We start from the raw sequence: 46,680 nt of genomic DNA on the forward strand, positions 1-46,680 counted from the left end.
TCGCCGATTTAGAACAAAAAATTGAGGGGATGACAGCCCGAATGACACAGTTTACCGAGGCGATTATTAAAATTCAAAATCATCTCAACAACCAACCAAGGCGGCAGAAGAAATCGTACTACAACAATTCATCCTATCAAGGGCATACTCCGCGAATCCAACCATTAACGGAAGAAGGTTTAGCTTCAAGACTTGGTTTAACGATAGAAACTATACGTGAACAGCGAATTAATCTGCATCCACCGCTTTTTGTGGCATGGTGCAAGGGCAAGGATAGATCAGGTATGGGGTGGGAATTTAACGAAAATACGGGGTTATATCATCCGGCAAGTTAAACGCTCTTTGAACAACTTTCGACCCTGCCTGCTCCGGAGTGCTACCACACCGCAATGGGGACAAGTACGAAATTCGACAAGTGATCTCTTTTCTATGACTAGCACCAATTCAGAAATTGTTGAGCAGCTAAAACGTGCATCCGATGGTTTACTGTTCATGAGTGAGTCGGAATATCCATTTGAGGTTTTTCTTTGGGAAGGTATTGCACCTGCGACACCTGAAAAAGTTGTACAACAGACACATCATTCACAAGATACACCCGTTGAAATCGTGGGGGTTGACGATTTTTTCAAAGTAGCTACGACTCCTGAAGATTGGCACGGCGAAGAAGAGAAAGCAAGCGTTAACAAATTTCAAGCTCTTGTGCAAACACTGAAAGAAAACCTGAGCAATTTGCAGGTGTATCGCCTCGGACACAAAGAGGTTAATGTTTATATTGTTGGTCAAACCCCGGCAGGAAATTTAGCGGGTATTTCCACTCAAGTTGTAGAAACTTGACTTGCTTAAGGACTATCTACTTTGCTTTCAATAACTTCCTGAATATTTGGGGAAACATTAGAGAGAAAATCATAGCCTGTGAGTTTCTCTAATTCGTCAACACTGACCTTATAAGCTCTCCAGTCATTGTTGATTTCTTGTTCATTCGGTACGTTAACCGCGATGATCCGAGTACTGGCGGTAATACCGTCAAGTCCTGAGCCTGGGCTGTCTAAAACCACAATAATCTTCCAAGTTGATTTGGGAACTGTCACCTTACCCTTAAGAGGTTCGCCTTGGCCGCCAAAAGGCCCTGCAACAACATAAAGTTCTTTGCCAAGGCTTACCAGCTCTCGACAATAGTCTTCTAAATTCCCCCAAGTGTTGCGATTATTATCGGCACTTTGGGGCATCATGTTGGTCATTAGGAAAGTTGAGGAATTATCCTCTTTTGTCTTGGTGCGGTCTGCCGATGGCACAATATGTCCTCGGTCGTAACCACTCCCAGAGTACATAGAAGGAGTTACCCGCACCCAACCAGCAGGCAACGTGCCGTCCGGGCGGAAGTTATTTTGGCGCTCAGCTCCACGGTGCAGTCGTCAAGTATTCAATATATACTAGCCTCCGTCCCAAGGCTTCAATTGAACCGTGACGTTGCGTTTCTATCTTCATCAATCCCTGCGTACAACCTTCTGCCTCTAAAGCATAACCTTCGTATTCTTCGTTCCTATCAATAAAATCGCGCTTGAAAGCCCAGTCCCAGAATTTATCGTCGGCTTCAACCATACGCAATTGCTCAAGCCATAAATTGGCAAAATCATCTACATGATTCGGCGCGAAATCAACAATAAAGCCTTCAATTAATAGATTATCAGCACGCCTGATTAATTCAACTTTTAGCTGCACCTTTTCTACCTGAAACTTCCTAATTATCATTAGATAATAGCTATTATTGGTTCAATAATTGCGCTCAATTCGTCATCGAAAGTACCAATTAGTAATTATTACCTGCGGGAGGCGGCGCGAACAAGATAGTGCTTGGCGAATTTGTCATGTATAAAGCGCGTAATTCAATTTTAACATTGGGCAGATTCTCTGAAGAATTTAAGAAAATTAATATATCTTGACTGACAAGTAAATAACTAATTTATCAATACCCCCTACACCCCACACCCAGCCGGATTCAGATAAATTTGTGATCTACTGAATTTAAATTAGCTTGATAGTGGAGATATAGGTCAAAGATTTGTTGTTGGATTATCTACTACTTAGAAGTTGGATTGGTGTTGGGGAAGAGAGTGAATTGTTGGATTGGTGTTGGATGCTGTAATTTCGATATGTCAATACTTTTGGGTATGTAGGTTGGTTTTGGATGTGTTGGGTAAGAGTGGATATATTCCCCAAAAAGTGCAATTTATCCAACCCAACCAACAGTCCAACCTAATCGACTAATCTGTAACTATCTTCACCTGTACAAATGACTTTCTCTTTTTGTACAAGTAGGTTGAGTTCGTCGCGGATTTGTGCTTCCGATACGCCCTTGAATTTACTACCAGCATTCTGTTTAATTTGACGTGGAGTCTTTGCACCTTTCCCCTTGAGATAATCAACCAGTTTGGTTTGAATCTCGGTTAGTTTGATGTCTGGGCTGGCTTGATTGTCATCACTAGCATTTTCATCAACCCGATGATTGGTTGTTTGATTAAGCGGACTATTTATATTAGTCGTGGGGACATCAATATCGAATTCCAGCCTGAGTAGATTATCAAGATATTCCGGACTAACTGTATCAAGTTGAATGGCTGGTTTGATTCCTGGTTTATAACTGGTGATATCTGGTAGAATATCTAGCTGCATCGGGTCAACTGAGATAAATATTAGCGGTTGTCCTAGTTGCTTGGATTGTGATTTTAGCTCGGTAAATCTTTCCTTTAATGAGGAACGCAGTACTGCATCTTCTACAATCTTGGCATTATTTATTAGGTTGTACAGTACACCATAGCTGTCATTAACTGTGCCATCTGGCTCGACGTTATAATTGCCTTGAGCGATGATGTAGAGGTTTTTTCTAATGTTGCTGTCACCTATACCCAAGGCAGCTAAATTAAACGATTGAGTGTCGATAATCAGGCAAACATTTAGTTCTCTACCGACTGTAATAATGGTGCTGATTTTCTTGAGGTAGGGCTGAAACCATGCTTCATCTTTTACTGTTTCGTAGATTGAATGCCAATCAGCTAGGATTAACCTGACTGGTTGATTATCAAATTCATGGCGGCGGTGTTCCGGTACTCGACGGCGTTGGTCGTAGCTGTTGTAAACTTGGTCAATGGCAGCCATCGCCAGTTGTGGTTCTAGGGGGTCAAATAAAAGTACCCGTCCTTTTTTGTCTAGCCCACAAAAACTGTCATTCTTTTGAGCGATCGCCCAGACATCCGCTTGGGGAAACCGTTTACTGAACCTGTTGAGCATATAGCTCTCAGTGACGCTCTTACCAGCACCAGTGCCACCTACAATTAGGGTTGAGCGCTTGGCACCCAAGATGCGATTAAGCGGCTCCAGGGTGGGACTTGCATCATTGCTAGAAGTCGGATTTTGGGTTGTTTCAGAAATTTCACCCCCTGTATTTTCACTTTCTAAGCGTGCTTCTTTATCCCCCGAACCTTCTACTTTGTCGCTGGGGTCAACGGTTCCCTGTAAAGTTTGGCTTCCTTGCAGGTATGGGGTTTTCTGAGACTTGAGAAAGTTGATGTACTCCTGCTTCTGTTGCTCACTCATCCCAGCAGTTTCTGCTTCAAACACCGCGTCGTTAGCTGACATCTGGGTGATTTTGATTTCGGTTTCGCCCAAGATTTCAGCTTTTTGGATGTCTACCGTGTGGTCGTTGGCTATCATGTCGAGTGAGGATTGTAACTCAACTTGCGCCATTGCCAATTCACGGTAATCGTCTAGCAATTGCGATCGCGCTTTAAGTTCTGCTTGTGCCACATCTCGTGTTTCTGCTATGGCTTGGAAGTTAGCCAGTTTGCGCTCGTTGTCTTGGAGGTGACGCAACATCCAGCCCGCAGTGGCAAACCCAACGAATGCACCCATCGCCCACAGGGGTTTGTGGGGGTTAGTAGCTTTGACCAAACCCTTGGGTGAAATACCCTCATTGGGTACAACAACCGTGGGCATCCCGTCTTTCTTCCACTGCTGCCAGTGCCATAAGGTCATGCGGTAGGGTCGGTTGTTATTATCGACACACCGTTGTCCTTGGTGGGGAGTGCGAATGCAAAAGTAAATGCGATCGCTCGCTTCCAGAGTCCACGAAGCAACTGATACTGGTATCGTTTCCGATTGTTCTTGGTGGGGGTTCAGCGCCCTGGAGCCGTATCGGGCACGGGCAAGTAATTCCTGCCTTCTAGCCCTCAACCCCTCCTGGATGGTTTGACGTTGTTCGCTTACTTGGTGGCGACTTTCGATGGAGGACATCTTGTTTTCATGCCGCCACAATTCAGCTTGTAAATCTTGGTGTAGTTGCGTGGCTATCTCGGTTAGTGCATTCTTCCGCTTTTGCTCAATCCGCAGTAAGTCAGCCCTATCTAGGGCATCAACCTTCTGCATGTCGGCATCAAATTCGGCGTTGAGCTTCCTGATTTTGGCGATCGCGTTCGCAACCTTCGAGCCGAACTGTTTCCTTAGTTCCGTCCATGTCACCTGCCCATCTGCTAGCTTTTGCATCGCCTCAAAGTATTTGGAGGCGTTTTCCAGGAAGGGGTCGAGGTACTGCGCGAGTTGGTCGGCATTCTGCGCCATGTCTGCAAACTGCTCTAGCTTGCTGACATCGGAGAGGTAAGCAAGGATATCAGCGTCTACACCTCCCCAGGCGAGGGATTTTTCGTCGATGTGGGAGCTGTGTCCCATTGCTGGGTTTTTGATTCCAAAATCCATAAGTCCTCCTAGAAATTGCCCCAGGTCAACACCTGGGACGTTGCTTAATGACTATTAATGTCTAGTCAAAATCTTTCTGGTATTGCCCCAACGGATTTGGGCAGTCAGCGCTTCGATTAGCCCTTCTACCTCGTCTTCAGCAATGCCCTCAAGAATGGCGATCGCTTCACGGATATTGCTCTGACATTCTTCTGAGTACCCCTGCAATGTTTCATCAGCAGCGTGTTCCAGGGTGTACTTTCCTAATTCAGCAACTTCGATGTGAAACAGGTAGTAAGTCAGTGTAGCTCTCAAGGCAAGTTTCTCAGTATGGTCTAAGGAGTCTAATTGTGACCCGAAGCGTTCAACAAGGCGGTCAATTTGGTCAGTCTGGGTGAAATAAGTTACTGGTTTTGTCATGATGGTTAATGTCCTAAATCTCATTACTGGGATTTATGAAGGCAGGAGGAGTGACACCTGAGATTCGCAGTCCGTAGTGTCACTCTCCTTTAAATGCTTTGGCTGCACATTCCATGCACTGGCTGACAAAATCTTTGCGTCGCCTCTGGGTACATCTACATGTAGGTAATTCAATAACTGGCTGACTGCCATCTTTGCATCCCCCAAGGTTACATCCACGGAAGGGATATAGTCATCGACAATGACTTTAAACTCTGCACTGGCGATGATTTCGCCCAACCACTGCTCGATTTGGTTGAGTTTAGCGATTTGGTCTATTGTCATGCTGCCTCCGACTCGTATAAATCACCCAAGTCTGCGTCAAATTCAAAGTTGTCTGGTTCTGGAACAGATGCTTTAAGTGTTGGAGCATCCGTCGCCTGTTGGTTCAATCCAACAACTCTACTACCAGGAACCCAACTCATCAGCCAACTAAACAATTTGGCGAATGGTATCTGTTTCGCCATCGACTGCGCCAGCTTGTGTTCGTAGATAATGGCGTTTGTCAGGGTAGTTAACTCAGCACTGGTAACTAAAGATGCTGGTTTGTCTAACACCCTAATAGCATGAGATTTCAGATACTCTTCAATATGTGGCTCTAGGCGCACTCTTTTGTTCTCAGCCATTGGTTATTTCCCCCGCTGCATTCTGCCAAATGCCATGCGTTGCAATCCAATTGCATTTGCCCAACATCCCTCTGGTACTGGGGTAATACCTTCTCGTTGCAGCATGGAGGCTATTCCTGGCATCTCGACACCACCGCCCCAAGCAACAAAACTTTGAGCGGCATCTCTCCATTCTTCCACTTCCTTAAAGGCAAGGCGCAGGCGATCTGCTAACCAAGGTTTGAGATGACGGGCATAAATGTGGCGGAAGTTAAAATTGCGAGTGCCATACTGAAATTGCTTTGATTCAATACCCTGGCGAATAATTTCAATGCTGCCCGCTTTGCCCGTTCCCAAGAATTGAACCAATTCTGGATCTGCGGCGATTGCATCCAACAAATCGATACATCCCCCTACCTCTAAAACTTGGCGATGGATAATGCTGCCGCCTGGGGCAAAAACAGTCGGGATAACCGTGGATGTACCAAAATCTACTGCGATGGCATGGGCGCTGCGGTCAATTAATGGTTCAGGTTTAGCTGAAACGCAGTAGGAGTAGGAGCCAGCACCTTCGGGGACAACCAAACTCACGTTCAAATTGACCTGTGAAGTGGGCGTATTTTTGCCGTTGAAACTGACTGTGTGACTGCCACTGGTTTTGTCGGTTAACAAATTTTTGAAAACCTTCACATTATGTATAGATAGCACTAAATGCAGGTTCCACTCTTGACGGTAGGGCAGGGTAGCCAACGCCCCAAGTAATGTGTGCAAGCCGTATTCAGCTTTTAGTGCTGGGTCGTCACTGAGTTTGATGTGGGTTGTAGGGGCTTTCCAGGCTGCGAGTGTACCAGTGAGGAATTCCCGCCCAACTAAATCCTGCCTGTCGCCTGAGTGGTAGAAGAAGTGTCCACCTTCATTCGAGGTCAGGATATCGTGCAATTCTTCCTTTATTTCCAAGACTTTTGAAGGAGTACGGACTCTTGTTTGGGTAGTGCCATTGCCTAAGCAAAGCTTTTTTAGCCCTGCCCCTGAATCGTCTCCTACAGCTATTGCTGGGGTAGTTTGGGGTGTTTCAGCCTCTTTTAGCTGAGTAGCAATCATTATTGAGTTCCTCCAGATATTAGAGTTTCAGGCGCTCAATCCTTTGTCAGGAGTTGGTTGAGGCGATTTTTTTGACAATAAAACTCTGCCACCCAAATTCAACGGCAAATAGGCTTGCAGTCAGGTTTTTGGGCGTTTTTAGTCTATGAATGTTAGGATAACATCAAGTGCATCACCTATCAACTAGTACATCAAGTGATGTTTTAATTAGGGTAAGTAGCAGGACAGCGCATAATGTCTACTGAGTAGATGATTTATGCCTTTGAATGCCTACAAAGAAGCCCAGAACTACCGTTACTTTTGACCCTGATGACTATGAGGAGTTGCAGCAGTGGGCTGAATCTGAGTTTAGGTCTGTGCCACAGCTAATTCTTGCAATAGTCAAAAGGGCATTGATTGAACGCAGAGAACGCAGACAAAGAGAGGAGAAAAAGTGAATGTAGCAAAAATCAACCCTTTAGAACTCCCATCGCTACCATTAAATGAGCGATCGCGGCCTATCTGGCTAGCGCACCAGGAATCTACGTCGCTATCGACTGACTAGACTCTTTTTAGTACATTGGTCTGTCAGTCACCCCTTAGCAACGTTGATTACAACACCATCGGCATTTAGCTGATATGGGCGGAGTCAGGTGTAAAAGATAATTTCAAAATAATTTTATGGCTAATAGCGATCGCATAAAAAATAATTATGAAAGCTTGTATGTAGAGGATTTATGCTCACTAGTAGGGCTTGTTAAAAAAACAGTCCCCGTGACCAAACCACCATTATTTCAAACAACTGATGATGCTCCCGTAATGACTTCTCACCCTTACTTATCAGGAGCGCAAGCTTGTTTAGGAAAAACCCTTTGGGATGATATTGAGGGGGTTCCTTGTTTTCGGCGCTTTTTTGGTCAAGGTTTCATAGAACACAACATCATTAAAGAAAACCCGGAAACCAACAGAATAGAACTTGTAGCTGGGAATGCAGCCTGGGAAATTATTCAGAAATTTAACCCAGAAGTTGCTTATATGTTTTTAGTTTTTGCGTCTTGCGCCACGGATTTAGATCAACCTTGGTCAGGTGCATTTACCATCAAAGGAACTGATTTAATTAAAACTTTTGGTTGGAGTAATAGAACAGATTTAAGTTTAGGTAATAAGCTGAAAAAACTCGGAATTCTTGCCCAGCAAGTAGCCCACCTGAGTATTACCATTAATGAGCTTGATCTAAAGCGGATGAAATATTCAGCCGAAATTCAAGCTATGTGGCGGTTGAAGCTTAGATATGAAGGAGACGTATCTCCAACCGTGGAACATAATCAGCCTAATAAAGTTAGCAATGAGACTGACGAGCCTACAGAGTTATTCATCACGGTTGGGGCTAATGACTGGGTTCGACCGTTTCAGGATTTAGACAACTACCGCTCACTGTATGAGTACGGACTTTTAGCTAAAAGCACTCTGCAAATCAATCCCTATCAAAATCCGATGGCTGCAAAGCTAGCAGTATTCCTAACCATAATGAGCCGAATTAAAATTGATGGAGAATACAAGGTAGGAACATTACTAAAGCGGATAGGATATCTTTCAGAAACACAATTGCAGGAGCTTCAGAGTACGAGTAATCGTTATAAAAGAAAGGAACTAATTGAACAGTGGGATAATGCTTTACTAAGCCTACAGGATTTAGGTTGGCAAATTAGTTTTGATTTAGTTACCTACCCAGAATCAATTCAACCAATTTGGGTATTACCAGAAGATAAAAATATAGAAGGGCAGCGACGACCCAATGGGTGGCTAAATATTTGGCTAGAAGCCAAAGTAATTATCAAACCTACGACAAAAATTCAGGAAAAGCTAGAAGCGATTAACGCTCCTGCACTTCCAGTTAGCAAGCCCAAGCCTTACTCTGAGACAAACCTTAAAACTGTACTTACCGAGAGTAAAGATTCGCACCCTAACCAGCAAAAAACCACAGCGCTAGAAAATAGCCAAAAACTAATTCCTGGATGGGCGTTGGAAGAAGCTTTGAAACTAAGAGGATGGACTAAATCGCATCTTGCAGAGCGACTGGGCTTGCAAAAATCGCTTCCTGGCAAGTGGTGCAATGGAACCCGTAAGATTCAAGCCCTTCATCTAAAACTGCTTTGGGAGTGGTTAGCTCCAGAATTGAACCAAGTTCTGAGCGAGTGAACATTTTACCAGAAAAATTGGGGAAACAGTCATACTTATGGCATTTGTTGAAAGCTGTGCAAAAAATTAATTGCCTTTGCAATCCTCACTTCGTGACGCTCCGCGAACATCACCCGCTCACAATCCCCATCGAATGAGTACCTTGTTCGCGTTAGCGTCTCGCAGAGAAGATGGGGACTTCCGCGACCTGTTAAAACCGCGCCCACGCCTGTCTACTTGGGGTAATGCTAGGAGGCTGGCTGAAATGCTCATTTAGCGCTTCTCAACTGCCATACCCTACATTGTCTACTCTCCCTAAAATCACCTTACATTCTGTCTACTTCTCTAGAATCGGGTAATAGTTTTTTTAACCTTTTTTTAAACTAATCCTTACATCCGACTTAAAAGAAACAGCCCCAAATCCCTTTCAATAAAAGGTTTAGGGCTGTTTATATCTTTCCAGCTTCAAGTTATTCTCAATAAGTAAAAAGCTGAAACCATTGATAAATCGTTTGTCTACTCAGTTTATTGAGAATAAAAACCCGAAACTCTTTACTCCATATAGCTTTGAGTGGGTAGACAAGTTTTTCTAGAATCCCCCTACGAAATCTATAGGATCGCCCTACGCCACTTATAGGATCGACCTACGCATTTTTTTTGAAACCTTTGTGAATCAAGAGTTCCAGCTTGGTAGACAAGCTTAATTAAGTTAATTAAGTTAAGCGGCCTCGATTTTTCAGGGTCAAAAAAGCGGGATGGTATGAAAGAAGGTTGTTCCGTATCGGAATAACCACCGTGAAGATTTCTATACAAATTTCAAGCGTGTCTAACGTCTCAAGTCAATCGCTTTCCCCTTCACCTTTCTCTCTTTTGTGTCCCATTCCCGGACTATTGAGGTGTAATAGTGGCAGAAGGGGTGATGCCTCATGAACGACAACACCCCCAACCTTTACCCGAATAACCTCACACCTGCCGAGTACCACGAACTTGCCGCTAAGAGCGCCATCCACCCCGCGCTGATCGATCGCAATTTCATCCACATCGTAGGAGAAGTAGTTTTCTCTTACCTGTTCATCTCCAATGCCATCCCCCGCAAAAACGCTGGTCGAGTCACGGATGGCTTCTTAAAGCAGTACCAGCACGCCACTTCGGGGGGATTATGGATTAGCGGACTTGACCCCCTTAATAATTGGCAACCGATGGAATGGGGGCGATTTAAGCCTTCCCTACCCCGGATTGATTCAGAAAAAGGCAAACTTGTCAAGTACGAATCGCCACCCAAAACACCCAACCGTGTTACCTATTTCGATATTCCCGACTGCATTTGGGATTTAGTAGCGCAACGGTACAATATCAAGCGGTATCATTCCCCCCTAGCGCTGCGCTTGCAAGATAGGCTTAATCCGCGCTTATTTTGGGAGTGGGTACAGCGACACCCAGAAATCCCAATAATCCTGTGTGAAGGCGAAAAGAAAGCCGCTAGCTTGTTAAGTCTGGGATTTGTGGCGATCGCCCTCCCCGGTATCTGGAACGGACGGGTTGGGAAAAAAGATTTTGACGAACGCCTGCACCCCGACTTGCTGCCCATAGCACAAAAGGGGCGCAAGTTTATTATCCTCTTCGACCACGAAACAAAACTTAAAACTCGTTGGTCAGTCTTCCAAGCCACCGTGCGTACTGGCAAGACAATTGAGGCAGCAGGTAGTATCTGCGAGGTAGCATTGCTACCAGGGCCAGAAAAAGGCGTAGATGATTTTGTTGTTGCCCGTGGCGAAAAAGCCGACGAGTTACTGAGTGCGATCGTCGATGATGCCAAAAGCCTTAAAGATTACCAGCGATCGTACTTCCGAAAAAACCGGGGACTAAGCAGCAAATATAAACCACATATTACCGTAAATGTCAAGTATCTAACTCAAGCCTTGGACGTTCAAGATTTAGGGGAAGAATCCCTTAACAGTCAGGGAGGAGGGGGAGAGAGGGTTCAGGGGGTTCGTGTTAATGAGCAATTCCCCCACAGCCCCCAACCCCAGAGAGGACAAGGTGCGCTCACTCTCCCACTCCCCCACCACCCCACCTTCCAACTACCCCAATCTGGATTGGTGGCCCTGTGGAGTGACATGGGTACAGGTAAAACCGAGCTAATGCGGCGCTGGCGTGACAAAAACCCAGATAAAAAATTCCTCAACAATGGACATCGGGTTAACTTGCTCAAAAACCTGTCAAATCGCCTGCAAACAGAAATATATTCCGCACTCCAGCATGGAGATTTAGCCAAAGTACAAGCTCTCAGCATCACCATCGACAGCTTGCACAAACTCAATACCAACGCCCTCAATTACGGCTGTGTCTTTATTGATGAAGCCTGCCAGTACTTAACGCACCTCTTACACAGCAAAACTTGCAAGGAGCATCGGGCTGCAATTCTTGAAGTACTAGAATATATCGTGTATAATGCACCACTAGTGGTAATCGCCGACGCCCACATGGACGATGTGACAGTAGACTTCTTCCGGGCAATGCGTCCTTCATGGGAAGTACCATACATCATCAAAAACAATTGGAAAAATGGCGATCGCTTAGTTTATTGGTATGAAGGCGATAATTCTTCTGCCCTAGTCGCTCAGATTTCGGCAGCGCTGATGATGGGACAGAAGATCATGGTGGTTTCTGACTCGAAGCGCTTTATTAAGAAACTTGAACAGTCGCTCTCTATGTCGGTGCGGGTGGAAGACTCAGATGAGCAGGAGCAGGGTGTCGGGTGTCAGGTTTTGGGTGTTGGGGAAGAAAGCACAGCAGCGCCTACAGCCCCATACACTTCAGATGGCAGTCTAGGGGAAAGTGTCTCACCCATAACGAGAGAAACCAGAGTACACAACTTTGCTGACCACAGTTCCCAGCCCCAGAGGGAACCCCTAGCCCCCATACCAACTCATGGCACTACACCCCAGACCTGCAACCCCACACCCCTAAGAGTATGGGCGATTCACTCCGAAAACTCCGGGAGTGAAGAAAATGTCGCCTTCATTAAAGACATAACTAACGCTGTAAAGAGCCTGGATGCCCTTTTAACCTCTCCTAGCTTGGGTACAGGGGTCGATATCCCTGAATATCATTTTGATGCCGTTTTTGGCGTTTTTCACGGGGTTTCCCAAACTGCTACTGAGTGCGCCCAACAACTGTACCGCTATCGCCCAAAAGTACCAATTCACGTCTGGGTAGCACCGCGACCTCCCTTTGGCTACCTTGACACCAACGCCACCAAAATCAAAGAACGGTTACTGCAAACCAATGAAATGACAGCTTTCCTGCTGCGGATTGACCGGGAAACTGGCTCTCGTGGTGCTGAGAAAGAATGGGCATTAGATGCGTACTGCCAAATCATGGCTTCTCGTCATCAATCCATAAATAACCTGCGGGCTGATTTACGCGACTTGTTGAGTGAGATGGGCAATCAAATTATACCTATGGGTGCGGAGTCAGATAAACTAGCCCAGGAGCGTCTGAAAGATGCCGGTGCTGCTTTAGATACTGCTTATTACGCAGCTGTTGCTAAAGCCAAAGATATCTCCCCTACCGAATATCGCCAGCGTACTAGCAAAGACTACCTCACACCGTTAGAAGTGTTTGAATGTGAGAAATTCCGCATACTGGATGCTTATGGGATGTCCGTAACTCCTCTTCTGGTGGAAAAAGACAACTCAGGCAGATTGTCCAGGGCGATCGCCCATTTAGAAGCAATTCTATCAGAGCCAGAGGGCACAATTTTGGATGCACGTACCGGAAGACAATACCCTTCCCCGCCAAGAATTGTGGCAGACAAAGACCTCCAAGAGCGATTCCATCTACCATTGTGCATGGACTGGGGCAATTACTCGGCGCGGTGGTTGGCTAGGTTTAACTTGGGACTGCATGATATTCTCAAACGCTTAGTAGCAGGCGTTGAGATTACTGCTAATGACCCCGACTTGTTGAGAATGACCGATATCGCCAAATATTGTGCGCCTCATGTTAAAGCGATTTTGGGTTTCACAGTTCCCTCTAACTGCCAACCAATATGGCTGTTGGGGGTTTTGCTAGAACAACTGGGATTAAAACTGGTTGACCATAAAGTTGGGCCACGGGGTAAACAGGTTAAACATTTCTCGCTATCTCAAGAGGAATTGGATTTTGCTCATGCGGTAATTGCCCACCGTGCCAATAAACGTGCCCAAAAGGAAGAACGGGCGAGACAAGCAGCCCTTGACCAACAGCGATATCAGTCCGCAATGCAGACTAGATATGGTGTTGCGTCGCCAAACAGCCCCGTATCCACCCCCCCCCATAATGGTATAGGGGAACCCCCATTGTCGGGAGTGGATACCAAAGTTGAAAGCATCGATTTTGGAGATTGTGAACCAGAAGATGGAGAAAACACCCCGATAAAAGCTTGTGTTGAATTACTAAGGGAGGGCATTAAGAATGGAGTTACGGCTGTAAAAGCCATCCTAAGCAGTTGGAGTGAAGAGCTGCGGTGGTGTGCAGTCCTGCTGCTTGAGGAAATTGCAGCTGCGGAACTACGTAGATTGGAACAAATAATACCGGACTTTTATATGTGGTTGAGTTTGTAACTATCTAATTGCTCTTCAAAAATACCTTGAACCAGTCGAGTCACCAACGTGGCACAGTTTCTGCTGCCAAACTTCAACTCCAAACTTCAACTCCAAACTGAATTTCCCAACAAATAGGTACTAAACGGGTTTCCAGTACCTATTTAATAGGTACAGTACCTATTTCTTGCGCCAACGCGCATCTGGGCCTCGCCCCAAACATTCCAGCCGCCCGGAGGTACGCTCCTGGCGTAGGATGCGGCGAATTAGGTCAATTCCCACCGTGGGACATTGTTCCTGTAAATCCTTGATAGAAAAATCGTAAGCGATATTGCCAATAGCATCTAGCACCATAGCTGTTTTAGCACCCTTGACCGAACTGACTAACCCAACTCGCTGCTCGAACTCCCGGTACGGCGACAGCACTACTACACCCAGAAAATACTCCCACCACGGCAACAAGCTATGCTGTCCTTGATGCCAGTTTTGCGACGATTGATAAAGTGTATCGTAGTAGCTTTCTTTTGTGCGTTCTACAATCCGTTCCAAGCTAATAAACCGACCCACTTCGTAATCAGCTTTGTATAGTAACAGTAGTGTTAGCAGCCGAGCCATCCGTCCATTGCCATCACTAAAAGGGTGGATGCACAGAAAATCCAGGATGTAAGTGGGGATGAGCAGTAATGGCTCGATTTCCTCGGACTCAAAGAGGCGGTTGAACTGTTCGTGCAATCGTTGCATTGCATCTGGTGTCGCATAAGCGGGGACTGGCTGAAACCTCACAACCTTCCTGCCATCTGGGTAAGTTTCGCTGATTTCATTATCTACCGACTTCCAGCGCCCACCCTCACCAACAGTAAACTGGTAAAGGTCACGATGCAGCTGTAACACCACTCCAGGGGTGAAAGGGATGTGAGCATAGCTGGTGTGGATGGTGGTAAGTACGTCTCGATAGCCAGCAATTTCTTGTTCGGAGCGATCGCGGGGTGTAGTTTTTTCGGCTACCAGTTCCTTGATGCGTTCCAGGGGCGCTGTGATGCCTTCTATACGGTTGGAAGACTCGGTGCTTTGAATAATCGCCGCTTGACGTAGTGTCTCCAAAACTTGGGGCGACTGTTCTTTGAACAACTCCTGCTTGCCTTTGTACTCACCAATAAGCCGGACGGTACGCAGTAGATTTTGAGTAATTGGCTGGCGTTCGATAAAGCCTGGTTCAAACGACTGCATCGACAGTTCCTATCAACTTAACTCCACCATATTCTCATTGCCTCGTCGTTTGAGTGCGATCGCGCAATTTACGTATTTTCTGAAATGCTCAGCAGAATTCTCCTGGCAGTCAACCATCCCCAAAAATACTGTCCAAATCTTGTGATGAAGCTTTACCTTGAACCATTGAAGTTGGTCGCCCCTTATGTTCTGCTTCCTGCAACGTATTTTCAAGAAGAGTAGTCTTACCGTTATTGGCAGGAGCATTAGCATTTACCATCACTCCTGATTGAGGCATAACCTGATTTGGCAACACAAACTGTGGCTGTTCCACAGACATAGCCAAACGCATATTACTGCCGTGTTTGTTTAAACAATCCTGCGCCTCCCAACACGCAAAACGCAGCTGCTCTTGAGTATACTTCCCACTGTAGTATCGCGCATAAGGCAACAAAGCCGCCACCAGAATATCTGCCACCTTGCGATTAACCTCATCCTTGGGCAGAGAGTTCAGGTAGTCAACAACTTCCGCCATTGGGTCGCCCTCATAAGGCTGGAGACGCAGACTCAAAGAAACACGCTTTCTCCTGGTTCTACTCATTGCCGAATCCCAGTCCCTCTAAATAATCAAAAAGCCCAAAATTCATTCCTTCGACTCCAACCCCACCAAATAATCAAATAGCCCAAAGCAGTCCACAAGGCGAGAGGAAGTACACTGTTCCCCAAACTGCTTTTTCTCCAAGTTAAAAGTTTGTTTGACCTGCTCGCTTATACCACTACCCCAAATCATCCGTGTGAAATGTTTGTTATAATTCTTACTTTTGTATCCCGAAGTTCTAATTTTTGTACCGCCACTACCGTAACTGTCCCTACTTAAACTAGACTGAGTTTCTATTTTTGGTTCGCAGTTGAAATATTTCTCCAACTCCGGCTCAACGTGATAAGCCGCACCTCCACCAATAATCACCTCATCCAGTTGCTCCGGCAAAACCCGACTCATCCACCGCTGCAACTTATCCCAATACTCAGCCGTCGCCACAGAGATAGCCTTATCTATATCTTGAATTTCCTTATCTCTTAAATTTGAGTCTTTGGCACTGGCTAAAGCAATAATTGCCGCACATGTAGACCAGTTGGGACGGCGGGTGTGATTATAATTTGGGTTATATATCTCATCTTGAACAGCATACCGCGCTTGGAATATAGCTAGAGCCAAACGTTCCCGGTCTAGACCGCTTGTCATCTCAATCACCATATCCAGCATATTGGCAAACCCCAACAGCGGACTATCTCCCAGCTTTAACTGTCCCCGGTCGAAGTAAAGTGCAGTCGTATTCCTGTGACCAAACATCAGCACCCCCAACTGAACAGAACGCAACCAATCAATTCCCTGTTGCTTAATCCTCACAGCAGCCAATCCCCCACCTTCTGGACGGCATAAAAAGCGTTGCAAATTCACCTTCAATGGAGTATTTCGTACCCCAAAGCCAGCCAGCATTACTCGTAATTGCTCCTCAAACTTGCGGCGATCGCTATATTCATTCCAGGGAAGCAGCAGCGCCAACTCCACCTTTAACGGCTTTTTCGGCGATACCTTAATATTGCTAGTTTCTACAATCAGCCCAATTGCCCCCAACACCTTCCACAGGGCATTCTCGTATTTGAGTTCCTTAATTCTGTCTTGGGGGTCAAACTCTGATGCGAAATCTCCCAACACCACCACACGTTCGTTCCACTCAACCCACAATTGTTGGTCAGGACTAGGACTGCCAATCCATCCCAAACGTGCCATGTAATTGTCGAGTTTGGTTTTGGTAATCTCTTCAACCGCAGGTGGCATTAACAAGTAATTGGGTTTTGGGGAGCCAGGTAGCTGGTAAATAATCTTAGTTTGTGACCCACCCACGTCCACGCTGAGATAGATGTCGGTCATGCATCCAATCAGAAAATCACTACCGCACCATCTTGGCTCAACAATGCCTCAAATCGCCTCAAAAAATCTACGTATTTTGCACCACTATTTAAATCGACTGTTGAGGAATCAAGCCATGTTAACCAACACAAATTGTGCAGAAATTGCACTCAAACTGTGCCAAAACTGCACTAGGTGCTACCCCAAAGACAGATTTCGGGTGGAGAGTATAAAATAGTCGTACTCACTACGGTTATTTGCCCTACGGGTTGCCTGTGGCAATGCCTTGCTGTCGCTCGTCACAAATAACCTGCGTTCGCCCTGCGGGGCAAGTAGCGCACCCCCTCTGGGAGAATCGCGGATGCTCCTATCAGCAATAAAAGCATTTACTACAGTTTATCTTCCCATCAATCAAGCAACAAACACACCATGAAAACCACAATGATTCAACTCAAATATGACATACGGCTACGCGATCGCTCGTACCAAAAAACTCAAACGCCACAATCTTGCTGGCAGTGAAGCGCATACTGCCCGAATGCGGGAAACACCTAACGCGGATTCATCCAAACAAAATATCAGGCTCATCGGCAGCACTGAACAAAACGAACGCTTGGAAGATTTGGTGCTGGCAACAATTGCCCAGTACAAACAAAAGCGCAAGATTCGTACTGATGCTGTCTACTGTGTCGAGATTCTCCTCACCGCATCACCCCAGTACTATCGTCCAGATGACCCAACTCGCGCCGGGTACTACCACGAAGACAAACTTAAACAATGGGTTGATGCAAACCTCAAATGGTTACAGGAGACTTACCAAGACAGGATTGTGAGGTGCGAGTTGCACTTAGATGAGGCGACACCACACTTGCACGCTTACCTCGTACCCCTCGACAAGGATGGACAACTCCGGTGTAATCATTTCTTCGACGGTCGCCAAAAGATGATGGCTTTTCAGGATGACTACCACACCGCGATGCAGCACCTGGGGTTAGAAAGAGGCATCAAGGGTAGCAAAGCCCAACACCAGGATATAAAAGACTTTTACCGGATTGTGGAAGAGGGGAAAGACCTAGAACCTGGGAAACTCACCTCTCAACAACTTCAAGCTAAAGCTGCTGATAGAGACAGGGCTATTAGAAAGAAAAAGGAGATGGAAGCGACTGCTAAACAACTGGTCAAAGAAAATGAAGCGCTAGAAGCACGCATTCAACAGTTATCAGCCGAAAACCAACAGTTGCGTTCTGAACTTAAGCAACTTGCTGATCAACTGCGCGACCTTCCCCTAGAAGATGTGGCTTGGCATCTGGGATTAACTCAAGATACCAAAGGCGATCTCCGGTGGAAAGGTGTGGCCCATCTCCGGTGGAAAGGTGTGGCCCATATCATTAATATAGATGGTTCTAAATGGTATGACTTTTCTCCCAGTGTAAATAAAGGTGGCGGTGGGGCTATCGACTTGGTGATGCACGTAAACGGGTGCAACTTTAAAGAAGCGATCGCTTGGTTAAATGACCGCTTTGGTGAGTCTGAAATGGAGAGAGCCGTCACCCACCATGCCAAGAAACAAGCTATTGAGATTGCCCAAACAGAGCCAACGCCTCAGTTTGTACCCCCTGTCGAGGACGAAACTAACTGGCAGGCAGTTCATAATTATCTGACTCAGAAACGGGGATTGCCATCAAAATTAGTGCAACACTTCCACACAAGCGGGTTAGTTTATGCAGACTCTCAACAAAATGCTGTCTTTTTGATGAGAGGGCTGGACGGTGAAACTACTGGGGCGTTTTTGAGGGGGACGAGAGGTGAAGACAATACTTTCATGGGATATACCACTGGCACTAAACGTATTGAGGGGTGGTTCTACATACGCTGGGGTGGGCAACCAACAGATGAAATCCAGAGAGTAGTCCTCTGTAAATCTTCCATTGATGCATTGTCGTTCGCAATGCTGGAAGTCCAAGCACTGGGAGAAATGCCCCAACAAAGGACAATGTACATAGCAGTAGATAGTTCTAGGAGTCTGCCTGTAGAGTTTCTCAAGACAATCCCCACAGTCATAGCTGCCTATAATAGAGATGATGCTGGAAACGAGATGGCGCAAGCTATCAAACCACTGCTGCCAGGGGCGACTTGGATGTGTCCACAAGCATTGGACTGGAATGAGCAACTTTTAGAGCAGCAGGAAGAAAGGCGGAAACAGGAGCGGGGACTGGAACTCGACTGAATAGCGTTCGCCCTTCATTAATTTGGAGCAATGGGGGGTTCTCTACAGCCAAAATTGGCGATCGCCTTCCAGCATACTCGTAGGATAAATCCCATTCAACCGCAGATAAGCCATGCGGTCTGCTCCGTAGAGGGGCATTGGCAACCGAGGGGTCTGCAATGCCCCGTGATGCAGCAACGTCAGTTTTAGAGTCGTTTTTAGAACACTTTCAATTGATACTTGGTGTCCTTCTTCACGCACTGTCAAACGTAGAGGACGAGCCAAACCTACCCGATCTGAAACCTTAGTTGTTACCAGAACCGCTTCATGGGATGATAAACGAAGTGCCAACCCTTTTTCTGGGGAAGTCACAATTTTTTGTTGATTTAAGTTGTAAAGTCTGGGAACGCCAGACTTTTTGCACTCCACCAAAATAAATTTTGAGTTAATTGCTTTAGCCCATTCCAGTAAATGCTCAACTTCTTGACCGCAAAAAGAGCCATCCCGGTAAATTAAAACAGTTTTGTTTCTCAGTTCAGCTGCTGGAAGCAATGTTTCTAAAAGTCGTTGCGGGATTTCTTCACCTGGAATCAAAGCATCTTCCAGCCGATAGCGAATAAACTTCCCTTGCCTATCATAGAGACGTACACTTGCACAGGCATTCAGAGTTCCGGGTAACTTTTCCTTAGACTCTCTGGAGATATCTAACCCAATAAAATAGTCAGCAATCTCTAAAGGTTCAGCCAGAACGAAAGGCAAATTCCCCAGCTTTGCCAAAATTCCTGGAATCACCTGATTAAGAATTTGTCTGTGGTCAACACTGCTCAATGTATCAGAATAAATTACTTGGCTAGCAATTCCGCGCCTGAGCAACTGCGAATATACCCGCTGATATAAACTACCGCCCTCGTCATTATCAGCACCGCGGTCTATCTCTGGCAGAAACGTCAAAAAGATATCAGTTGGAACCGTTACTAATTCATTGACAGTTGTCTCCAATTCATCAACGGCTTTCTCCAGTTCAGCCCTGGCTTCAGCGCCACTCAACTGAGGCAATGCTTTTCTGTGAACAATTTCACTTTGAAAGCCGTAGGTTTTCAACCTTTGTCGAACTTCCTCTAAAAATTTATCTACTTTCAAATCACAAAGCTTCAAAGCGACAATGCGAATTACTCTTGAATGTTCACGATAATCATCATGACGACTATAAACACCACCTTTAGAGAGTCCCTTAAGTACCTCACCTCTAATACCCTTAACACCTCTACCAAAAAGGAGTGGGGTTTGCTCAATCGCTACTGGTGGATGCCAAAATAATGTTTGGTAATCACGGCTGTTAATACTACGCCCTAACTGAAATCCATAAGCGGATAGAGAAATATCTGCTTGTGTTTTATATGTAATTAAAAGTTTTTGTCGCTCTTGGTGAGTAATTTTAGTTGCCTTGAGCAACTCTCCGTATTTAACTTGCAATTGCTCAGATGTTTGGGCGGTGACGCAGGGACGCAAAGCCATTAACGGATAATGAAACTGCTTTTTGTTCTTGCCAAACTGTACAGCAACGAGGGGTTGTTCGGGGGGTGCTTCCTCTAGTTTTTGTTTACTAATTGAACCAGTTGCCTTTTCTTTTAGTTCTTTTCTGTGTTCTCCAACCGTTCCTACAATTCCAGTAATAGTACAGTTACCACCTCGTTCAATTTCTTGAACTTTCAAACCAATTAAAAGCTTTTCTGGGTCGTGCCGATAGGGGTGATTCTCCAAGAAGTCAGCTAAATCACCCCTTGATACAATACTGCTGTGAATAGTTAAAGTTAAAGCAGGCTTTAAACCCTCTGGCAATTCAATAGTTTCTGCCCAAAAGTCTAGTTCTCGTATGACTTCTACTCCCTTATCAGCCCGAACAGTTACAGATGAAAATGGACGAGTTACTTTTAATACTTGAATAGCAAGCTGGGCAAGGATTAAAGGTGTTGCCTGTGGCTGGCGTACCCATTGAATTGAGTAGTAGCGATCGCCAATATCTTCCTTCAATTCCTCTTGAATTTCCAAGAGTACTTTTCGCCATTCATCTTGGCTAGGCATAGGCTGACCCGGTTTAGCTAAAATAAAAAAATATCCATTGTGCCAGGTGACAATAATCTCAGGGAACTTGCGACTAAAACGGAAGCCCAAACGATTGCCATCTTGACGTTCAATCTCTGGAGTCAGTCGAAAGCACATCAAATTAGGTTGCGAGATAGTGAGCGGGAAAATTTCACTAAGAGATGTTGGAGCTTGAGAAACAGAAACGGGCGCAACAGTCATGCAGAAACCTCAAGTTCAGAAAACGAACAAATTGAATTGAATGGGCAGTATTGGCAGTTAATGCCAGGATTGGGTGGAAAAATTCGTTTAAATTCAGATGGGGAATGCCTATAACGTTGCAAATCTTTTTGATGCTGTTGGGATATCCGCGCCATTTCAATCTGAAAAGCGTTTAGGTGACTAGCTGTTGCAGTAATGGGGTCAGACCACTTCTGATTTTCCAAGTTGTAAAACGATGCCACAGCCGGTTGAGTAGGATAGAGAAAGCTTGCTGCTAGCAAGTAAACATATGCTTGTCGTCGGTCAAAGTCAGTTTGACCCGTCTTGAAATCTAAGATGTGCAGCGTGCCATCTTGCTCTTTAAAAATGCAGTCAATAGCAGCGAATAAGTTGAATTGATAATTACCTTGCTCAATTAAAATCGGTTCTGGAAATCCCTCATCACCTCGACTCAACTTGATAATGTTCTTCCCAAAAAGAATGGGATTTGAATAATAGTTTTTCAGGATAGAAATCACTCGCTCTTGAACGACCGCTGACTCTTGGTTTAATTGCAGAATTTCTGCCACTTTCGTAACAGCATCACTGCGGTATAACATCAGGGGGTCTTGATGAAATTCGTAAACTCCCCGTTGTGCCAGTAGACCAATCCTCTGTGGTGTTGTGTCAGTTGCCAAGAGTGTTGCAACTAATGGTTCACGCGATCGCGCCTTAGTAAAACCTCGCTTCATATCACAATGCCAGCGTTCTTGCCCTATTGGTGGAGCGAACTGTAACCACAGGTTGTAACTAGCAAACGGTCGCCAAGGTGTTGGCATTTTCTTTCCTCCGACAGTTTTTTATGTCCACCATAGTTAATGTTCAATTCGTTTGTTGACTAAGGCAGTCAACCTGCTATTAGACGCTAACTTATGTTGACTAATAAAGTCAACCCCTGATATGATTTGTAGTTAAGTAGGAAAAAACTGTGAATCAAACTTTTGGCAAGGTTATTCGTCAAGCCCGTAGGGACAAGGGGTACAGTCAGCGTGATCTGGCGAAGTTAGTAGATGTGGATTACACCTACCTGTCCAAACTGGAGAATGACCACGCCGCGTATCCCCCCAGTGAAGAGGTCATTAAGTTGTTAGTGCTAACCCTTGATTTAACTGAACGCGAAGAAGAGCTAATGTATCTGGCTGGTCGAATCACAACCGATGACGAGAAAATTTTTGGTGAACTTCTCAAGACTTATAACAAACAAGTACCTGCTTTGCTACGCAGAATGCAGGAAAACCCTGATTTTGCTCAAAAACTTCTTCGGGATGCTACACAATCAGATCAGCAGGAGAAGCCGAATTGAATATATTTAAGCAGTATCGCTTCATTCCCAAAAGCGAAATTGAGTGTCAGGCTAATCACCTTCTCAGTCGGATGCAAGCTACACCTAAATACTCTCCAAGATGGCCTTTTGATGCTACTCGTGTAGCTGATTTTTTGGATATAGGTGTTGTTTGGGAAAGCATACCACCTGATGAAAAAGGGTCAATAGCGGCTCTGATACTGCCTACAAAACGTGAAATTGTAATCAATCAAGATGTTCCAGGACTGCATGGAGGATATGGAGAATCCACATTAGCCCATGAGATTGGACACTGGGAACTTCACATTAACCACAACGCAGTTGGTTCTCTTATAGAACGGTCAGAGCAGGGTATTGAGATAAATATGCAGCCGTTCCTATGCCGTAATGTTAGCGGACAGCTTGAAAAGATTGAGTGGCAAGCTCAGTATTTTGCCAGTTGCTTACTGATGCCTCGATGTAAGTTAGAAGAAACACGCAAGGGACGTGACTTAACTAAGGAGTCTCACCTTGATGCAATGGCACATGAACTTGGAATAACAAAACGTAATTTGAAACATCGTTTAAAAGACCTTGACTGGATTCACATTCCTGAAAATTCTAAGCAAATTTATCTGGGTGATGCTGCACCTAGCAGGGAGACAGGTGCGTTCAGGTAAAAAGTGATGGGGGCAAACCCCCGCGACAACGCGCACACTTTCAGTAGAGTTTGACCGTGCCAATTTTAGATTGCCGATTTTAGATTAAAAATTATTTCGGTTCATGCCCCGCCCGTAGTGGGCGGAATAAATCCAAAATTCAAAATCCCCAAGCCCCGTACCCTTGTGGTCACTGCGTCTTTTTCTGCCAGTGAATCAGTAATTATAGTGTTCATGGATGTAATTGAAGCATCTGTTTGTGGGAACACTAAAGTAAAGTGTAGAGCGCTCGTCCTTCAACTCAAAAATTGGCTTCGGGTCTATGTGAATGTAGGTATAAATTAGGGATGCAACCACTCTTCAATCTGGGACAACTTGTATGTCTGCGTGCTGACCCCTCGAGATCCGGGCCAGTAATCGAGATTCTTCCACCAGCAGGGGGACGATCGCGTTACCGTGTCTTCCATTCACCCACTCAAATCCTGGAATACCATGAAGATCAACTGGTTGATGCTGGTTCAACTGCAAAAACTACTGGATTATTGGAAACATTAAAAGCAGGACAATGGCTGGATGTACACGGCTTTCGTGCCAGATTGACAGCAGCAAGGCTTTCTCATCCACAAATTGATAATCTCTACGCCCTCCAATCAGCACGCATCAAGTTTATTCCCTTCCAGTTCAAACCTTTACTGCGTTTCTTACGTGCTGACCAGCCCCGCTTACTAATTGCTGATGAAGTTGGTGTTGGGAAAACTATTGAAGCTGGTTTAATACTACGGGAACTTCAAACCCGCCAACAGCTAGACAACATTCTGATTGTTTGCCCCAAAGCCCTCGTTAACAAATGGCGAGCTGAAATGCGCCGTTTTGATGAAGATTTTCGACCACTGACTTCAGAAACTTTTTCCTATTGCCTGCGGGAGACTGATTTAGATGGCATTTGGCCCTTGCAGTATTCACGCGCCATAGTCCATTTGGAACTCCTGAGAATTGATAAATATCTCAAGGGAATGAAGGGGCGACGGCCAAGCCCCGGATTAATGACACTTAATCCATCCCCCCGCTTTAGTCTGGTTATTGTTGATGAAGCACATCATCTTAGAAATACAGGGACTAGCTCTCATGAAGTAGTGAAATTTCTTTGCGACATTAGTGAAGCTGTGATATTTCTTTCCGCTACTCCTTTGCATCTTGGCAATCGCAACCTCTATACATTGCTCAATCTGCTACGCCCAGACCTGTTTCTTGATGAGACAGTGTTTAATGAAATGGTGCAGCCTAATCAGTATCTCAATCAGGCTATCCGGCATATTCGTAATCACGCTCCTGAAGATACTTGGCAAACTTCAGCACTCCAAGCATTGCGAGATGCTGCAACAACAACTTGGGGTGAGCAGGTACTCAGCCAAGATCCTCGATTTATGGACTGGTATCAAAAGTTTAGGGGTGGGGTAACGTTTACTGATGCAGACCGAATTAATTGTCTGCGGGATTTAGAAGAAGTGCATTCACTAGCTCATGTAATGAATCGTACTCGTAGACGGGACATTGGGAGATTTACAATTCGTGAGCCACACACGATTTCTGTACCCTTTACACCGGAACAGGAAGAGTTTTATCAGGCGTTGATTGAATTTCGTCGAGAAATGCTTTCTTTAGACTATGAAGAACAAGTAATACGGCTGATCACCGATACTTTAGAGCGTCAGGCGGCGAGTTGTTTGCCAGCCCTTGTACCTACACTCAATAAATTTATCTTGACTGGCAAATTTGCACTCTCTGATATTAGTGACGACATTGAAACAGAGGATGAGGATACTAAACTTCTCCCCTATTTGCTGGAGAAAGCCAAAAACCTGCGTAGCCTATCTGCTGCCTTGCCACCAAATGATCCAAAGTTAGAGCAGTTATTAAAAATAATAGAAGAAACATTAGAGGGTAAGGGTTCTGGCAAAGTATTGGTTTTCTCGTTCTTTTTGCATACCTTGGCTTATCTGCAAAAGCAACTGCAAGGTGCTGGTTACAGAGTAGAAGTAATTACTGGAAAGGTGGAAGATGCAAAAAGAGAACACTTACGAGAGCGATTCCGCTTGCCCCGCGACAACCCAGATGCACTCGATATCCTTTTATCTTCTGAGGTAGGTTGTGAAGGACTAGATTATGAATTTTGCGATCGCTTGGTAAATTACGATATCCCCTGGAATCCTATGCGGATTGAACAACGCATTGGACGAATTGACCGCTTTGGTCAGCAAAGCGATAAGGTACTCATATTTAATTTTGTCACACCAGGCACTGTTGAAGAACGCATTTTCTTCCGTTGCTTTGAACGATTGGGCATCTTTCAAGACACAATTGGGGATTTAGAGGAAGTGCTGGGAGATGTTGTACAAGATTTAACTCGTGTGGCACTTGACCCCAAACTCAGCCCCGAACAAGCTGAACAGAAAGCACAACAAATGGCAGACAATGTACTCCGCCTAGCAGAAGAACAGCATCGCCTGGAAGCAGAAGGTGGTTCATTCTTGGGGCTTGATGAGGGGTTTACTTCGGATATTGACACGCTAGTTGCTCAAGACAAATTTGTTTCTGCTGATGATTTACGCCAGCTGATTGAAATGTTTGTGGAACAGCCGACATTGGGAGGACAAATTACTGTTGATAGTCGGCATTCAGGACTCCATCGGCTACGCCTGAACAAAGATGGACGAGGGGAACTGCTTAAAAAAGTGCGATCGCTCAAACAGTCAGACCGTTCCACAGTTACTTTCACACGTTGGCTCGAAGGTAACGATCCTTATTGGCTACTCACCTTTTACCAGAAAACTGCTCTCGAACAGAGGGAGATTCCATTTATCACGCCGATTCATCCTCTAGCACGGGTGGCGATTTCTCATTGGGCGACTATAGATGAGCCACTCGTCACGCAAGTTGCTATTTATGATAATACAGTGCCACTAGGACAGTACCTTTTTGTTTGTGATCTTTGGGAAACGGTGGCTGTGCGCCCAGAAGTGCGACTAGTAGGAAATGCTTGCAATCTTGATAAATTGTGTTTTGCACCGGAAGTTTCAGACGCCCTAGTGCGATTGTTGAGCCACGCTGTACAACCAGCAGAATATGTTAACTTCCCAACTTCTTTAGTCGATTCTGGTATTCAACAGCTTGATGAAACTGTACACCAGTATCGCTTAAACGAACTCTGTAAGTTACGAGAGAGAAACAATACGTTATTAAATTGCAAACTTGCTAGCCTTGATGCTTACTACCAAAATCGTATTCAGCGCGTAGAGAATGAATTAAATCAGGCTAAAGAAGAGCATATTATTCGGATGAAAGAGTCGGAGCGATCGCGTATTCAACGAGATTACGAAAGCAAGCGTTCTGATTTAGAAAATCGCAGTGAAGCAGACATTATTAGTCAGCGAGTTGCCGTAGGAATTTTATTAGTACAAGGGGTGATCACAAATGGTTAGCAATTACAAACAAATTACAGAAGAAAATATTAGAAGATATGGTACTGATATAGATGAGTATGGGCCTGTATTTCTTACTAGCTTGTACAGTGACAGAACGCACTTTATTTATGAATTACTTCAAAATGCAGAGGATGCAGGAGCTACAAAATTAATTTTTAAATTATTTAATGACCGCCTTGAAGTCTATCACAATGGCAGATTATTTACAGAAGCAGATGTTGAGGGTATCTGTGGACTGGTGAAGAGTACCAAAAAGGAAGATTTAACAAAAATTGGAAAGTTTGGTATTGGCTTTAAGTCAGTCTATGCCTATACTGATTCTCCAGAAATTCACTCAGGTGATGAACATTTTTTTATTGAACATTATGTTAGACCTCATGCTGTAACGAGTGATGTTATTATATCTGGAGAATATACTACTCTTTTTATTATTAAATTTAACAGACAAGATTTATCTAAGGCAGTTGCTTACCAAGAGATTGAAACTCACCTGCGAAAATTCAATCCGCGTAATTTGCTATTTCTAAATTATATTGAAAAAATTTATTGGCAGCTAGAAAAGGGACAGCAAGGAATTTACAAGCGAGACATTTTAGAACATGACGCTGGTTATAAACGAGTTACTATTAAGATAAATACATCTTTTGATAATAGTCAAGAGACTTGGCTCATCTTTGCTGAACCAGTTCCTTCTCAGCTAAATCTCAAAGTTGAAGTTGCTTTTCTTGTTCAGAAAGATAAAAAAACTCAGCAAGAACAAATTGTTCCTGTATCGAATTCTCAATTAGTAGTTTTCTTCCCAACTGAAAAGGAAACTCATTTGAATTTTTTAGTACAAGGTCCTTATCGTACTACACCAGATAGGGCAAAAATTCCTCCTAATGATAGCTTTAACCAGAAACTAATTGAAATTACTGCTGATTTAGTAGCTAGTGTTCTTCCAAAGTTAAAAGATTTAGGATTACTCACCGTAAGTTGTTTACAAATTCTTCCCATACGTGCATCTGAATTTCCAGAAAATGCTATGTTTTATCCTGTATTTAACGAGGTATGTGAAGCCTTTCAAGAAAATGCCTTGTTGCCTACACCTGACGGACGTTATATTCCAGCCATACAGGCTAAATTAGCTCGAAGTACTGCACTTCGTAAACTTCTTTCAGATACTCAATTACAACAGCTTTATGGAGATAATTACACATGGTTATCTGACGAAATATCTAGGAATACTACTCCTGAATTATGCCAATATATTAGGGATATTCTGAAAGTTGAAGAAATAGAACCTGACAAATTTGCTTCAAAATTTAGTCTAGATTTTATTACACAGCAGTCAGATGATTGGGTAGCAGAATTTTATACCTTCCTCATAGGTCAAGAAGCACTTTGGAAAGAAGAAACACATAGAAAAAATCCACCACTATTGAACAAACCTTTCATCAGGTTACAAAATAATAAGCACGTAACACCATTTGACTATCATACTAAAAAACCAAATGCCTATTTACCAACTGATGTACCAACAAGTAAACCAACTGTTAAAGTAGAAATTGTTGCAATTCCAGAAGCTAAAACATTTTTAGAAAGACTAGGTTTAGAAAAACCTAGTAGTTATACAGAAGTACGTGATCATATTATTCGTAAATACAAAGTATTAAAACAAATTGATGAAGAAGAAAATAAAAAGGATATTCAAATAATTGAGGATGCTTTACAAGCATCGTCTTCTACAGAAAGAAAACAGCTTATAGAACAACTAAAAGATACACCATTCCTACTATCTATCAATGCAAAAACAAATAAACAGGAATATCAACCACCTGAAAAAATATATTTTCGTTCCCAGAGTTTAGAAATGTATTTTGAAGGTAATGAAGCAGCTTGGTTTATAGATAATAATATTTCTATTGACCGTGAACTGCTGATTGAGCTAGGTATTAGTGAGACAGTTCGTTGTTATTATAGTTCTCCTAATGCTCATGGTTACGTTATTATTTCTGACAGTAAAGGTAATCATAAACGAGGTATTAAAGGATTTGATCCTAACTTTTCTATTGATGGTTTAGCTCATGCCTTAGAAAATCCTACATACGATAAGTCATCATATATATGGAATTATTTGTTGTTACCTAACCGACAAAGACTGAGTGGAGTAATAGAATCATCTAAACGTGTAACCTACCAAGATGCTCAAAAAGAAAAATGTTTTTCCAAAGTATGGCATCAAGTTTCTACCCAAAAATGGCTTCCTAATTCCCTACTAAAATTGTGTCAACCTAACACTTTATCTCTTGATGATGTATCTAAGGATTTTATTAGAGATGAAAAAGATGAGGATCTTGCAACTTGTATAGGAGTCAAACCAAGGGCTTCTCTGCTAGAAGAAGCTAAAAGAATAGGAATATTACCCGAACTCCTTGATTACCTAAGAAAAAACCCACGCACGCAAAAGCTCTGGGTTGAAAAGTTAATTAAAGGTGCATCATCTGAAGGAACACGAAACAATGGAACAGGATCAATAACAACATCTAGTAATGGTACTTCGCCAGAACCAGAAACACCTAGCATTGACTACAGAACTGCTCTTAAAGAAGTATTTTCCCGCCCTGGTAAAACTGAATTAAATGAAGCTATAGAATCAAGTCCAGTTCCTAATCCTGAAGCTCGTTTTCAGAAAATACAAGATAGTATTCGCAATGATAAAGACAAAGAACCATCTATCATTGAAAGGTTCAAGAAAATTGAATCCAAGAAATGGGAATCCAAAAATAATAACATACGAACTGACATAAAAGCAATATACAACGGTAGATGTCAAATTTGTTCTGGAACTTTCCCGAAGCGAGATGGCGAACCATATTTTGAAGGAGTGTATTTAGTTTCTTACACTAAAGCAAGATGGATTGATAAGCTGGGTAATGTTCTTTGCTTGTGTCCCACCTGTTGCGCTAAGTTCAAACATGGTTCAGTCGAGCTAGGAAATGATATTGAAGAGCAAATTAATTCAATTCCCAAAACAGGAGGAAAACTACACATCAAACTCTGTGGGCAGGATACATATATCACATTTGTGGAAAAACACATAATGCCACTTCAAGCATTGTTAAAAGAGGCGGTAGATTCAGAAAATTAGTCAATTAGTAGCGATGAACAACCTATTCAAGTAAAAATAACCTAATAAATTTACTTGAATTTGCATAAAAAATAGAACAAAGAATGAACAGATTACAAGTTGTTTAGTCAGGTGAATTGTGTCAGTCAGAACAGAATTGCTACTTAATCTCAGACAGGAAGTTCTTGGACCCAGAGAGTCTTGCTATGAGGTACTGCCCAGCCAGCAAGATCCACGCAATGAATTTATCACTGGTGTCCTCATTCCCAGGGATGCCAGCGATGAAGATGCTAAAGAGATTGAGGGGGAAGCAGAAATATTAGGGACTGGAATGGACGACTATGGCGAGGATGAATCAGATCAAGATAGTCCTGTAGCTGCTGCTGCACCTGTCTTAGATCCAAAATCACAACCTCGTTCTTTAGGTATTTCTTTTATTGTTAGTGCTACGAAAGGGATTGAACCAACAATAGAAATTTGTGCAACTTGGGCGCGATATCGTTCTGAGAGGAATCCCCAAGGAAATCAGGTCTTTAAGCGAATTCCCAATTTTTATATCACCCCTGAACCGATTTCTATCACAAACAACTTAACGATCTCCGAAATTGACGCAGTTAAAATCACAATTCGGAGTGTTCCTCGCTCTGATAACACCTACAAAGTATCAATTTACCTAGTTAATGAGACTTCTTTAATTGACCCACTGAGTGAGTCGGGAAAGAGACGCTTTGAGACTAGCGACCTAATTTTTCAACCTCAAATTCGGGTTGTGACTGGAGAAAATGCAAAGCTTTTGCCTTTTGATAGTTTTCAGCCTTCTGATGAGACTCCTGAACTCGGAAGTCTTCAGGAAGAAGACGAGTCATTAGAATTGATATATCGAGAATATCTTGCCTATGCGCGGGGTCACTTGTGTGCAGCCATTTGGAAAGAAATAGACCCTGAGCGCCCCTGTAAAGAAGAAAATTTACTGCAATGGATTGATGGTTTTCCTGTACAGTTTAAATGTGGAAAACAGCAATGGCAGAAGTTTAGTCTGCCAGACTGTAGAACAGAATATGTACCTTGCTACCCAGTTGAATCCCCTGCAATTGATTGGGAATCTGAAATAGCACAGATTCCAGACCTAAATACTGCTACCCTGGCACAAGCATGGAATTCAACCGTAATGCGTGCAGCATTACAGCCTCTAGTTGACGGTTATGCAGCCTGGATTGATCAACAACAAACTACGGTCAGTCAATTAGAGCCTAGATATCATCGAGCCGCTAATCGACATCTGGAAAACTGTCGCATAACTCAGCAGCGAATACAAGAAGCTATTGAGTTAATTATTCAAAATGAAGAGGTAAGACTGGCTTTTTGTTTTGCCAATAAAGGGATTAATCTTCAGGCATCTTGGAGAAGACCAGGACATGATTTTACCTGGAGACCTTTCCAGCTAGCATTTATTCTAATGAATATCCCGGCGATCGCTAACCCTTTACATCCAGATCGCCAGACTTGTGACTTACTAGCTTTCCCAACAGGTGGTGGTAAAACTGAGGCATATTTGGGTCTAGCTGCTTTTACACTAGGATTGAGAAGACTACGCTCTGGTAAAGATTCTTCTAAAGAGCCAACTGGACAGGGCGTTAGTGTAATTTCTAGGTACACCCTGAGACTATTAACAATTCAACAATTTCGTCGCGCTTTAGGGTTAATCGTTGCTTCCGAAGTGCTACGAGTTGAAAACTTAGGAATGGGTTCTCCAGTGGGATGGCGACCGAAGGATTGTCAGCGAAGCGACCATCATATTTGGGGAACAACTCGCTTCTCTGTCGGACTGTGGGTAGGTGGTAGTGTAACCCCTAATCGCTTGAAAGATATATACATTCCCAACAGTCCCCCTTTGTTAGGTGCTATTTCAGCATTGAAAGGCGAAACAGGAGTAGAAGGCGACCCAGCTCAGATTCTTAACTGCCCTTGTTGTGGGTCAATCCTAGCCATACCAAGAGACGGATTACTTGGAGGAAAGACACACACAATTCATCTAGTTATGCAGGGAGCAGTTGCTAACCCATCAATTTCTCATCAAACAGAAAACTGGGAAGAACTTGAATCCGAACCAATTTTTTCTTCTGTTCCTATCGTCAATTCTAGTAACTATATAACCCTTTCCCTCAGTCTGAACATAAAAAAAGGGTCAAAACTTTCAGTAGGGAAGCTGGAGGGATGGTGGAGAGATAAAATTCAGCCCCAGTTAAACTCTTTAAATTTAGTCCCTTTTAGAATCAGCCGACCTGGATATTTCAAGAGAAGTCATATAGGAATTCGCAATGGTTCAGAAAATATAGAAAACTTTGAAATTTATTGCGCCAATCCAAATTGTGACCTGAACAACCAAAAAATCTGGAATGAAAAAGTTCCCCTTGCCTTTAATGAAAAGCGTAATCAGCAAAATAGTGCTGCTGATAAACTGACTTGGGAAAAACCTCTTGAAGCTTTTAAAGCCTACACAAACTTCTCTTCAAGAATTCCAATTTCAGCCTATACAGTTGACGATCAAGTTTATTCCCGTATTCCTTCACTGTTAGTAGCTACAGTTGATAAGTTTGCCCGTTTAGCCTTTGAGCCAAGAGCAAGTGCGCTCTTTGGAAACATCAATCATTACAATAGCAGGTCTGGATTTTATCGTGATAATGCAGGGGCTAGCGATCCTAAAAGCCATAATAAAGCTGTCAATCCACTCCTGCCACCTGACCTTATTCTGCAAGATGAACTTCATTTAATAGAAGGGCCACTTGGTAGCATGGTTGGGCTTTACGAAACAGCAGTCGATACTCTATGTGAACGAATGTATCAGGGTCAACTTGTCAGCCCTAAATACATTGCTTCCACTGCAACAGTGCGACAGTCTCAATCGCAAGTACAATGTTTGTTTAACCGCTCTGTTTTTCAATTCCCGCCTCCTGCTTTATCAGCGGACAACAGTTTTTTTGCTCGAACACCAAGGAATGTTCATCCATTAGAGATAGATGCTAATGGCAAGCATCCTAGTGGTCGCCTTTATGTAGCTGTTTGCGCTCCAGGGAAGGGCGCTCAAACTCCTATTGTTCGCATCTATTCATCAATGTTTCAGAGCATTGAGCAACTGAAACAGGCAGGATATAGCGATAGTGACTGCGACCCATTTTGGACGTTGGTAGGCTACTTTAATGCGATTCGGGAATTGGCAGGTGCTGTCACACTTTATCGGCAAGACATTCCTGAACGACTGCGGCACAATGCAGACATTATGGAAGTGACCGGACGAGAACTAGAAGAAGCGATTGAACTTTCCAGTCGCATGGATTCTACTGAATTACCTGGTTTACTTAGCAGCCTGTCACTGCCATTACCAGATGCCAGAGATGCTGTTTTGAGTACCTCCATGTTCGGGACAGGTGTTGACATTGACCGCTTGGGTTTAATGGTGGTCAATGGACAGCCAAAAACTACTTCATCTTATATCCAAGCTACAGGTCGTGTAGGTCGTTCAACTGGAGGGCTGGTGATTACTTTCTTTAGAGCAAGTCGTCCCAGAGACTTAGATCATTATGAATTTTTCACTGGCTATCATAGGGCGATTTACCGTTATGTGGAGCCGATTACGGTGACTCCCTTTGCCTCTAGAGCCAGAGAACGGGGGATTGGACCAGTAGCAGTGGCATTACTGCGACAAGCTAGAACAATTCAGGGAGTAAATGTTGTATCTCAATGGGCGGCGGATGCTAGTCACATTGGAAATGCTCGTAACTCATCTGAGTTGGGATGTATCACCGAAGTTATTAAAAGGCGATCGCAAATTCAGCTAGAAACTCGTCGTCCACCAGAAGACCAAGTTAATGGCGAGGTGCAAAGAGGATTAGACCGATGGGAAAATATTGCACAACAAGAAAACAATTTGGAATATGTAGAGTACGCGATTAACAAGCCTCCTACAAAGTCTGTTGTGTTAGGAGATGAGCAACATCAGCAACAAGGTTTTACATTTGTCTTTCGCAACTCTCCCCAGTCTTTGCGTGAAGTCGAATCCATGACGCGCTTTGGCTCTATTTCAATGAATCAGCAAAATCAAGCCAATCAAGGAAAAAGTTAAACTATGGCAAGTAAAGGTCAATCTTTGCGTCCTTCACAATACATTACCACCTTTGGACCAGGTAGTATTCTAGAAACACCAGATGGCCCAGTGGTGATTGCAGCACCAAGCCAATCCAAGTTATTTGATAATGGGCGCAGACCTGAAGATTATGAAATTACAGACTTGAGGCTCTCCCAAACCTTACTCAATGGCAATAAAATTTTCTATATTCCCTCCAATGCTGATTTAGGAAAACCTGAAAGCATTTCAGTTTACCAAACTTACCATTTTCCCACTTGGTCTTTATGTACAAAACATGGGATTCTCTATCAACATAGAAGAGAGGAAAAAGTTGGTTGCCCAAGTTGTGGACAACTACAAAATTCTTATAAGGCTTGGGATAAATCTCGTGAGGAGGCAGTCAGATTTGTTCTAGCTTGTTCTCATGGACATCTGAATGAAGTCCCGTGGCGCTCACTGATAAAACATAAACGCGAATGTCAGGGAGCAGACTTTTACAAATGGGAAGGGGGTGGAGGTGCGATCAGAAATATACAGATTATCTGTCCCAATTGTGGCGGAGCAGAAAATTTTGGGAAAGCTTACTCTAGAGAGTTTCAATGTAGTGGTAGATTTCCAGAACGAAGAGAAGATCCAGCAGGATGTGAGAAACGAGCCAAAATTATTCAGCGTGGTGCTGCTAACTTAAGGGTGTCTGAACTCCGAACTGCCCTAACAATTCCACCACTAGATACCGCTCTACATCGCTTGCTACAATGTCGAGCTATTCTTGCTGCTTTGCCTATGAAGATAGAATCCAAATCCCAAATTATCCAGATGTTAGATGATTTGGTGACAAAACGACTTTTAAACCAAACATCTGTTGAAACTATTAAGCGATACAGTGAACGAGAAATCCTTGATGCTGCCAATGATGTTCTTAATGAACAAACAAGACAACACAACGCAACTGAAGAAAACCTGAAACAAGAAGAATTTAAAAGTCTGAGTAACGCTGCTTGTTATGGTGCTCCACCGCATCGTTCAGATAAACCTGGTGGTCCAAATCAGTTTGAAGTTTACCACGAAAATGTCGAGACATTAACATTAGATTCAGGACGAATTTTACGGGTTACACCCCTTAGTCGCTTGCGGGTGGTAATGGTACAGGTTGGTTATACACGACCAATTAGTACAGATAAGGATGATCCACAGCCTAAAGTTGTCCCTGTTGAGTATAGACCACCTGATGAAAATACCGCTTGGCATCCAGGTGTTGAGTTATTTGGTGAAGGTATTTTTTTAGATTTGATATCTACGGAAGAACCAAAAGGCATTTCCGAACATTTTCCTTTAAAAGGGTCAGCTTATAGTCGTTGGTTGTCAGCTTATAACTCGACTGATGGCTACCGAAAAATTAAGGCTATGCCGGGATCTCAAACGAGTTATTTACACCCTGTTTTTGTCTGGTGGCATACACTAAGTCATCGTTTAATTACAGCACTATCAGTGGATTCTGGTTATTCGTCAGCAGCTATTAGGGAACGAGTTTACACCTACACGGAAAATAATAAGACCGTTGGTGGTTTACTACTTTATACAGCCCAATCTGGAGGGGATGGTACATTGGGAGGACTAATCGGTTTAGTGCCTCACTTTGAACGTATTCTTAAGTCTGCTCTACGCAATGTAGATGCTTGCTCTAATGACCCAATTTGTATTGAAGAAGAATTTGGAGAAGATAGAGTTAATGGCTCTGCTTGTTATGCCTGCCAGTTCATTTCTGAAACTTCTTGCGAACACAGAAATACTTTACTTGATAGGCAGTTACTACTGGAAAATTTACCATGAATCATGTAACTATATTTACCTTGGATGGAGACAGGGATATGCTCAGTTAAATCGATCTTGAAAGATAGAGGTTAACACTATATCTAAGTGCTTTGATAGTATTATCACTTTTCTATCTATAATTATTGCCAATTTAACTAGCTAATGACTTGCTTTGTAAGCCTTGATCTGCTCAACAATAGGTCTGGCGATCGCCTCAGCCAAAAAAGGGGGTACAGAATTACCAACTAACTCAAACATCCTAGTCATAGGCGCATCAAATACAAAGTCATCAGGAAAACTTTGAAGTCTAGCAGCTTCTCTCACAGAAAGGCTTCTAGTTTGAGTTGGATGAATATAAGCTAAACAATCTCTTTGCATATGTGCAGTTAATGTCCATGAGGGTTCATTCCACTTCAAACGTTTATACTTATCATTAAAAATATCAGAGCGATAGCGTCTAACTGATTCGGGCAAGTCTCTATATTTACCACCTTGAGTCAACATTTCAAATATAGCTAGGTCTTTTTCGTTATGAGCGCGACATATATGATTCATAACACCCTCTCCCTGTTGTTTTCTAATCCTCATCTTCTCTTGATACTCAGACTGGGGCGGACAATTATATGGCATTTCAACGTCAACCTGCTTTGGTCCCGAAATTTTACTCCTCAAAGCCATAGATACAGGTTTAAGTTCTGGTAAGTCTCCAATAGCATCTCCTACTGAAATTGGACGGACTATATTTCTTTGAGGGAACTCAAAACTCAGGTTGGTATTTTTGCGCTTACCAACAATAAACAGGCGTTTTCTAAGTTGAGGAACACCATAATCAGAGGCAATTAATACCCTTGGTTCAAAAAGGTCATAACCTGGATAATCATGCTGATGAACAGGTAATCCATTTTCTAACTCTCGAATAATCGTTGGAAATATTTTATTGCTTTTAAGTGTATTGACATTTTCAATTACAAAAAAAATAGGCTGATAATAATTTAAAAAATCAATAAATATTTTGTATAAGAAGTTCCTTGGATCATTTCTTACCTTTAATTCAGGATCATTTCCTCGCTGTCGTTCTAAAGACTTCATTTTACCAATACCAACAACTGAAAATCCTTGGCAAGGTGGTCCTCCAATTAAAATATCAACTTCACCTGGTTTAATCGGAAGCTCTAAAAAATCAACATTTCTGACATCTTGAGCATCCAGTTCCAATCTACAGTTCGGAAAATTTCTATGATGTGTCCTGATAGCATGTGGATTATTGTCAATTCCTCCCAAAATTTGACAGCCAGCATTCTGAAAACCTAAACTCATTCCACCTGCACCGCAAAAGATATCGAGTACAGTGGGATATTCAATTTTCATCTGAACTTTCTTTGACATTCACGCTGAATTTTATGTATTTTTTTGACCAGATCAGATTATTATATTTTTATTTCCTTTCATCGGTAAAAATAAAAATAGAATTTTTTTTGAATGTTTAAAACAAATTACCATTGAACAAGCTACAAATTAACCAGAATAAAAGGGTTGCAATTCAAGACAACCACCGCCCAGCTTGAAAAACCGCACGCTTTCCGAAGGTAGTGGGAGAGATTGTAGCTTTCATGCAAGTCCAAAGAGCGCCAAAACACCACACCACAACCTTTACTGTATAAAAATGCGTTTAATCGACTAAAACAGCCGCCTTGTGGTTCTGCCAGAAGGTAGAACCACAAGGCGGGCATCTACGGCAACATACGGATGATCGCAATCCTGCTAGAGTTAATTTTAGATTTTTGCGTACTCAAATACTTAGTCAACTAGTACAGAACTGCCAGAGTGACGAAGACAGTGTTTTGATTTTTGCGTACTCAAATATCCAAAAAACTAAAATGGACAATCAACCACCAAACTCAGGTACAGTAATTAATAAAATCGAAATTTTAAGTTTTTGCGTACTTAAAATTTCAGATTTTTAAAATTTCAAGTTTTCAGCAGTTTAAAAGTTTACTGCCTGGAGGTATCATGATTATCACAGTCGCTTCGTTCAAAGGAGGGGTGGGCAAAACTACAACAGCCGTCCACCTAGCAGCTTACTTACAAACCAAAGGGGAAACATTACTGATTGATGGCGACCCCAACCGTTCTGCTAGCGGTTGGTCAAAACGTGGCGCTCTGCCCTTCAAAGTGATTGATGAGCGGCAAGCTGCAAAGTATGCGAAGAATTACCAGCACATTATCATTGACACCCAAGCAAGACCGGAACAGGAAGATTTAGAAGCACTTGTGGAAGGATGTGATTTACTTGTGCTTCCCACTACCCCGGATGCTTTATCACTTGATGCCCTGATGCAGACTGTTACTACTCTCAATTCGTTAGGTGCTGATAAATTTCGCATCCTTATTACTCGCGTTCCACCTAAACCCCGGCGAGATGGAGAAGAAGCAAGGGCAATGTTAACTGAGGCTGGATTACCTCTATTTAAGGGTAGTATCCGTGATGCAGTTGCCTTTCAAAAAGCCGCGTTAGCTGGTGTACCAGTTAACAAAATTTCTGACCCACGCGCCAAAATTGCTTGGCGAGATTATCAAAGCATCGGTCAGGAGGTGATGAAGTGAGCAAATTCAAAGGTATTTTGGATGCAGCAAAGGGTCGTGAACCTGAACCGGAGCCAGAAAATCAAAGCCAGGAAACAGAAATTCAATTGCCAGAAGTTCAACAACCTGAAAAGGTAGAACTCAAGCCAGTTGCCCAATTGCAAACCGAACCGCCAAAACGGGGACGACCCAAAGCCAAACGCTCTGACCCTGACTATGAGCAGGTAACTGCTTACATTAAAAGAAATACTCACACAGCAGTCAAAATTGAACTGTTAAAGTCCAGTCAGAATGGCGAAAAGCGGGAGTTTAGCGAACTTGTTCAAGATTTGCTAGAGCAATGGCTAAATTTGCGTACCTGAAATTTCAGATACTCAAAAACTTGAAAAGTTAAATTTTTAGATATTTGAGTTTTTGACTATGTGACTTAAAGGCGATGCCTACGGCGGTAAACTACGCAGTCCAGTAAAAGCTGAATGTGGCGATGCTTGTTGGTAAGCAAGTCACTGCGCGTCTATGTATGGCTTGCACTGCTTCTCAAAATCCTTATGTTGAAGAAAAATCCATCTGGGAGGTACTGCCCCTCCTATATCTGTGTTATCAGCACAGCGCCTCACTTTTCGGCTTCAGGTGGAAGGCGGAAGATGGAGGAATTGAACCCCCAGGTATTACCCTGCTCTAGTTTTCAAGACTAGTTGCCCTCCCTTGAGCAGCATCTTCCATATAAACAAGGGGTATCTGAGGAGACTTGAACTCCCTAATGACTGGTTCCACAAACCAGCGCCGCGACCGCTTTGGCTTCAGATACCAAAGTGGATACAGGTCGGATTTGAACCCGCTACTTCCTCTTTGTAAGAGAGGCACTCTCCCAACTGAGTTACAGGGCTAAGAAAGCGATCGACGAGATTTGTAGCTTGCTTCCCGCAGGGTACTCGTACCTAGAGTTTGGAAGACTCAAATGCTGCCATTACACCACAATCGCATTGAAGCTGGTGACAGGAGTTGAACCCACAAAATCTGGTTTCTAAGACCAGCACGTTTGCCAGTTTCGTCACAAGGGCAAATGGTCGGGATGGTAGGATTTGAACCTACGGCTCCTTGTCCCCAAAACAAGGCTTCTAGACCACTGAATTACATCCCGATATTGGTACTCCTGACGGGAGTTGAACCCGTACACAGACTGTTTTTGAAACAACCGCCTCTTCCAATTGGGCTACAGGAGTATACATAGGCTGGGAAGGAAGGAATCGAACCCTCAAACTTCGCATTCAAAGTGCGACGGCTTTGCCTGTTTGCCTACTTCCCAATAAATGGCTGCCTCAGCAAGAGTCGAACTTGCAACCTCGCGGTTAACAGCCGCTTGCTCTGCCATTGAGCTATGAGGCAATGTGCCAGTCCCCCAGATCCGGATTGAACGGATGACCTCCTGTTCTTCAGACAGGCGCTACTACCAACTGAGCTACCGGGGGATAAGGCGAGAACGGAGAGACTTGAACTCTCAATCTTCAGTTTCGTAATCTGAGATGTTATCCAGTTACACCACGTTCTCATAAGGCGGAGAGAGAGGGAGTTGAACCCACAGTGAGATGATGAATCTCACAACTGTTTAGCAAACAGCTTGCCCTGCCAATAGCAATCTCTCCATAATGGGCCGGGCTGGAATTGAACCAGCAACACTGAACGCGGCGGTTTTACAGACCGTTACCTACACCAATAGGTGAGCCGACCCAAAAGGTAGTGCAGACGGGACTTGAACCCGCTAATTACACGCTTGAAAGACGTGCCGCTCGGCCACTTCGCTTCTGCACCATGTATACCGTGTAAGTTAAAAAAGCTGTTGATTCACACACAGGAATTGAACCTGCATAGACTGTTTTAGAGACAGTTGCCTTACCATTAGGCGAGTATGTAAGCTTTTTCGGTCAGGACACGGCAACGCACAGACTAGGATTTGAACCCAGAACAACAGTTTTGGAGACTGTGGTGTTGCCGTTACACCATCTGTGCATTTGGTCGCAGTGGTGGGAGTTGAACCCACATCGACCAAGTTATGAGCTTGGAGCTTTGCTATTAAGCTACACTGCAATATTTGGAGTCCAGGGTGGGATTTCAACCCACGATTGTCGGTGTTGCAAGCCGATGCCTTAAACACTTGGCGACCTGGACAATTTGGAAGCCTTGACGGGAGTTGCACCCGCTTCTCCTTGACTGAGAATCAAAGCGACTTGTCTATTTGTCCACAAGGCTACACGGGGATGATGAGATTTGAACTCACGATCTTTCGCTCGACAGGCGACTGCTTTAAACCGGACTAAGCTACACCCCCACGTTGGATGGCAATTATTTAATTTTCAAGGTTCAGAAGTGTTTGCGCTATGCCTTTTTGAGAGGCTGTAGTGCTTCACTACATTTATACTACATAGCGTATTACAAAATGTCAAGGGCATACTACAAACTTTTTAAAAGAACTGAGAGGGCAGTGTTACGTAATCGAGCTTATTGCCCTCTCTGACTAGGTTTGAAGGTAATTACTCGTTCTCACTCAGGCGTTGTGCGTTCCAAAACTGTTCGGCAAACGCAATTGCTGGGTGAATTGGGGCTTTAGGCTTGCTTTTGAGTACCATTCCAGCTTCATGGGGTAAGCGATCGCTCTTTGTAGAGTTACAACGCTCACAAGCTGTCACAACGTTGTCCCAGGTATGTTGTCCACCTTTTGAACGGGGAATTACATGGTCAAGCGTTAGATGCTTGGTGTTACCACAGTATTGACAGGCGTGATTATCGCGTCTCAAAACCTCACGACGGTTGACAGGCGGGACTTTCCAATGCCGTTCCGGATTACCAACAGTCAAGCGAATGTGTTCAGGTACTTGTAGTACGACGCTGGGCGATCGCACTTCCCACTGCTTTGTAGTACCAAAATTCACTGATTCTGCTTGACCTGTGACTAACAGCACGATTGCTCGTTTGATGTTGATGCGTGCTAGTGGTAAGTAGTTCTTGGAGAAAACCACAACTGAATTTTGTAATATGTGTGGTTGCCCAAAAGGTGGTTGAGCTTCCATAAGTTAATTCACTCCTAAAAAAATAACCCCCGCCTCTGGTTATCAGGTGCGGGGGTCACGTAGTTGATACTTTTTGACCTATATCGGTGCTAGAAAACACTTGCACCTCCCGCTTTGGATAAGTTGATCTAGATTCAGCCATCCGGTAATCGCTTCAAAAATACTTTCACGCTGCAATTTACTGCCGACAAAACAATACATTTCCTCAAACGCAAACAGCGCGAATACTCTGCCTAAACCCTTGTTGGGTCGGCAATGTATCACGCTGCTAATGGTTGAGGAGAATCTGCTTATCATTGAAGGTTTGTAGTATTTGTAATTGGGACTTATATCAATAATACAGTTGTAGTATGCGATTGTCTACTGCCCTCTGATCCAGCCTGTGGTTTTGGTGCATTTTTCCTGAAAGGATCACTTTTTCTAGACTCAAAAGCAAAGGCGATCCAGTCTATGGTTGCGATCGCCTTTGTTCAGATGCGTACTTGGATGTAGAAGAGTTGGGTAATGTTTTTGAGAGTTTATGGATGGACTCTCAGGGAACTCTAATTTTTTAACTCTGGGAATAACAGCTACATCTGTCAAGTTGACAGAGTTACTAAGTGTGGTGAGTAGTGGTGACACTACTTCTTGGTAGAAGATGCCCAGTTTCTTCAACCGCAAAAATTCCACACTTAAACATTGTAAACAGAGTGTTAATTACACCTGTTACTAAAGCTGGCTTGGCAGTTTCCAAGGCCACCAAGCCAGCAATTCAACAAAAACTAAAGCAAAAGGTTACTGCAATGAATAGAAACACTAGAAACTTACAACTTAATGATAAGTCAAAGCACCGGAGAGGTTTTCTTTGGAGGCTTCGACAGCTATGTAGGTTTTGGCATCCCATCTTAGGGGCTGTCATAGCGATCGCTTCTCTAATGAAGTTGCTGTTTCACTAACAGGCGATCGTCTTATCTGGCGGATTCCGCCAGATACCTCAATGGATGCGTAGCTTGCCGCCGTAGGCATCGCTCAAAAAAACTCATCAAAAAGGCGATCGCACTGGATCGCCTTTTCTTCTAAGAAACTGATCCCTTTCCCTGCCTGGACAAGGTAAATCTGATAACCTTGGCAGCCGCTGTTCCCGCAAATAACTATACTTTGGCTCAAGAAATATTACGCGGTGTAGCACAGGCACAGCATGAGTTTAATGACAATGGCTTAAATGGTCGATTATTGGAAAGCGGAATATGCCTTCAAGACGTTCAAGTTAACAAAAGTAGTGATTTTCTCTAATCCTGATGATTCATACAGTTTTACTATCACAGGAGAAGTTAGTTAGCGTACAGCTACTAGTTATGACGCTACTCAAGCTTTTATTTGTACATGAATACTTGAGTGTTCATTTCCCTCCTATGAGGTGATGGAAGAGATTTAGCCAAAAACAACTGCGATCGCCTGTTTTATGGACTCAATCCTGACAAAAATTTTTGTGAGAACTCTATTGCTGGGAATAACAGTTAAGCCAAGTTGACAAAGTTAGTAAAGGAGGTGGTGATACTCAAAAAACAAAAACCCCATAACAGCAGAGGTGGGAATTTTAGTTTTAGAAGGAGGTGGTTATCTTTGCTCACTAAACGCTCTTTTTCATCCTGTTACATCAGTTAAAGCTGGTCTGGCGGCCTCGGAAACTACCAAACCAGCATCAAACAAAACTATTTCAAAGGTAAAAGTATGTTTACACCAAAACAGTCTCATCATAAGTCAACTGCCATCATCATTGTTGGTGGTCTAGTTGCTCTAGGTGCGCTTTGGGTTGTGGGGTCTTCCAATTGTGGAAGTTCTTTAGACTTCAACCTGTTACCGTCTCCTAATGTTCAAGTTAAAAAGGAGGCTTGTTTACCAGTTAAATAACTAATGTAGGCGATCCAGTTATGCTAACTGCGATCGCCTTTATCCTCCAAGAAAATAGTTAGTTGAGTGCAGCAGCGATCGTAGCCTAACGAGTCGCACTACTTTTTCCACACGGCTTTCCACTGTTCACGAGAACCAAAGCATTGCTCACAGCCTGCTGTTGCCTGTTCTCCATTAGGGTGTTTCCATGCTAGATAATACCAGCCTTGTCCATTCCATTCATGTCTTCCTTTTATGGAGAAACCTTTGGTTGTGCTGTTTGTGTTGACTGTTGTGGAGATGGTGATGAAACCTGGGTAACTTTTGATAACGTTGATGAAAGATTAATCCACATACCTATAAGTAAAGCTATTGCAGCAATAACACCAATAAACTGAGTGGATATAGCCCCTTTTAACCAAGCTGTATCTTCTTGCATTTTCAATAGCTGGGCTTTCGTTGCTAAAGGACTATGTTCATTCGTAAAGTCATGCAATTTTGGTAAGCTTTCAACTTTAGAATTAACCTCAGAAAGTTCAGTTGTCGTTGCAAGGCTTTTAATGTCCCGATCTCTTAAACCATCAAGGTCTTGTTTAATTCCATCTAAACGCTCAATGAAGAGTTTATGCAAACCTTGATTATATGAAGTCATACGATCAACTTCATTACGAACCTGTGGGAGGACATTCTTGCTCACTTCATGGATATTTACCATATCCCTAGTAAGTGCATCAGAGCTAATTTTAAGACTAGCTATATCATCGGAAATGCGTTGTATAGAATTATCCAAACGGGAAATATTTTGATTAAAAGACTCGGTTGCTTGCGTAAGTCTCTTAATATTGGTAAGAATTTCTTCTTGGGGAGGCTTTACTTCCGACATTCTCAATTCCTATAACGCTATCATAGAATATTTTATTGTTACACCTGTAAGACAACTGGCACATCAATTAATATTTCGCAATATTTACCCGAACGGCGATCGCACCCTAAAACGCGATCGCATTGCCATCGCTGATTCTGTCTAAGGTTCTCACCTGCGCGTGGTCAGCAGCAGCGTTGGTCGCGGCGGATAAAAGCTTGCGTAGAGCGCCGTTGGTACTTGTTGCATTTACCAGAAATCCCAAACACTTGCAATAATAATCCCTGAGATGACTGGCGTAAATCTCCTTGGTTGCGATCGCATCTTACCCAACTCAGCAAGAAGCAGCGATCGCCCTTCATCCTCTAAGAAAAAGTTCTAATTTTCTGGAACTTTCAATCTAGGCGGTGTAGTCCTAATTAGAAAAGCGACTTATAAATAACTTCTATAAATAGCCCTTGGGGAATATAACCCCATCCAAAGCCCAGTCACGACGACCGGGTTTTTTGGTTTTGAAGCGATGTGAAAAGCGGGCTGTGACGCTCGACGACTCGGTTTAGCTTCTCTACCAGACGCTACTCGCGTTCGCTATCGGTGACGCTTTGACGTTATTCTTCATTATTGCCGTATGTCACACAAGGACTATCAATTACAATTGCACTTTGGAATGAATTACAGAAAATGACGGTAGAACAATTAACCCCAAATTCTTCTGGGTGAATGCACTCTATCGCTCCTTCTACTAAGGCATGGAAAGCACAATCATTGCAGATAGTCTGACATTCGCCCACTGTCATTGCTCCTCTATTAAATTAGAACAAGTAATGACTTAATTATCCAATCAAAACCTCGGCAGCACTGTACCCGTGCCCGCGTCTTTCTTCGTGCGGACATAAGCCTTTGTTGTATCGGTTTTACTGTGCCCCAACTGGTTTTGCACCTCAAAAACATTTTTATGCTCGACTGCTCTTGTCGCGTGAGAATGGCGTAACCAGTGACATGAAAACTTCACCTTTGCCACCTCGGAGATATCCTGAATCAACCTTTTTATTGCCCGATCGCTCAACGGCAACCCCTTTTTTGCTGGGTCAGGTGACATATTCGCAAACACGGGCATCTTATCACTAGCCATCCCCCGGTACTTTTTGAAAACGAGCGAAGTCTGATGGTCTAAGCCAATCTCGCGGTACTTGCCACCTTTGCCTCGGAACTTAATCGTATAGTATCCCCGGTTTCTATCCTCTGGTGTCGGGTCGGGATACCACTGGAAATTATGCCAATATAACCCCGGATAATCTTCCTTGGGTTGGCCCGGTTCATCACCCGGAACCGTCACGCGACCCACTTCACCAACCCGCATCCCACTGTAAAAAATCAAACTAAAAACTAGCCAATACTTACCCCCCAACTGCTTGGCTGCATCAGCTAGCTTCTTCATCTCGAAATCTTCTAGATATCGCTCTGCCTTCGGTAAATTACTGAAATTGTCGTAATTTATACTACTTGCAATATTCCGCAAAAAATAGCCAATACTCTCCCCACTCCCATAACTCCAGAGCGATCGCAATATCAGCACTCGGTTACTTTTAGTATAAGGGGAAACCTCACCCCAGGAAGCAATAAATTCTAGTAACAATGGTTGCTGTAGCAATCTTAAATCAGGTATACCTTGATTCCGTACCCAATCAAGCAATTTTTGACCAAATCGGTAGTATTTTCGTTTAGTTTGTTCGCGGTTTTGGCTTCCAGCCCAAGCCAAAATTAACTCCTCATCATTACCCACCGCAGGCGTGCGGTAATAATATTGCCGAATTACCTCCTCTACCAATTCTGGAGTTACTTGAGCATTAGTGTTTTTAATTACACTTGGTTGGGGAGTAGCAGGCAGAATTTCTACAGAGCCAATCTCAATATTAGTAACATCCATCTGGTCTTTAGGGTTACGCGACCATAAAAATATAGCTTCCTGGAAGTGCTGTTTCAGGAAGCTTTTATATTCTACGACAGCGCAGTGAATATACTGCCCGCACTCTTCGTTAATAATTCCAAAAGCCTGCACAAAAGTAGCAAGATCCCTTCTAGGGTGAAAGACCCAAAACACGGCGGACGATTCCCGAACTCTTTTGTGCTTGAATCACCAATCCCTGATATGTTGATAGCATTGCTATCTACTTGATATCGATAGCTGTTGCTATCAATTGCGATATCACTATGTCTGACGAGAACAAACCCAGCGAGATGATCCGCGTACCCACTCCCCTGATTCCAGCAGTTAGGGAGTTATCCCGGCTGCACCGACAAGGACGAACAAGCGAGTTGCTTCACTCTTTGGATGAATTAATACTGGCGTTGGACAGTAACAGTAGAAGCGCCAACCCTACTTCCCAAACGATATTAGCTATTTGCGAACGACTGGATAAGCTGGAATCACAGAACTTCGGTGAATCTAATAGCAACGAAACTGGAGCAATCCATAATCTCGCCGATTTAGAACAAAAAATTGAGGGGATGACAGCCCGAATGACACAGTTTAC

General features: G+C 43.5%; 35 protein-coding genes, 17 tRNA genes and 2 pseudogenes. 18 read left to right on the plus strand and 36 right to left on the minus strand.

Features of this window, described 5'->3' with window-relative positions; genetic code table 11:
- A pseudogene (locus tag VB740_RS23070) lies at window positions 1-335 on the plus strand (hypothetical protein); the annotation flags it as partial.
- 94 nt (window positions 336-429) lie between these two features.
- Window positions 430-834, plus strand: a complete 405-nt coding sequence (locus tag VB740_RS23075; protein ID WP_323202234.1) for a nuclease A inhibitor family protein — start codon at window positions 430-432, stop codon at window positions 832-834.
- Window positions 835-839: 5 nt separating this feature from the next.
- On the opposite strand, the gene VB740_RS23080 is transcribed toward VB740_RS23075, so the two are convergent.
- The 7 genes from VB740_RS23080 to VB740_RS23110 form a co-directional block, all read right to left on the minus strand.
- Window positions 840-1,361 carry a DNA/RNA non-specific endonuclease gene (locus tag VB740_RS23080; RefSeq protein ID WP_323202235.1) on the minus strand — a complete coding sequence of 174 codons (522 nt, stop codon included), beginning with the start codon at window positions 1,359-1,361 and terminating at the stop codon, window positions 840-842.
- 31 nt (window positions 1,362-1,392) lie between these two features.
- Window positions 1,393-1,719: a hypothetical protein gene (locus VB740_RS23085; RefSeq protein ID WP_323202236.1), complete on the minus strand. Its 327-nt coding sequence runs from the start codon at window positions 1,717-1,719 to the stop codon at window positions 1,393-1,395.
- A gap of 534 nt (window positions 1,720-2,253) precedes the next feature.
- Entirely contained in the window at window positions 2,254-4,746 is a 2,493-nt protein-coding gene (locus VB740_RS23090) for a type IV secretory system conjugative DNA transfer family protein (RefSeq protein ID WP_323202237.1), read from the minus strand.
- A 54-nt stretch (window positions 4,747-4,800) separates the two neighbouring features.
- Window positions 4,801-5,145, minus strand: a complete 345-nt coding sequence (locus tag VB740_RS23095) for a hypothetical protein (RefSeq protein ID WP_323202238.1) — start codon at window positions 5,143-5,145, stop codon at window positions 4,801-4,803.
- Between the two features lie 33 nt (window positions 5,146-5,178).
- Window positions 5,179-5,469: a hypothetical protein gene (locus tag VB740_RS23100; RefSeq protein WP_323202239.1), complete on the minus strand. Its 291-nt coding sequence runs from the start codon at window positions 5,467-5,469 to the stop codon at window positions 5,179-5,181.
- A complete protein-coding gene (locus tag VB740_RS23105) occupies window positions 5,466-5,810 on the minus strand; it encodes a hypothetical protein (RefSeq protein ID WP_323202240.1) in 345 nt (114 codons plus the stop codon). Before VB740_RS23105 ends, VB740_RS23100 begins: the two co-directional genes overlap by 4 nt.
- Window positions 5,811-5,813: 3 nt before the next feature.
- On the minus strand, window positions 5,814-6,890 hold the full coding sequence (locus VB740_RS23110; RefSeq protein WP_323202241.1) for a hypothetical protein: 1,077 nt from the start codon (window positions 6,888-6,890) through the stop codon (window positions 5,814-5,816).
- Window positions 6,891-7,156: 266 nt separating this feature from the next.
- Between VB740_RS23110 and VB740_RS23115 the strand changes: the two genes are divergently transcribed.
- The 3 genes from VB740_RS23115 (at window position 7,157) to VB740_RS23125 (ending at window position 13,654) form a co-directional block, all read left to right on the plus strand.
- Window positions 7,157-7,327, plus strand: a complete 171-nt coding sequence (locus VB740_RS23115; protein ID WP_016876050.1) for a ribbon-helix-helix domain-containing protein — start codon at window positions 7,157-7,159, stop codon at window positions 7,325-7,327.
- Window positions 7,328-7,550: 223 nt separating this feature from the next.
- A complete protein-coding gene (locus tag VB740_RS23120; RefSeq protein ID WP_323202242.1) occupies window positions 7,551-9,068 on the plus strand; it encodes a helix-turn-helix transcriptional regulator in 1,518 nt (505 codons plus the stop codon).
- A gap of 905 nt (window positions 9,069-9,973) precedes the next feature.
- Window positions 9,974-13,654 carry a DUF3854 domain-containing protein gene (locus tag VB740_RS23125; protein WP_323202243.1) on the plus strand — a complete coding sequence of 1,227 codons (3,681 nt, stop codon included), beginning with the start codon at window positions 9,974-9,976 and terminating at the stop codon, window positions 13,652-13,654.
- Window positions 13,655-13,813: 159 nt separating this feature from the next.
- Here VB740_RS23125 and VB740_RS23130 read toward each other — a convergent pair whose 3' ends face one another.
- From VB740_RS23130 to VB740_RS23140, 3 genes are all read right to left on the minus strand, one after another.
- Window positions 13,814-14,860 (minus strand): Fic family protein, encoded by a 1,047-nt coding sequence (locus VB740_RS23130; RefSeq protein ID WP_323202244.1) that lies wholly within the window; start codon window positions 14,858-14,860, stop codon window positions 13,814-13,816.
- Between the two features lie 109 nt (window positions 14,861-14,969).
- Complete coding sequence (locus tag VB740_RS23135) at window positions 14,970-15,440, minus strand: hypothetical protein (protein ID WP_323202245.1); 471 nt, start codon at window positions 15,438-15,440, stop codon at window positions 14,970-14,972.
- Window positions 15,441-15,482: 42 nt separating this feature from the next.
- Entirely contained in the window at window positions 15,483-16,772 is a 1,290-nt protein-coding gene (locus VB740_RS23140; RefSeq protein WP_323202246.1) for a ParM/StbA family protein, read from the minus strand.
- Window positions 16,773-17,208: 436 nt separating this feature from the next.
- Between VB740_RS23140 and mobV the strand changes: the two genes are divergently transcribed.
- Window positions 17,209-18,978: a MobV family relaxase gene (gene mobV, locus VB740_RS23145; protein WP_323202247.1), complete on the plus strand. Its 1,770-nt coding sequence runs from the start codon at window positions 17,209-17,211 to the stop codon at window positions 18,976-18,978.
- 42 nt (window positions 18,979-19,020) lie between these two features.
- On the opposite strand, the gene VB740_RS23150 is transcribed toward mobV, so the two are convergent.
- Both VB740_RS23150 and VB740_RS23155 read right to left on the minus strand, forming a co-directional pair.
- A complete protein-coding gene (locus tag VB740_RS23150; protein ID WP_323202248.1) occupies window positions 19,021-21,261 on the minus strand; it encodes a Piwi domain-containing protein in 2,241 nt (746 codons plus the stop codon).
- Entirely contained in the window at window positions 21,258-22,079 is an 822-nt protein-coding gene (locus tag VB740_RS23155) for a PD-(D/E)XK nuclease family protein (protein WP_323202249.1), read from the minus strand. Before VB740_RS23155 ends, VB740_RS23150 begins: the two co-directional genes overlap by 4 nt.
- 149 nt (window positions 22,080-22,228) lie before the next feature.
- On the opposite strand from VB740_RS23155, the gene VB740_RS23160 reads away from it, so the two are divergent.
- The 6 genes from VB740_RS23160 (at window position 22,229) to VB740_RS23185 (ending at window position 35,785) form a co-directional block, all read left to right on the plus strand.
- Window positions 22,229-22,603 (plus strand): helix-turn-helix transcriptional regulator, encoded by a 375-nt coding sequence (locus VB740_RS23160; protein ID WP_323202250.1) that lies wholly within the window; start codon window positions 22,229-22,231, stop codon window positions 22,601-22,603.
- Window positions 22,600-23,262, plus strand: a complete 663-nt coding sequence (locus tag VB740_RS23165) for an ImmA/IrrE family metallo-endopeptidase (RefSeq protein WP_323202251.1) — start codon at window positions 22,600-22,602, stop codon at window positions 23,260-23,262. The genes VB740_RS23160 and VB740_RS23165 overlap by 4 nt, the downstream gene beginning before the upstream one ends.
- A 326-nt stretch (window positions 23,263-23,588) precedes the next feature.
- Complete coding sequence (locus VB740_RS23170; protein WP_323202252.1) at window positions 23,589-26,720, plus strand: DEAD/DEAH box helicase; 3,132 nt, start codon at window positions 23,589-23,591, stop codon at window positions 26,718-26,720.
- Window positions 26,713-29,853, plus strand: a complete 3,141-nt coding sequence (locus tag VB740_RS23175; RefSeq protein ID WP_323202253.1) for a sacsin N-terminal ATP-binding-like domain-containing protein — start codon at window positions 26,713-26,715, stop codon at window positions 29,851-29,853. Before VB740_RS23170 ends, VB740_RS23175 begins: the two co-directional genes overlap by 8 nt.
- A gap of 118 nt (window positions 29,854-29,971) precedes the next feature.
- On the plus strand, window positions 29,972-33,952 hold the full coding sequence (drmA, locus tag VB740_RS23180; protein ID WP_323202254.1) for a DISARM system helicase DrmA: 3,981 nt from the start codon (window positions 29,972-29,974) through the stop codon (window positions 33,950-33,952).
- Window positions 33,953-33,955: 3 nt separating this feature from the next.
- On the plus strand, window positions 33,956-35,785 hold the full coding sequence (locus VB740_RS23185) for a DUF1998 domain-containing protein (protein WP_323202255.1): 1,830 nt from the start codon (window positions 33,956-33,958) through the stop codon (window positions 35,783-35,785).
- Window positions 35,786-35,926: 141 nt separating this feature from the next.
- On the opposite strand, the gene VB740_RS23190 is transcribed toward VB740_RS23185, so the two are convergent.
- A complete protein-coding gene (locus VB740_RS23190) occupies window positions 35,927-37,135 on the minus strand; it encodes a DNA cytosine methyltransferase (protein ID WP_323202256.1) in 1,209 nt (402 codons plus the stop codon).
- Between the two features lie 642 nt (window positions 37,136-37,777).
- On the opposite strand from VB740_RS23190, the gene VB740_RS23195 reads away from it, so the two are divergent.
- Window positions 37,778-38,371 carry a ParA family protein gene (locus VB740_RS23195; RefSeq protein WP_323202257.1) on the plus strand — a complete coding sequence of 198 codons (594 nt, stop codon included), beginning with the start codon at window positions 37,778-37,780 and terminating at the stop codon, window positions 38,369-38,371.
- Window positions 38,368-38,712, plus strand: coding sequence for a hypothetical protein (locus VB740_RS23200; RefSeq protein ID WP_104900300.1), 345 nt, complete (start codon window positions 38,368-38,370; stop codon window positions 38,710-38,712). Before VB740_RS23195 ends, VB740_RS23200 begins: the two co-directional genes overlap by 4 nt.
- Window positions 38,713-38,988: 276 nt before the next feature.
- On the opposite strand, the gene VB740_RS23205 is transcribed toward VB740_RS23200, so the two are convergent.
- From VB740_RS23205 to VB740_RS23295, 19 genes are all read right to left on the minus strand, one after another.
- A tRNA-Ser gene (locus VB740_RS23205) sits at window positions 38,989-39,071 on the minus strand.
- Window positions 39,072-39,163: 92 nt separating this feature from the next.
- Window positions 39,164-39,231: transfer RNA gene (locus VB740_RS23210), tRNA-Val, on the minus strand.
- A 109-nt stretch (window positions 39,232-39,340) separates the two neighbouring features.
- Window positions 39,341-39,405: transfer RNA gene (locus VB740_RS23215), tRNA-Leu, on the minus strand.
- Between the two features lie 9 nt (window positions 39,406-39,414).
- Window positions 39,415-39,491 (minus strand) — tRNA-Pro (locus VB740_RS23220).
- 4 nt (window positions 39,492-39,495) lie between these two features.
- Window positions 39,496-39,573, minus strand: a tRNA-Leu gene (locus VB740_RS23225).
- 9 nt (window positions 39,574-39,582) lie between these two features.
- A tRNA-Gln gene (locus tag VB740_RS23230) sits at window positions 39,583-39,656 on the minus strand.
- Between the two features lie 5 nt (window positions 39,657-39,661).
- Window positions 39,662-39,736: transfer RNA gene (locus tag VB740_RS23235), tRNA-Asn, on the minus strand.
- A gap of 9 nt (window positions 39,737-39,745) precedes the next feature.
- Window positions 39,746-39,819: transfer RNA gene (locus VB740_RS23240), tRNA-Phe, on the minus strand.
- Window positions 39,820-39,825: 6 nt separating this feature from the next.
- A tRNA-Arg gene (locus tag VB740_RS23245) sits at window positions 39,826-39,899 on the minus strand.
- Between the two features lie 6 nt (window positions 39,900-39,905).
- Window positions 39,906-39,993: transfer RNA gene (locus tag VB740_RS23250), tRNA-Ser, on the minus strand.
- A 4-nt stretch (window positions 39,994-39,997) separates the two neighbouring features.
- Window positions 39,998-40,079: transfer RNA gene (locus VB740_RS23255), tRNA-Tyr, on the minus strand.
- A gap of 6 nt (window positions 40,080-40,085) precedes the next feature.
- Window positions 40,086-40,159: transfer RNA gene (locus VB740_RS23260), tRNA-Glu, on the minus strand.
- Window positions 40,160-40,286: 127 nt separating this feature from the next.
- A tRNA-Trp gene (locus tag VB740_RS23265) sits at window positions 40,287-40,357 on the minus strand.
- Window positions 40,358-40,360: 3 nt separating this feature from the next.
- Window positions 40,361-40,435 (minus strand) — tRNA-Ile (locus VB740_RS23270).
- A gap of 5 nt (window positions 40,436-40,440) precedes the next feature.
- Window positions 40,441-40,516 (minus strand) — tRNA-Cys (locus VB740_RS23275).
- 4 nt (window positions 40,517-40,520) lie between these two features.
- Window positions 40,521-40,597 (minus strand) — tRNA-Glu (locus VB740_RS23280).
- A 3-nt stretch (window positions 40,598-40,600) separates the two neighbouring features.
- Window positions 40,601-40,676 (minus strand) — tRNA-Asp (locus tag VB740_RS23285).
- Window positions 40,677-40,878: 202 nt separating this feature from the next.
- Window positions 40,879-41,415 (minus strand): HNH endonuclease, encoded by a 537-nt coding sequence (locus VB740_RS23290; protein ID WP_323202258.1) that lies wholly within the window; start codon window positions 41,413-41,415, stop codon window positions 40,879-40,881.
- Window positions 41,416-41,841: 426 nt separating this feature from the next.
- Window positions 41,842-42,084: a hypothetical protein gene (locus tag VB740_RS23295; RefSeq protein WP_323202259.1), complete on the minus strand. Its 243-nt coding sequence runs from the start codon at window positions 42,082-42,084 to the stop codon at window positions 41,842-41,844.
- Between the two features lie 435 nt (window positions 42,085-42,519).
- On the opposite strand from VB740_RS23295, the gene VB740_RS23300 reads away from it, so the two are divergent.
- Both VB740_RS23300 and VB740_RS23305 read left to right on the plus strand, forming a co-directional pair.
- Window positions 42,520-42,687, plus strand: coding sequence for a hypothetical protein (locus VB740_RS23300; protein WP_180267770.1), 168 nt, complete (start codon window positions 42,520-42,522; stop codon window positions 42,685-42,687).
- Between the two features lie 438 nt (window positions 42,688-43,125).
- On the plus strand, window positions 43,126-43,305 hold the full coding sequence (locus tag VB740_RS23305; protein WP_323202260.1) for a hypothetical protein: 180 nt from the start codon (window positions 43,126-43,128) through the stop codon (window positions 43,303-43,305).
- Between the two features lie 232 nt (window positions 43,306-43,537).
- On the opposite strand, the gene VB740_RS23310 is transcribed toward VB740_RS23305, so the two are convergent.
- On the minus strand, window positions 43,538-44,074 hold the full coding sequence (locus VB740_RS23310) for a hypothetical protein (protein WP_323202261.1): 537 nt from the start codon (window positions 44,072-44,074) through the stop codon (window positions 43,538-43,540).
- Window positions 44,075-44,126: 52 nt separating this feature from the next.
- On the opposite strand from VB740_RS23310, the gene VB740_RS23315 reads away from it, so the two are divergent.
- Window positions 44,127-44,312, plus strand: a complete 186-nt coding sequence (locus tag VB740_RS23315) for a hypothetical protein (protein WP_323202262.1) — start codon at window positions 44,127-44,129, stop codon at window positions 44,310-44,312.
- A 19-nt stretch (window positions 44,313-44,331) separates the two neighbouring features.
- Here VB740_RS23315 and VB740_RS23320 read toward each other — a convergent pair whose 3' ends face one another.
- The 3 genes from VB740_RS23320 to VB740_RS23330 form a co-directional block, all read right to left on the minus strand.
- Window positions 44,332-44,508 (minus strand): hypothetical protein, encoded by a 177-nt coding sequence (locus VB740_RS23320; RefSeq protein WP_323202263.1) that lies wholly within the window; start codon window positions 44,506-44,508, stop codon window positions 44,332-44,334.
- Between the two features lie 246 nt (window positions 44,509-44,754).
- Entirely contained in the window at window positions 44,755-44,943 is a 189-nt protein-coding gene (locus VB740_RS23325) for a hypothetical protein (protein WP_323202264.1), read from the minus strand.
- Window positions 44,944-44,987: 44 nt separating this feature from the next.
- Window positions 44,988-46,205, minus strand: coding sequence for a site-specific integrase (locus VB740_RS23330; protein WP_323202265.1), 1,218 nt, complete (start codon window positions 46,203-46,205; stop codon window positions 44,988-44,990).
- Between the two features lie 152 nt (window positions 46,206-46,357).
- Here VB740_RS23330 and VB740_RS23335 point away from each other — a divergent pair.
- Window positions 46,358-46,680: pseudogene (locus VB740_RS23335) on the plus strand (hypothetical protein); the annotation flags it as partial.

This window comes from Nostoc sp. UHCC 0251, assembly GCF_034932245.1.
In the GTDB taxonomy this organism is placed as follows: domain Bacteria; phylum Cyanobacteriota; class Cyanobacteriia; order Cyanobacteriales; family Nostocaceae; genus Nostoc.

What these genes read in the sequence shown, in the direction of transcription:
- VB740_RS23325 (WP_323202264.1), bottom strand. Translation starts at nt 44,943, where the DNA reads ATGACAGTGGGCGAATGTCAGACTATCTGCAATGATTGTGCTTTCCAT.
- VB740_RS23140 (WP_323202246.1), bottom strand. Translation starts at nt 16,772, where the DNA reads ATGACCGACATCTATCTCAGCGTGGACGTGGGTGGGTCACAAACTAAG.
- VB740_RS23135 (WP_323202245.1), bottom strand. Translation starts at nt 15,440, where the DNA reads ATGAGTAGAACCAGGAGAAAGCGTGTTTCTTTGAGTCTGCGTCTCCAG.
- mobV (WP_323202247.1), top strand. Translation starts at nt 17,209, where the DNA reads ATGACATACGGCTACGCGATCGCTCGTACCAAAAAACTCAAACGCCAC.
- VB740_RS23075 (WP_323202234.1), top strand. Translation starts at nt 430, where the DNA reads ATGACTAGCACCAATTCAGAAATTGTTGAGCAGCTAAAACGTGCATCC.
- VB740_RS23100 (WP_323202239.1), bottom strand. Translation starts at nt 5,469, where the DNA reads ATGACAATAGACCAAATCGCTAAACTCAACCAAATCGAGCAGTGGTTG.
- VB740_RS23125 (WP_323202243.1), top strand. Translation starts at nt 9,974, where the DNA reads ATGAACGACAACACCCCCAACCTTTACCCGAATAACCTCACACCTGCC.
- VB740_RS23150 (WP_323202248.1), bottom strand. Translation starts at nt 21,261, where the DNA reads ATGACTGTTGCGCCCGTTTCTGTTTCTCAAGCTCCAACATCTCTTAGT.
- VB740_RS23190 (WP_323202256.1), bottom strand. Translation starts at nt 37,135, where the DNA reads ATGAAAATTGAATATCCCACTGTACTCGATATCTTTTGCGGTGCAGGT.
- VB740_RS23120 (WP_323202242.1), top strand. Translation starts at nt 7,551, where the DNA reads ATGGCTAATAGCGATCGCATAAAAAATAATTATGAAAGCTTGTATGTA.
- VB740_RS23155 (WP_323202249.1), bottom strand. Translation starts at nt 22,079, where the DNA reads ATGCCAACACCTTGGCGACCGTTTGCTAGTTACAACCTGTGGTTACAG.
- VB740_RS23320 (WP_323202263.1), bottom strand. Translation starts at nt 44,508, where the DNA reads ATGAAGGGCGATCGCTGCTTCTTGCTGAGTTGGGTAAGATGCGATCGC.
- VB740_RS23095 (WP_323202238.1), bottom strand. Translation starts at nt 5,145, where the DNA reads ATGACAAAACCAGTAACTTATTTCACCCAGACTGACCAAATTGACCGC.
- VB740_RS23305 (WP_323202260.1), top strand. Translation starts at nt 43,126, where the DNA reads ATGTTTACACCAAAACAGTCTCATCATAAGTCAACTGCCATCATCATT.
- VB740_RS23290 (WP_323202258.1), bottom strand. Translation starts at nt 41,415, where the DNA reads ATGGAAGCTCAACCACCTTTTGGGCAACCACACATATTACAAAATTCA.
- VB740_RS23110 (WP_323202241.1), bottom strand. Translation starts at nt 6,890, where the DNA reads ATGATTGCTACTCAGCTAAAAGAGGCTGAAACACCCCAAACTACCCCA.
- VB740_RS23090 (WP_323202237.1), bottom strand. Translation starts at nt 4,746, where the DNA reads ATGGATTTTGGAATCAAAAACCCAGCAATGGGACACAGCTCCCACATC.
- VB740_RS23175 (WP_323202253.1), top strand. Translation starts at nt 26,713, where the DNA reads ATGGTTAGCAATTACAAACAAATTACAGAAGAAAATATTAGAAGATAT.
- VB740_RS23115 (WP_016876050.1), top strand. Translation starts at nt 7,157, where the DNA reads ATGCCTACAAAGAAGCCCAGAACTACCGTTACTTTTGACCCTGATGAC.
- VB740_RS23105 (WP_323202240.1), bottom strand. Translation starts at nt 5,810, where the DNA reads ATGGCTGAGAACAAAAGAGTGCGCCTAGAGCCACATATTGAAGAGTAT.
- VB740_RS23170 (WP_323202252.1), top strand. Translation starts at nt 23,589, where the DNA reads ATGCAACCACTCTTCAATCTGGGACAACTTGTATGTCTGCGTGCTGAC.
- VB740_RS23195 (WP_323202257.1), top strand. Translation starts at nt 37,778, where the DNA reads ATGATTATCACAGTCGCTTCGTTCAAAGGAGGGGTGGGCAAAACTACA.
- VB740_RS23185 (WP_323202255.1), top strand. Translation starts at nt 33,956, where the DNA reads ATGGCAAGTAAAGGTCAATCTTTGCGTCCTTCACAATACATTACCACC.
- VB740_RS23130 (WP_323202244.1), bottom strand. Translation starts at nt 14,860, where the DNA reads ATGCAGTCGTTTGAACCAGGCTTTATCGAACGCCAGCCAATTACTCAA.